Source organism: Gallibacterium salpingitidis, assembly GCF_001678495.1.
Lineage (GTDB): Bacteria > Pseudomonadota > Gammaproteobacteria > Enterobacterales > Pasteurellaceae > Gallibacterium > Gallibacterium salpingitidis.
The window spans coordinates 1-44,433 of sequence record NZ_JTJL01000015.1; the positions used below are offsets into that span (position 1 = coordinate 1).

Consider the following 44,433-nt stretch of genomic DNA (forward strand, 5'->3'; position numbering starts at 1 on the left):
TAAAAGTTTTATAATTGATTTTGTCAATAAACTGAAACCCTCTTCAATTTTGAAGAGGGTTAAATGTATGTAATTTTGGAGGGTTATACATTAAATCTAAAGTGCATTACATCGCCGTCTTGCACAATATACTCTTTCCCTTCTAAACGCCATTTACCTGCTTCTTTGGCGCCGTTTTCACCGCCAAATTCCACAAAATCGGCATAGCTGATGACTTCAGCACGAATAAAGCCTTTTTCAAAATCGGTATGGATTACAGAAGCAGCTTTTGGTGCAGTTGCGCCAACCGGAATTGTCCAAGCGCGAACTTCTTTAACTCCAGCGGTAAAATAGGTTTGTAAATTTAACAACTTATAGCCAGCGCGAATAACGCGATTTAATCCTGGTTCGTCTAAACCAAGTTCTTGTAAGAATTCGATTTTCTCTTCATCTTCTAATTCGGCAATTTCCGCTTCAATCGCTGCACAAACAGGGACAACCACAGCACCTTCTTTTTCAGCAATTTCACGCACACGATCAAGATATGGATTATTTTCAAAACCATCTTCATTAACATTAGCAATATACATTGTTGGTTTTAAAGTAAGGAAGTTATAGCTCTTAATTGCTTGTAACTCTTCTTTGTCTAATCCAATTGAACGAATCATTCCTGCGTTCTCTAATACAGGCAAACATTTTTCCATGACAGATAATTCAAATTTTGCCTCTTTATCGCCGCCTTTCGCACGTTTTTGTAAACGCTGAATTGCTTTTTCACAACTTTCTAAATCGGCTAAAGCTAATTCAGTATTGATCACATCAATATCATCAGCAGGATCAATTTTTCCAGCAACGTGAACAATATCATCATTTTCAAAACAACGCACAACGTGACCAATAGCGTCAGTTTCACGAATATTTGCTAAGAATTTATTACCTAAGCCTTCTCCATTAGATGCACCTTTCACCAAACCAGCAATATCAACAAATTCCATTGTGGTTGGTAACACACGTTGTGGATTAACGATTTTCGCTAATTCATCTAAACGGTTGTCTGGCATTGGTACTACACCAGTGTTCGGTTCGATAGTGCAGAATGGGTAGTTTGCTGCTTCAATACCCGCTTTGGTTAACGCATTAAAAAGAGTTGATTTACCAACATTTGGCAAACCAACGATGCCACATTTAAATCCCATAATTTATCCTTGTCTGTTTTTAGGCGCGGAATCCATTTAAGCGATTCATCGCTTTATCGATTCCATCTTTGATTAATATTTCAATACAGCTTTCAGCTTCGTCTAATGCTTTATCAATAAGTTGTTGATCTTGCGGAGCTGGCTTGCTTAATACATAAGCAGCAACTAAATTTTTATCGCCCGGATGACCAATACCCACGCGTAAACGGTAGAAATTTTTGCTATTTGCTAATTGTGCAATAATATCTTTTAGACCGTTGTGTCCGCCATGACCGCCGCCGAGTTTTAATTTCACGCTACCCGGTGGTAAATCTAATTCATCATGAATAACTAAAATTTCTTCGGGTAAAATCCGATAAAAAGTGGCTAAAGCACCTACCGATTTCCCACTTAGATTCATAAAGGTAGTTGGTACTAAAAGACGTACATCTTGCCCAGCGATCGTTGCTATTGCTGTTTTGCCGAAAAATTTATTTTCATCTTTTAAATTGAGGTTAAAACGGCGAGCTAAGCGCTCAATTAACCATTCACCAGCATTATGGCGAGTATCACTATATTTACTGCCCGGATTGCCTAGCCCTACAATCAATTTAATTTTTGCCACAATTACTTATCCTGTCGCTAAAAACGGCTTGCTATTGTATGCAAAAACGCCTGTTTCTACAATCGCAATTGGTGGATTTGCTGAAACTTATGTATGAATTGCAACAATACAAAATGATCTACTTTGCTGACAAAATAAAAAAGTCTAGCAGGGCGCTAGACTTTTCTTTACTAGATTAATTAAGAATTAAGCTGCTAATGTTTTTGGCTTAACCATTGCATAAAGCACACCGGTTAAAATACTACCAGCAGCAATTGCAACTAAATAAAGTAATACTGGTTGGATTGCACCTGGAATTGCTAATACAAAGATACCGCCATGTGGTGCCATTAATTGCACACCAAATACCATTGATAATGCACCAGTTAATGCGCCACCAAGCATACAGCTTGGAATAACGCGCATTGGGTCACGTGCTGCAAATGGAATTGCCCCTTCAGAGATAAAGCATAAGCCAAGAACAAAAGAAGCTTTACCACCTTCTAATTCATTAGCAGTGAATTTTTTACGAGCGATAAAGGTTGCGATACCCATACCAAGAGCCGGCACCATACCTGCTGCCATTACTGCCGCCATTGGTAAGTAAGAAGATGAAGCTAATAGACCTACACCAAAAGTATAAGCAGCTTTGTTAATTGGACCACCCATATCAAAGCACATCATTGCGCCAAGGATAATACCAAGAACCACTGCGCTGCCTGATTGCATACCTTTTAAGAATTCAGTCATACTGTTCATCAACCAAGCTACTGGCTCACCTACGATATAGATCATAATTAAACCAACAATTAAGGTTGAGAAGAATGGAATAATTAAGATCGGTTTTAACGCATTCATCGTTTGTGGAAGTTTTACGTGATCATTGATCGCTTTCGCTACATAACCTGCTAAGAAACCGGAAATAATACCACCGATAAAACCAGCACCAAGTGAGCTTGCTAACATACCGCCAACAAGACCTGGAGTTAATCCCGGACGGTCAGCAATAGAGTAAGCGATATAACCGGAAAGAATTGGAATCATTAAAGCAAAGGCACTGCCGCCACCAATCTTCATTAATGCTGCAGCTAATGTTCCTTCTTGTTTGAACGCTTCGATACCAAATACGAACGAAAGCGCGATAATTAAACCACCGGCAACCACCATTGGTAACATATGTGATACACCAGTCATTAAGTGGCTATAAATACCTTTCTTCTCACCTTTCTCTTTGCTATCAGCTTTAGCAGCAGTGCTATTATCTTGTTTGTGGTGATATGGTTTCGCTTCTTTAAATGCTTTATCAAATTCTTGTGCAGTTTTCTTTAATGCTAAACCAGTTGAAGTGTGGTACATCAATTTGCCATCAAACTTACTGAGATCAACGTCAATATCGGTTGCAATAAAGACTAAATCCGCTGCAGCAACATCTTCTGGAGAAATAAGATTACTTGCGCCCACTTGGCCGCGAGTTTCAACTTTCACATTCCAGCCTTGTTTTTGGCAGTAAGTTGAAATTGCTTCCGCTGCCATAAAGGTATGTGCTACCCCGGTTGGACAAGCAGTAACTGCAACAATATTTAATGGGCGATCAGCTGCCGGAGCTGCTGCATCGTCAGTAGCTTGATATGCACTTGCATTAGCTACTGCTTGTTGAATGGTTGCTTCCGGCGCATTAAATGCTTGTTCAAAAGTAGTTAAGTAAACTTTTTTACCAGCAAAAGCAGGATTATTGTTAAGTTTTTGTCCTAATACGATCACCATATCTGCATCTTGTAATTGTGCAGCAACTTGGTGATTTTGTTGCGCGGCAGCTTTTGCCACCATTTGTTTTAATAAGAATAACGTCGCGTTACCACGTTTTTCTTGAGAATGAAGATAGATATTCATTGGTTATTCCTCAATTTTTGTAATCTTAACTTGATCTAGCAGTTGATTTAATGCCTGTTTGTCGGCAACACCCACATTGCTTTGTGATACGGCTAATGCAGAAACCGCAGAAGCAAAACGTAATGTTTGTTCTTGTGACAGGGCGTGTTGAGTACCATAAATCAAACCAGCCACCATAGAATCACCGGCACCAACCGTACTGACAACATTGGTACATTTAGGTGGTTGTGCTTGTAATACGCCTTGATCACTGATCCAAAGTGAACCTTCTGCCCCCATAGAAATGATCACATTTGCAATGCCTTCGGCTTTGAGTTGTTTTGCAGCAGCAATGATTTCTGCGATTGAATTTAATGGTTTGCCAATCCAAGCCTCTAATTCACGATGATTTGGTTTTACTAACCAAGGAGCGGCTTTTAAGCCTGCGGTAAGTGCGGCATTACTGCTATCCAATACTACTTTGGTTTGTTGCCCTAATGCTTTGAGCCAATCTTTAAATGCGTCAGTATCAACACCTTTTGGTAAGCTGCCACAAACCGCGACCAAATCATAATCTTTTGCCCAAGCAAGTGATTGATTAACAAATTTTTGCCAATCATCAGACGACACTTGATAACCTAAGAAGTTAAGATCGGTTACATCTGCCTCGGTTTCGGTAATTTTTACATTGATACGAGTTTTACCCGCGACACGTTGGAAACGATCATCTAAACCAAGTTGTTGAAACATTTGGATAAAATCACCTTGATTATCTTCACCAAGAAAACCGCTGACGGTGACAGGAAGATCCAGATCGTGTAATACTTTAGCGACATTGATTCCTTTCCCTGCTGGATAGATACCAAGAGTTTCAACAGTATTCACTTCGCCAAGTTGGATTCGCGGTAAGCGTCCTACTAAATCAAAGGCGGTGTTGAGTGTGATAGTTGCAATACGAGGCATATTATTCTCCTAAGCCTGCGTTAATTGCTTCACCAATGCCTTTTAACGCTTGTTCTGCATCTTCACCTTCAGCGACGAAGCATAAGCGTTGACCTTTAGTTGTTCCTAAACCAACCACTTTCATTAAGCTTTTCGCACTAACAAATGCGGTATCACGATCAACATTTCTTACTTGAATGGTTGCTTTATATTTTTTCACTTCATTGATTAACACTGCTGATGGACGAGCGTGTAAACCATGTTCGTTTTTCACAATAAAGGTTGCTTCGAGTTGTCCTGGTGCAGCTTGCGGAGCAGCGCTTGCGTTTTCTGCAGCTGGTGCAACAGCAGGTTCAGCTTGAGTAGCTGGCGCAGCAGTTTCAGCAACAGTAACAGCTTTGCCTTGTAAAGCGGCTTGAACTTGTTCAGCATTGCCTTTTAATAATACTTGTTGGCATTGCGGATCTAATAAATTGACTAATAAGTTATCAACTTTTTCATCGACGCTAGCAACGGTAACTACTGCAGCGATTTGTTTGTTGTTGTGTTGGAACGCTTGTTTTGGACGTGCAACCGCAATTGCGTTTTTGCTATTACCAACAGCGCTATCATTTACCCAAATGCCATTACCTAGTGGTAATGCCGGAGAAGCGATCACTTCGCTAACGAATTGAGTATCAACAGCGGCGGCTTCTTGTAATTTAGCTGCATTGATTGCAGTAAGCGTTAATAAGCTGTTGGTATCTACATCTAATGAAATAAAGGCAGCATCAACGATATTGCCATTAAATAGTGAAATAAAATCTTGTGGATTCGTCGTTTTTGCTAATTTTTCAGCAATCTCTTCATCACCAAGTAAATGGGTTAATTGACGTAAAATTGCGAGGTGTTCGTCTGATTTTGCCGCAATCCCAATTACTAAATAGGCAATATTGTCATCGCTCCATTTGACGCCATTTGGGAATTGGAAAATTTGCACACCAGTTTGTTTTACTAAGTGGCGAGTATCCAATGTACCATGTGGAATGGCGATACCATTGCCTAAAAAAGTTGATGTTTGTTGTTCACGTGCAAGCATACCTTGAAGATAGCCTTCTTCCACTAAGCCTTTATTGATAAATGCTTGTGCTACAGCGGTGATCGCTTGCTGTTTATCATCAGCTTTTTCACCTAGATGGATGTCATTTTCGATAAGATTAAACACGAGGACTCCTTAGATTGTTGTCAGTCAAAGATAAAATCGGCTAATTTTAACCCAATTTATTTTATAAGGAAAAATAATTCTGTTTTTTCTAAGTATATTTTTATTTATCATAGCGATATATTTTAATTTTTTGGCTATAAAAGTTAAATTTTAATTAAATAAAAATAACTAATGTTATGCGGTTGGGTTCATTCTGTTCTGGATATTTAATAAATATATTTCTACGAGCTATTCATAAATTATTTTAATCCTATTCAATAATAAAATTCATATTTCACAGGCTTACTATACTGTCGAAAATTGATAAAAATCAGCCTTTTAGGAAATTTTTTTGATACAATTCGCGACACTTCTATTGAAAGATTTTTAGAAGTAGGACTTTAATCGTTTATCAACAATAATTAATTTGGAACTATTATGTTTTTATTACAATTTGCTCTTGTTTTATTGTGTATCTTAATTGGTGCTCGCATTGGCGGTATCGGTTTAGGTGTTATGGGTGGGGTAGGCTTAGCCATACTTTCTTTTGGTTTTGACTTAAAACCAACGAGCCCACCTATTGATGTGATGTTAATGATTATGGCTGTCGTTTCGGCTGCAGCAGCTATGCAAGCAGCCGGCGGTCTAAATTATATGATTAAGATCGCTACACGTATTTTACGGAAAAATCCTAAATATATTACATTTTTAGCACCAGCCGTAACGTATATCTTTACTATTTTTGCTGGTACAGGACATGTTGCTTATTCTGTATTACCTGTAATCGCTGAAGTTAGCCGCCATAATGGAATCCGCCCAGAACGTCCTTTATCTATGGCGGTAATCGCATCACAATTTTCTATTGTAGCAAGTCCTATTGCGGCTGCAGTTGTTGCTTGTGTTGCATATTTGGAGCCTCAAGGAATAACATTAACTAATGTATTAAGTGTTACCATTCCTTCAACTACACTTGGTATTGCTTTAGCTTGCGTATTTGTTAATAAAATGGGTAAGGAGTTAAAAGATGACCCTCATTATCAACAATTACTTAAAGATCCTGCATATGCGGAAAACAATGTTACCCTTCTAGATGAAGAAAAAATGGAAGTAACCAAAGAAGCAAAAATATCTGTTTCATTATTCTTGCTTGGTGCTTTATTAGTTGTAATTATGGGGGCATTTCCTAACTTAAGACCTAGCTTCGATGGTAAGGCTATGGGAATGGCACACACTATTGAAATTATTATGTTAACTATTGGTGCCTTTATTATCTTAACTTGTAAGCCAGATGGAAATAAAATTACACAAGGTTCTGTATTCCATGCCGGTATGCGTGCTATTGTTGCTATCTTTGGTATTGCTTGGTTAGGTGATACATTAACAACAGCACATCTTGCAGAAGTAAAAGAAGCTGTATCAGGGTTAGTTGAGTTTGCACCTTGGACATTCGCTTTAGCATTATTTGCTCTTTCTGTTATGGTAAATAGTCAAGGCGCAACAACAGCGGTTTTGGTTCCATTAGGGATTTCTTTAGGATTACCGCCTTATGTTATTATCGCAACATTTGTTGCTGTAAATGGTTATTTCTTTATCCCAAATTATGGTCCAATTATTGCATCTATTGACTTTGATACCACAGGTACAACTCGTATAGGTAAGTATATTTTTAACCATAGTTTTATGATTCCAGGCTTATTAAGCCTAATATTCAGCTTAATTTTTGGTTTCGTTTTTGCAGGTTTATTCCTATAGTTTGAACACCTGATCTAAATAAAAATCCCCTTACTTTTGTAAAAAGGAGGGGATTTCTTTTATAAACCATTTAACTATGATGCGTTTTCATCTATTTGTGTATTGGGTAATGTCTTAATCCAAAAGAAAAAGAACCAATATTCAATTAAAAGTAGGATAACAATGCTGATTTTGCCAAGAATATGTGGAACAGCATAAGCAGATAATGCCATCATCAAAGTAGAAATACATAAAATATAAATTTTTGCTTTTTTCGTTAGTGCACGTTGTTCATTGAAGGTTTTTAGATATTTATGATAAATGCGGCTTTGTTTAAACCATGCCTCTAGACGCGGCGAGCTTTTGCCAAAGAAAAAGAGGGTGCAAAGTAGAAATGGTGTTGTTGGCAATACGGGTAAAAAAGTCCCTAAAATACCTAAAATTAAACAGAGAAAACCAAGTGAAATATAAAAATATCGCATTATATTAGCTATCTTATTGAGAAAAATTCTCAATAAGATAGCAGTTTTTAATAGTAAAAGAAACTAGCCAACATTGTAGTGGATAGGTTCTGAGATAGTTTAAACGGTTAACACTTCTTTAATTTTACTTAATGCCCAGTCAAGATCAGCTTTTTCGATCACTAATGGCGGGGCGAAACGGATAACATTATCGTGAGTTTCCTTGCAAAGTAAGCCTTTCTCTTTTAACGCTTCACAATATGGTCGCGCTGCTTTGGTAAGTTCTAAACCAATAAACAAGCCTTTACCGCGTACTTCTTTAATATAAGGGTATTCGATTTTTTTCAGCTCATTGAGAAAGTATTCACCTAATTCAAGTGAACGTTCTGCTAATTTTTCTTGTTCCAATACATCTAAAGCGGCAAGAGATACTGCGCAGGCTAATGGATTACCACCAAAGGTAGAACCATGAGAACCAGGGTTAAAGACGCCAAGGATCTCTTTATCAGCAACAACACAAGAGATAGGGAACACACCGCCACCAAGCGCTTTGCCGAGAATATACATATCAGGGATCACATTTTCCCATTCACACGCGAATAGTTTACCAGTACGTCCTAATCCTGATTGAATTTCATCAGCAATAAATAGCACATTATGTTGTTTACACAGTGCAAGAGCTTGTTGCAGATAACCTTTTGGTGGAATGACGATACCAGCTTCACCTTGGATCGGTTCTACCAAAAAGGCAGCTGTATTTGGCGTAATCACTTGTGCTAACGCATCAAGATCGCCATAAGGAACTAACTTAATACCGCCGAGTAATGGGCCAAAACCACGCTGGTAATCTTTTTCGGAAGAGAGCGAAACTGCGGCCATTGTTCTACCATGAAAATTACCGACACAAGCAATGATTTCTGCCTGATTATTTGCGATCCCTTTTACATCATAGCCCCAACGGCGTGCCGCTTTAATTGCGGTTTCTACTGCTTCTGCACCGGTGTTCATCGGTAATGCCATTGTTTTACCCGCCAGTTTACAAACTCGTTCATACCAAGGGCCAAGTTGATCATTAAAAAACGCGCGGGAAGTTAAGGTAACGCGATCAGCTTGATCTTTTAAGGCTTGAATGATTTTAGGATGGCAATGACCTTGATTAACAGCAGAATAGGCACTCAACATATCTAAATAACGCTTTCCTTCTGGATCTTCTACCCAAATTCCTTTGGCTTTACTAATTACAATGGGTAAGGGTAAATAATTGTTTGCTCCATATTGTTCAGTTTGTTGAATTAGTTGTTGTGATGAAATAGGCATATTTACCCTCCTAAATGTTAAAAAGATGTAATAAATTGTTTGAATTTTAACAATATTTATGGTGGAAGAAATAAGGAGTTGTTGATTTTATGATCTGTATCGCACTTTTCTGCACTTGATAGCTGAAAATAAAAGGGGAAATGTGAGATAAATTGCTAGCAATTGTAGCAAAATGGAGTAAGCCCCTCTTTTATGACTTTATCAGCTAATAGAGGGGCAAAAATGATTAATACTCTAATTTTGGTAGTGCTTTGTTGTCGATAACATCTTTATCAATAATAACTTTCTTCAAGCCTGTTAAGGAAGGTAGGTCATACATAGTATCGAGTAAGATGTTTTCTACAATAGAGCGTAAACCGCGCGCACCTGTTTTCCGCGCTAATGCTTTTTTCGCAATTGCGGTTAGCGCTTCAGGAGAAAATTCAAGCTCGACATTTTCTAGTTTAAACAAAGCTTGATATTGTTTGATTAACGCATTTTTTGGCACAGTGAGAATAGTGATTAACGCTTCTTCATCTAGTTCCGCTAAAGAGGCGATTACTGGTAAACGTCCCACAAATTCAGGAATTAAACCAAATTTAATCAGGTCTTCAGTTTCCACTTGTGCGAATAATTGACTGATATTTTCTTTTTTATCGTCAATTTTTACTTCAGCGCTAAAACCAATACCACGATCTTTATGGGTACGTTTCTCAATAATTTTATCTAAACCAGCGAATGCACCGCCGCAGATGAATAAGATTTTTGAAGTATCTACTTTTAATGAATCTTGTTGTGGATGCTTACGGCCGCCTTGTGGCGGTACAGCAGCGATTGTACCTTCAACAAGTTTGAGTAACGCTTGTTGCACGCCTTCACCAGAAACATCTCGCGTAATTGATGGATTTTCTGATTTGCGGGTAATCTTATCAATTTCATCAATATAGATGATCCCTTGTTGCGCTTTTTCGATATCGTAATCGCAGTTTTGTAACAGGCGTAGAATAATGTTTTCTACGTCTTCACCGACGTAACCAGCTTCAGTTAAGGTAGTGGCGTCAGCAATCGCAAAAGGCACATTAAGTTGTCTTGCTAAGGTTTGCGCTAAGAAAGTTTTTCCACTTCCGGTTGGCCCGATAAGCAGAATATTACTTTTACCCAGTTCAACATCAAGATTATCGTCATTGCTGCGTAAACGTTTATAGTGGTTATATACTGCCACTGCTAAAGTTTTTTTCGCATGTTCTTGACCAATAACGTAAGTATCTAAATGAGCGCGAATTTCGTGTGGAGTTGGCAGTTTCTCTAAAGGAGCTTTTTCCTGCTCGCTTGCAGTTTCTTTATTAGCTTCTGCTGCCAATAGATCGTGGCAAGTTTCAACACATTCATTGCAAATGTAACCAGAAACACCCGCAATCAGTTTCTCAACTTCATGTTTCTCTTTGCCACAAAGTGAACAAAAAAACTTTTCGTTATTTTCTGATTTATCTGACATAGTTTTCTCGCTTAGTTATTCTCGATGAGTCAGTACGGTATCAATCAATCCATATTGTTGTGCTGCTTGTGCTGACATAAAGTTATCACGATCAGTATCTTTTTCGATAACTTCTAACGGTTGGCCAGTATGGAAAGCTAAACGTTGATTGAGCGTTTCTTTAATTTTCAAGATTTCTTGAGCATGAATTTGAATATCTGATGCTTGTCCTCTAAATCCACCTAAAGGTTGATGGATCATGATACGAGAGTGCGGTAACGCAAAGCGTTTTCCGGCAGTACCGCCAGCAAGTAAAAATGCACCCATTGAACAAGCTTGACCAATACAAAGCGTACGTACATCAGGTTTAATAAATTGCATTGTATCGTAGATCGCCATTCCTGCCGTAACAGAACCACCAGGTGAATTGATATAAATATTAATATCTTGCTCCGGGTTTTCTGATTCTAAGAATAATAACTGGGCGACGATGAGATTCGCCATATTATCTTCAACTTCTCCAGTAAGGAAAATGACACGCTCTTTGAGTAGGCGAGAATAAATATCGAAAGAACGTTCGCCACGCGCCGTTTGTTCGATAACCATAGGGACTAATGCCATATTTGCTCCTATTGTCAGCAAACCTCAGTGAGGCAGCAATAAAAAATAGAAAAAGTGCGGCTTAAAAGTAACCGCACTTAATAACTAGAATGATGATAATTTATCGATTAATTATGCACGTGGTGCATTCATAATATCATCGAAAGATTTTTCAACTTCAGATACTTGTGCTTTAGCAAGAATTGCATCAACTGCTTGTTCTTCTAATACAACATTGCGAATGTTGTTAGAAAGTTCTTTGTTGTTGCTGTAGTAATCAACAACTTCTTGTGGTTGTTCATAAGCTGAAGCGATACTTGCGATCATTGCTTTCACGCGATCTTCATCAACTTTTAATTCGTTGCTAGAAATGACTTTGCTAAGTAATAAGCCAACTTTCACACGACGTTTTGCTTGTTCTTCAAAAATTTCACGTGGTAATTCTAATGCTTGTTTTGCATTACCACCGAATCGTTGTGCAGCTTGTTGACGTAATACATCAATTTCTTGATCTACTGCTGAGCTTGGTACATCAAGTTCATTTTGTTCAAGTAAGCCATCAAGCACTTGAGTTTTGATATTTGTAGTTACTGCATTATCAAGTTCACGTTGCATATTTTTCACAATTTCGTTGCGAAGATCTGCCACAGTTTTGGTGTTTGGACCAAATTTAGCAACGAATTCATCAGTAAGTTCTGGTAATACCATTACTTCTACTTTCTTCAAGGTAATTGCGAATTTAGCTGGTTTACCTTTTAAGTTTTCTGCGTGATATTCTGCTGGGAAAGTCACATCAATTTCGAATTGATCGCCTGCTTTGTGGCCAACGATGCCATCTTCAAAACCAGGAATCATGCGGCCTTGGCCCATAAATAATACGAAGTCAGTTGCTTTACCGCCTTCAAATTCTTCACCGTCGATTGAACCAACGAAATCGATAGTCACGCGGCTGTCAGCTTGCGCAGCTTCGTCTTTTTCTTCCCAAGTTGCTTGTTGTTTACGTAAAGTATCAACCATTTTATCTACATCAGCATCAGTGATTTTAACAACTGGTTTTTCTACTTTGATATTTTCTAAACCTTTGATTTCAACTTCTGGATAAACTTCAAAAGTTGCAGAGAAAGTTAAGTCTTCACCGATTTTATATTGTTCTGGGGTGAAAGTAGGACGGCTTGCTAAGTCAATTTTTTCTTGAATGATCGCATCAAAGAAATGACGTTGCATTACATCACCTAAAACATCTTGGCGAGCTGATGCGCCGAAACGTTTTTCAATAATGCTTGGTGGAACTTTTCCTTTACGGAATCCATCGATACGAGCAGTTTTTGCTACTCTTTTTAATTCTTCACGAACAGCTTGTTCGATGACATCTGCCGGTACAGTAATGCTAATACGGCGTTCTAATCCTTGAGTGGTTTCTACTGAAATTTGCATTTATGCTACCTCAAAAAAATAATTGTACTCGGCAATTTAGGCTACCGAACACGCAAAAAAACCGTTGTTATTTACAATAACACGAGTGTACTAAAAATTTTGAACGCCCGATTATATCTTATTCACTGGTAATATGTCGAGAAAGCGAGCGATAAAAACGGGCAGTTGTTTATTGTTCGTTCAATTTATCTGGAAAGTTATTTCGATTTATGCAGCATCATCCTTAATAACGTATTATCTTTGACAATATAGTGATGATATAGCGCGGCAATGGCATGCAATGCAATCAGAATTAATGCACCATTTGCAAGTGTTTCATGAATTTCTTTGAGAGTATGTGCCAAACCAGGATTAGCCGTAAAACCCGACAAAATCGGAAAACCTAAAAATGAAACTGCAAAACCTTTATTTAAAACGGTTAATGATCCTAAAATCGGTAACAAAATAAAAACAAGATACAACGCTAAATGGACATAATGGGCCAATTTAGTTTGCCATACTGGTGGAGTTGGCGTAATGGCTGGTGTTTTACTTAGATAAAGATGACGTAACCCAATGCGAATAATCACCACTAACCAAACGCAAATGCCTAGAGTAAAGTGAGTACTCATCATTAATTGATGCCAATCGTAGGTTAAATCGAGAGATTTTAATTTGACGCTAAGATAGGTGAGAATAATGAAGAGTAATGATAGCCAGTGAAAGAAAATCTGAATTCTTGGGTATTTTTCCTGCATGATGAATTCCTAGAGTGAAGAGTAATATAATAACGGCTTGTGCTTTGATTTTATTGTCTTACAATTAGTTCAAAGTGAGTGTCGTTATTTTAAGCTAAGAGTTTAACAAAATAGATATGAAAAGTGTCGCTATTATTGGATTAGGTTGGCTTGGATTTCCTTTAGCTCGTTATTTACAGAGTTTGGGCTGGGAAGTTAAAGGTAGTAAACGAACGCACGAAGGTGTGGAACGAATGCGTTTACAGCGTGTTGAAAGTTACTATCTTGAATTGACCCCAGAAGTGAATGCCGATCCTGATGATCTTGAAGCCTTACTAAATGTTGATAGTCTTGTTATCAATATCCCACCGAGTGAATACTTCTTTGATTTAAATAGCTATGTATTAGGTATAGAAAATTTATTGACTGAAGCGCTACTGCATAATGTGCAACATATTGTCTTTATTAGCTCGACCTCTGTTTATCCGATGATCTCTGGTGTGTTTGATGAAGAATATTTGCCGACACCAACTTCTGATGTGGGTAAAGCATTATTAGAAATTGAGCAACGTTTATTAGAATTAAAAGATATTGATGTCGATATTATCCGTTTTGGTGGTTTAGTCGGTGAAGATCGTCACCCTGTTCATCATTTATCTGGCAAAGAGAATTTATCAGGCGGTTTGCAAACGGTAAATTTAGTGCATTTAACCGATTGTCTGCGTGCGATTCAATTATTATTGGAAACGCCAACTTATCAACGTTGTTTTAATTTAGTGGCGCCGGTACATCCGATGAGAAAAGATTTTTATACAAAAGCGGCAGAAAAGTTAGCCTTACCATTACCGCATTTCAACGAAGATGATAATGTGATGGAACGGATTATTGCAGCCAATAAGATTTGTCATGAATTGGATTTTGTTTATCAATATCCAGATCCGGAAATGATGTAATAACGTTGTAAAGTGAAAATGGTAATAACAAAGGAAGTAAGATGGCTGGGGTACTAGGATTCGAACCTAGGGATGCCGAGATCAAAACCCGGTGCCTTACCGCTTGGCGATACCCCAACAGGGAAAATAATTGATTTAAAAGAGATGGCTGGGGTACTAGGATTCGAACCTAGGGATGCCGAGATCAAAACCCGGTGCCTTACCGCTTGGCGATACCCCAACTTAAAATGGTGCGGGAAGAGGGACTTGAACCCACACACCTCACGGCGCCAGAACCTAAATCTGGTGCGTCTACCAATTTCGCCATTCCCGCTAACTGGTGGCTACGACGGGATTCGAACCTGTGACCCCAACATTATGAGTGTTGTGCTCTAACCAACTGAGCTACGTAGCCATTCGCTTTTGCGGCGCTAATTATGCTGATATATCCTACCCTCGTCAACAACTTTTTTTAGAAAAAAAGATTTTTTAGCTTGTTCGCATAGAGAATAGCCAATTTGTTTAAATTTTTACAAATATGTTGAATTGAGTGGGAGAAATATTAAACAAAAGAAGAGATTGTGATGAAATTTTTCATCACAATCTTGAGTGAAAAAAAGATTAATTAAATTGCCATTGACCGTTAACGGCAGTACCTAAAACTTCAAATTTATGATTGAAAGCAGTAAGATTTGCAATCTTACCTTTTTCGATACTACCTAATTGATGATCAAGATGAATTGCGCGTGCCGGATAAAGTGTTGCCATACGAATTGCTTCGTCTAAAGCAATGCCAACTTCATTGACACAATTTTGAATTGATTCAATCATCGTAACGGCAGAACCACCGATGGTACCATTTGCATCGTAACATTTGTGATCACGTACATAGACGGTTTTACCAACAAATTGGAACGATTCAATATCTGCGCCGGCAGCAGCAGTTGCGTCAGTTACTAGACACAATTTATCTTGTTTGCACTGTTTTGCGATACGAACATTGCCAAAATTAACGTGCAAGCCGTCAACGATAATACCAGTATAAACATTTGGATTATCTAATACGGCACCAACAACACCCATATTACGTCCGGAGGAAACTGGCGACATTGCGTTATGTAAGTGGGTTGCAAAAGTTGCCCCTTGTGCAAAACGTTGATTTGCCACTTCACTGGTAGCATTAGAGTGACCAATTGACACCACAATATCTTTCGCCACAAATTTAGCAATATGATCCGCAGTTGCATTTTCGGCAGCAATCGTGATTTTGCTGATCACATCGGCGTTATCTAATAAAAAGGCTAACATTTCATCAGAGATTTCACGAATAAACTCTTCACGATGTACACCTTTTTTCTCTTTGCTGAGATATGGCCCTTCTAAATGCAATCCTAATGCTTGGTGCTGATGGTTTGCCAAATATTCACGCATAACAGCAATTGCGTGTTTAATTTCATCATCAGGTGCAGTAATAAAGGTTGGTAAAAAACTGGTGGTACCAGATTTTAAGTTAGTTGCCTGCATAATTTCTAATGTTTCAACAGAACAGTTATCGTTGAACATTACGCCGCCACAACCGTTTAATTGCAAATCAATAAAACCAGCCGTTAAATTTGCTCCTTTTAAATCTACTTGGGTGAGATTTGTGGGAATCTCTGCAGATTTAACAACATCTTGGATTTTATCATCATTGACAATGACTGCATGATCATACAGCACTTGTGTGCCTGTATAGATCACACAATTAGTTAAAGCATATTGTTTCATTTTAATTCTCTTACACTGTGAATAGCGTGTGATTCTAACTCTTTGAAGTATTTAACAGTTTTGACTTTTAATTCTTGGGTTGCCGGTTCATCACAAACAAAAATAGCACGACTATGCATTTGTAATGCACTAATTGTCCAAAGGTGATTGACAGAACCTTCTACGCCGGCTTGTAATGCTTGTGCTTTGCGATAACCAGTAATTAATAACATCACTTCTTCTGCATCAAGTAAAGTACCTACGCCGATAGTGAGTGCATATTTTGGCACTTGATTCACATCATTATTAAAGAAGCGAGAATTAGCAATTAAAGTATCTTCGTTTAAAGTTTTGATACGAGTACGAGATGAAAGTGATGAGCCTGGTTCATTAAAAGCGATGTGACCATCTTCACCTACGCCGCCCATAAAGAGATGAATTTTACCGTAAGATTTGATTTTTTCTTCATAACGTTGGCATTCAGCATCATGATCATCAGTATTACCGTTCAAAATGTTGATGTTTTCATGTGGAATATCGACATGATTGAAGAAATTATTAAACATAAATGAATGATAACTTTCAGGGTGTTCTTTTGGTAAACCAACATATTCATCCATATTGAAAGTAACAACATTTTTAAAACTGATTTCGCCTTGTTGGTAAAGTTTGATCAATTCTTTATAAGTTGCAAGCGGAGTGCCGCCAGTTGGTAAACCTAATACAAATGGACGATCTTTAGTTGGTGCAAAACGATTAATGCTATCAACGATATGACGTGCTGCCCATTTAGCAACTTGTTGATCATTTTGTAATGGAATAAGACGCATAGATGGCTCCTTGTTTGATAATAAATTTTAAAATAAAACTTCATTGTTTTTATTATAACATCAATTTCACTCCAAAGTTTGATTTTTATCCTAAATTAGCAATCTTTTTTACGACAAAAGTGTGTTGCTAAATTCTACTCATTCAAGCAAAAATCAAGTAGAATATGCGAATTTGCGTGAACTAACAGAAGATTTATTATGACAACACAATTTGATATTAAAACTTTTCAAGGCATGATTCTTGCGTTACAAGCCTATTGGGCAGAACAAGGCTGTACTATTGTTCAACCATTTGATATGGAAGTCGGTGCAGGAACTTCGCATCCAATGACGGCATTACGTGCGTTAGGGCCTGAACCAATGGCATTCGCTTATGTGCAACCATCACGTCGTCCAACTGATGGACGTTATGGCGAAAACCCTAACCGTTTACAACATTACTATCAATTCCAAGTGGTCATTAAACCATCTCCAGACAATATCCAAGAACTCTATTTAGGTTCATTAAAAATGTTAGGTTTCGATCCAACACAAAATGATATTCGTTTTGTGGAAGATAACTGGGAAAACCCAACATTAGGTGCATGGGGATTAGGCTGGGAAGTGTGGCTTAATGGTATGGAAGTTACTCAATTTACCTATTTCCAACAAGTTGGTGGTTTAGAGTGTAAACCGGTAACTGGTGAAATCACTTACGGTTTAGAGCGTTTAGCGATGTATATTCAAGGTGTGGACAGTGTTTATGATCTTGTTTGGTCAGATGGCCCATTAGGTAAAACCACTTATGGCGATGTATTCCATCAAAATGAAGTTGAGCAATCGACTTATAACTTTGAATATGCTGATGTTGAGTTCTTATTTAAATGTTTTGAGCAATATGAAAAAGAAGCGCAATATCTGCTCTCTTTGGAAAAACCATTACCATTGCCAGCGTATGAACGTATCCTTAAAACAGCGCATAGTTTTAACTTATTAGATGCACGTAAAGCAATTTCAGTAACAGAACGTCAACGTTATATTTTACGTATTCGTGCGTTAACTAAAGGTGTTGCTGAGGCTTATTATGCAAGTCGTGAAGCATTAGGGTTCCCTGGTTGTAAAAAATAATTTTTAGTGAACAAGAGGAAGGAAAAAATGAAACTTTGGTATTCCACTACAAGTGCCTTTGCACGTAAAGCGGTTGCAACATTGAAATATCATCAGCTTGAAGATCAAGTTGAATTGCTGAGAATTACTAATTCATTTGATCCTAACTCTCCACACAATAAAGATAATCCGCTAGGTAGAATTCCTGCATTACAAATTGAAAATGGTGAATGGCTATTCGGTAGTTTATTAATTAGCCAATATTTGGACAGTGTTGGTTCGAAACCAACATTATTTCCGATGAATGCTAAACGTTGGCAAGTATTAGAGTTACACGCTTTAGTAGAAGGTATTTTAGAAAATACTACGCCAACGATTGTTGCAGAGCGTCGTTTCCGCCCACAGAATGAGTGGTGGACTAGCAGACATCAGCAATTAATGGAAAGAAATATTCGCAGCTTTAAGCAGTTAGAACAAAAATTAGCGGCTTTCGGCGAAGAAATTAATATTGGTACATTAAGCGCGGTATGTTTAATGGATTGGTGGATATTTAGACCAGAGAATACAGGGTTTAATTTAGCGGAACATTTCCCTAATTTGGTGGCATGGGCAGCAAAAATGGATGAGAAATATCCATTCTTACAAGCGACAAAACCAACAGCATAAGTTTTCAGTTTAGGATGAATTATGACAAAACCAGTTTTATTTTTTGCTCATCTTTGCCCAGATACAGAACCTTTTGTTAAAGAGTTGCAACGTTTAAATGTTGAATATGAGAGTGTCAGCATTCTTGAAAGTATGGCAAACCTTAAACGTTTTTTACGTTTGCGTGATCAACACTCTGCTTTTGATAGTGTGAAAGCTAATGGTTATGTTGGCGTGCCGGCATTAGTATTAGCAGATGAACAGGTTATTTTGGATTATCAACAATTAGCCAAGATTTTTGCGCATAACTGATTGTAGAACATGAACAACAAGGCAAATGCGTCAGCCTTATCAGGCATTTCCAATTCGAAACACACTGTGCTCTGATTTAAGTTGATTTCATTACCGTTGTTTAGTTCAAGTTGATAATGAACAAGCTCACCAGTGGTATCTCAATATGAAAGAGCTAGGACAATGGTGGAGTAGTTTAATCTGAAAAAGATTAGAGCCACTATCGGCATTTAAGAGAGATTTTTGATAACAACATAGATGATTTAATTTGAATAAAGAGAACAACATGACAACAAGAAACTTCCTTGCCGAAATCGGCACAGAAGAGCTACCACCGAAAGCTCTGAAAAAATTAGCGGTGGCATTTGCAGACAATTTCACAGCTGAATTAAACAATGCTGGATTAACTTTTGATAAAGTAGAATGGTTTGCTGCGCCTCGTCGTTTAGCAGTAAAAGTACAAAACTTAATTACTGAACAACCAAGTAAGACCATCGAAAAACGTGGCCCAGCGGTATCGGTAGCTTTTGATGCAGATGGTAAACCAACTAAAGCCGCAGAAGGTTGGGCAAGAGGTTGTGGGATTACAGTTGATCAAGCGGAACGTGTTAGCACCGATAAAGGCGAATGGTTACTTTATCGCAGTGTTGAGCAAGGTAAACCAACAAAAGCTCTGTTAGTTGATTTAGTAGCAGCGGCATTAGCAAAATTACCAATTCCAAAACCAATGCGTTGGGGCGATAAAAGTGAACAATTTATTCGTCCAGTGCATACAGTAACATTATTATTTGGTGATGAATTAATTGACGGCACGATTCTTGGTGTGGCAAGTGCTCGCACTATTCGTGGTCACCGTTTCTTAGGTGAAGCTGAATTTACTATTGATAATGCAGATCAATATCCACAATTGTTGGCGGAAAAAGGTAGTGTAATTGCGGATTTTGCGGAACGTAAAGCAATTATTCGTCGTGATGCAGAACAAGCTGCTGCGAAAGTAGGCGGTATTGCAGATATTGAAGAAGATCTATTAGAAGAAGTGACTTCATTGGTTGAATTCCCGGTCGTAATGACAGCGAAATTTGAAGAACGTTTCTTAGCGGTGCCGGCGGAAGCCTTAGTTTACACAATGAAAGGCGACCAAAAATATTTCCCAATTTATGATCAAAATGGCAAGTTGTTACCACACTTCATTTTTGTTTCTAATATTAACCCAGCAGATCAAAGCTCAGTTATTCAAGGAAATGAAAAAGTCGTACGTCCACGTCTAAGTGATGCGGAATTCTTCTTTAAAACAGACTTAAAACAACGTTTGGAAGATAACTTACCACGTTTACAAACTGTATTGTTCCAACAACAATTAGGTACGCTATTCGATAAAACCCAACGTATTGAAAAATTAAGCGGTGAAATCGCACAACAAATTGGCGCTAATGTGCAACAAGCACAACGTGCAGGTTTATTATCAAAATGCGATTTGATGACCAATATGGTGTTTGAATTTACCGATACACAAGGTGTAATGGGAATGCACTATGCACGTCATGATGGCGAAGATGAAGAAGTGGCGGTTGCATTAAATGAACAATATATGCCACGTTTTGCTGGCGATGAATTACCACGTAGCTTAGTAGCGTGTTCAGTGGCATTAGCAGATAAATTCGATACTTTAGTGGGGATTTTCGGTATTGGTCAGCATCCAAAAGGGGATAAAGATCCATTTGCATTACGTCGTGCCGCATTAGGGGTATTGCGTATTATTGTAGAGAAAAATTTACCATTGGATTTAGTTGATTTAACTGAAAAAGCAGCACAACTTTATGGTGATAAACTCACTAATAAAGCGGTAGTTGCTGAAGTGGTTGATTTTATCCTAGGTCGTTTCCGCGCTTGGTATCAAGATGAAGGTTATGCAATTGATACTATTCAAGCGGTATTAGCGTGTCGTCCAACCAAACCGGCTGATTTTGATGCACGTGTGAAAGCAGTAAGTCATTTCCGTACTCTTGAAGCAGCGCAATCATTAGCAGCAGCAAATAAACGTGTACAAAATATTTTGTCAAAAGTGGAAGGAGAATTACCGCAACACATCGATCTTGCTTTATGTCAAGAAGCGCAAGAAGTTACTCTTGCTGAACGTGTCTTAGAATTACAACGTGAATTACAACCGCTATTTGCAAAAGGTGATTATCAAACAGCATTAGACCAATTGGCTGACTTACGTGAAAGTGTGGATAATTTCTTTGATAATGTGATGGTTAATGCAGAGGATGCTAAATTGCGTCAGAACCGTTTAGCGATTTTAAATACTTTGCAAGGGCTATTCTTGCAAGTTGCCGATATTTCGTTATTGCAATAATTAGGTATTATTGGGATATGTTGAAAAGGAAGAACTTGGTTCTTCCTTTTTTATGTATGAAGTAGTTAGAGTAGATTGCTGATAAAAATCACAATAATCACCAATGGCACAACATATTTAACATAGTTAAACCACCAACTTGCTAATTTAGAATTTTCCGCTAAACGTAATTCTCGTTTGGCCTCTTCTTTCATTACATAACCGACGAAGATCGCACAGCATAGTGCAGTTAGCATAAATAGAATATTGCCACTAATAAAATCAAAGGCATCAAAGATATTTTTGCCAAATAATCGAATATCATGCCATGGACCATAACTAAGAATAGAGGGTACATTACCTAAGATAAAGATCGCACCTAAGACAATTAAAATTGCTAAACGACGATTAATTTTGGTTTTCTCTTGGATTGCCGTAATGATCACTTCATAGATAGTCAATGATGTGGTTAATGCAGCGATCAGCAATAGGCTAAAGAAGATAATCGCAAAGAATTTACCTGCCCACATATGAGAAAACACAATCGGTAAACTTTGGAATACCAATGTTGGGCCTGAATTTGGTGCGATGCCGAAGGTAAATAATGATGGGAAAATCATAAAGCCAGCTAATACGGCAATAATTGTATTAACAAAGCCTGTAATCACTGCGGTTTGTACTAGGTTTTCCCCTTTTTTTAAATAGCTAGAAAGCGTAACAATAACACCGAAACCAAGACTTAAAGCAAAAAAGACTTGCCCTAAGACAAATACAAACAATTGAGGAGTAATTTTAGAAAAATCAGGTTTAAGATAAAAAACAATGCCTTCCCAAGCGCCCGGTAGAGTAATGTTACGGATTACCATACAGATCAAAAAGATAAACAGCAGCGGCATTAGATATTTTACTGACTTCTCAATACCGTCAATGACGCCTTTTACTAAGATAATGTAATTTACTAATACGAAAATGAAAGTGTAAAGGCTAATCAATGCTGGATTATCCATTACCGTTGTCTGGAAAAAGTTTTTTGTCATTTCAGCGGTAATTGGTTGGCTAATATCAAGGCTGCCACCAAAAAGGCTAACGATATAATTAATTACCCAACCGCCAAGCACCATATAATATGCCATGATGCAGAATGAACCTAAAATACTTAAATAACCAACGAGTTTCCAGAAAGAGGGAATGGGCTTACCATTAATTTTACCTGTAAAAGAGTCGATGGCATTAACGCGGATACGACGACCAATCACATTTTCCACTAAGATCATTGGAATTCCGATCAATAACATCGCCACACAAAATAGGAATACATAAGCGCCTCCGCCATTTTCACCGACTAAATAAGGAAAGCGCCAAGTAGCACCAAAACCGACTGTTGCTCCGGCAACTGTTAATACGTAGGTCAGTCGGCTAGACCAAGTTTGTCTTTCTGTTTTTGTTGTCATAATATTTTCTCTCTTGATTTTTTAATATTCTGTTTTTTCTTTAAATTCGCAGAGATCCTCAATTAAACAAGCACCACAACGAGGTTTACGGGCAACGCAGGTATAGCGGCCATGTAAAATAAGCCAATGATGAACATCAACTTTAAATTCATCCGGTACCACTTTCAGTAATTTTTTTTCTACGGCGAGGACATCTTTTCCTGGTGCAAAACCAGTGCGATTAGCAACACGAAAAATATGGGTATCAACAGCAATCGTTGGCCAACCAAAAGCCGTATTTAACACAACATTGGCAGTTTTACGACCAACACCGGCAAGCGCTTCTAACGCTTCTCTTGATTCAGGGACTTCACCATTATATTTCTCAACTAAATCGCGGCAGGTTTTCATAATATTTTCTGCCTTGCTGTTATATAGACCGATAGTTTTGATATAACTTTTTAAGCCATCAATGCCCAAATCGAGAATCGCTTGTGGGGTATTGGCTACTGGGAAAAGTTTAGCTGTTGCCTTATTGACACCAACATCGGTTGCTTGTGCTGATAGAATTACAGCGATCAATAACTCAAAGACCGAGTTGTATTGTAATTCTGTAGTAGGATGCGGATTAGCATCACGTAAACGTGTCAGAATCTCAATTCGTTTTTGCTGATTCATTATTTTTTCCGTTCAATGATATTTTTGATGGCAAGTAATACAGCTAAACCTAGAAATGCACCTGGCGGCAAAATGGCTAATAGAAAATGGTTGTCGGCATGGAATAACGTTATTTTTAGTGCTTTAGCTGATTCACCGAATAAATTTTCCATACCACTAAATAAGGTGCCATTGCCGATAGCTTCTCGTAAAGCACCTAAGACCACTAAGCTTAATGTCATGCCTAAGCCCATTGAAAAACCGTCGAACATAGAATGCAATACTGGATTTTTTGAAGCATAAGCTTCAGCTCGCCCAATCACGATACAGTTAGTAACAATTAAAGGAATAAAAATACCTAGTGATTGATAGAGGGAGTAGGTATAAGCATTCATTACCAACTGTACGATAGTTACTGTAGAAGCAATGATCATCACATAAATTGGAATACGAATGGCTTTCGGAATTAAATGACGACATAACGAAATAACGCTATTAGTGCAAATCAACACTAACATTGTTGCTAAACCTAAACCGAGCGCATTAGCGACAGTATTTGAAACGGCGAGTAAAGGACATAATCCTAGCAGTTGTACTAAGGTAGAGTTATTTTTCCAAACACCCTGCCACAATAGGGTTTTCCAAACCGAAGTTTGTGAGTTATCAGCAGGAAGGGTTTCAGTAATGGATGTTCCATGATTCATAATGAGGTTCTCACTATTGGCAACGGGTAAATTGTTCAGCATTAAAAACAAAAGATTTAGCTAAAAATTGCACTAAGCCTCTTTTTACAGCATTGACGACAGCGCGTGGTGTAATAGTTGCACCAGCAAATTGATCAAAATCACCACCATCTTTTTTAACTGCCCATTTATCACTCTCTTCTATTTTGAAGACTTTATTGGTAAAGGCATAAATCCAGTTAGATAGACGAGTTTCAATTTTGTCGCCTAATCCTGGTGTTTCGTGGTGTTCTAATACGCGGACGCCTAACACTTTGCCAGTAGGCGTTACCGCAACTAAGATCCGAATATCGCCTGAATAGCCGTCCGGTGCCGTAGTTTCAAATAGATAAGCTGCGATTTGTTCTTGTTGTTTTGCGAGATATAAACGTGAAATATTTTGTAAACCACTCTGTTCTTTAGGACGATAGCAAGCGGCTAATAGATTATTATCTGCAAAGTTTTTTGGTAGCACTTCTGATAATAGTTGGCGTTGTTGATTTTCCATTGCTTGCTGAATACGATCTTGTGTGAGTAGATAAATACCCAAGGTAACAAGCGTACAGATCAACGCAACTAATCCTAAGATTAAGGCATAATTTATTGTTGTTCGTTTTATGGTTGCCATTGTTTTTCCTTAACGACCGTAAAGACGTGGTCGAGTATAGTGATCAATTAAAGGCACACAAATGTTGCTGAGTAATACAGCAAAAGCAACTCCATCTGGATAGCCGCCGTAAAAACGGATCACATAGAGCAAGGTTCCGACCAGCACACCAAAATATAATTTTCCTTTCGGTGTAATTGAAGCAGTGACTGGATCAGTAGCAATAAAAAAAGCACCAAACATCGTTGCTCCAGAAAAAAGTTGCCATAATGGCGATGGAAAAGTTTCTGGCGCAATTAACCAAGTGACGCTACTAAAGATAGAGAGTGTTACTAATAGGGCCACAGGAATTTGCCAATGAATAACTTTTTTCCAAATTAAAAATAGACCACCTAATAAGAAAGCCAGATTTACTTGCCACCAACCAATGCCCATTGGCACAGTAAGCATTTGCTGCCAATTGGTATGTTGGAAAATAGGTGAAGTCGCAATTTTGCTCAACTCAAGATGATTTTTAACCCCAGTTTTAACACTATCTAGTGGTGTTGCTTGGGTAACGCCATCAATGGTTGAAGTTAATTGATGCAAACTATAACCGTCGCTGCTGACTCCTTGGAAAATCAATAAATAAGCATCACGAAAACTGGTCGGTTCGAGTAATAAGTGATTCGGTAACGCCCAAGCGGTCATTTGTGCAGGAAAAGAGACTAATAAAATAGCATAACCAACCATCGCAGGGTTGAATGGATTTTGTCCTAAACCACCATAAACGTGTTTACCTAAAATAACAGCACAAAAAGTTCCCAATAGAATTAACCAGTAAGGTGCATATGGTGGGATAGCGACAGCCAAAATTAATGCTGTTAATACAACACTTAAATCAGATAGGTCAGTCCAATTACGTTTACCACGCAATTTAGTCACGATCCATTCTAAGCAGACAGCAAAGCTAACAGCTAACCCGATTTGAATTAAAGTACCAAAGCCAAAGTAATAGAGCTGTACGATGATAGCTGGGATCATTGCAGCAATAACCCATAGCATCACTTTGGTGGTTAAGCTAGTGGAATGAACGTGTGGTGAACTTGCCATTCTAAACATTATGATGATTTCCTTCTCGTTCTGCTTTTTTCGCTTTAGCACGTGCAATAGCTGCGGCAATCGCAGCTTTACGTGGATCCGTTTCCTCTGTTGTTGCGGTATTGCCTTCAATCGCTGTTGTTGCTGTTGCAACAGTATTTTGTTCAGCAGCTTGTGCCACTTTTTTCGCTTTAGCACGCGCAATTGCTGCAGCAATCGCAGCTTTACGTGGATCCGTTTCTTCTGTGGTTACGGTATTGCTTTCAATCGCTGTTGTTGCTGTTGCAACAGCATTTTGTTCAACAGTTTGTGCGGCTTTTTTCGCTTTAGCACGCGCAATTGCTGCAGCAATCGCAGCTTTACGTGGATCCATTTCTTCTGTGGTTACGGTATTGCTTTCAATCGCTGTTGTTGCTGTTGCAACAGTATTTTGTTCAGCAGCTTGTGCCGCTTTTTTCGCTTTAGCACGCGCAATTGCTGCAGCAATCGCAGCTTTACGTGGATCCGTTTCTTCTGTGGTTACGGTATTGCTTTCAATCGCTGTTGTTGCTGTTGCAACAGCATTTTGTTCGGTAGCTTGTGCCGCTTTTTTCGCTTTAGCGCGCGCAATTGCTGCTGCAATCGCAGCTTTACGTGGATCCGTTTCTTCTGTGTTTACGGTATTGTTTTCAATCGTTGCTGTTGCTGTTGCAACAGTATTTTGTTCGGTAGCTTGTGCCGCTTTTTTCGCTTTAGCACGCGCAATCGCTGCGGCAATTGCAGCTTGTTTATCATTAGCTTGAGTTGTGGTGTTTTCTGTTTGCGCTTGTTTTGCTAATTTGCGAGCTTTGCGTGCCGCCATAATATCACTATTGTCTGGCAAAATTTCGCCATGTTCACTAGTAATAGTTTTAATAGTTGGTTTTTCTGCTGTGTTATTAGCGGCTTGTTTTTGACGAATTCGTTCTAGCGCTGCTTGTACAGGATCAACACCTTGTTGTTTTGCCATTTCTGCACGTCGTGCTTCAGCAGCTTGTTGTGTACGACGATCACGTTCTTGTTTTTCTCTTTCTAATCGAGCTTGTTTTGCTTCAAAGCGTAGTTTCGCTTCTTCCGCTAATTTTGCTTTTAGATCTAATTCAGCAATTTTCGCTTTCTCTTGTCGGAAATATTGTATTAGCGGAATATTGCTTGGACAAACATAAGCACAAACACCGCATTCGATACAATCTTTGAGATTGTATTCTTGCGATTTTTTGTGATCTTCACTACGCGCAAACCAGTAAAGCTGTTGCGGCATCAATTTTAATGGACAATGATCGGAACAAGCCGAACAACGAATACAGTTACGTTCCGCTGGTGGTGGTTGATATTCAAAATGATCTGGTGCAATTAAACAGTTAGTAACTTTTGTTACAGGTGAATTTAGGTTAGGCAAAATAAAGCCCATCATTGGACCACCCATAAATACAGGGAAGCGTTCATCATACTGATAGCCAGCTTGGCTAAGCAGATGATAAATCGGTGTACCAATACGAACCCAAACATTTCTTGGCTGTGGAATTTTGTCGCCAGTTAGGGTGACGACACGTTGAATCAATGGTTCATCATTAATAATCGCTTTTTTGACTGCAAATGCTGTTGCCACATTATTCATCAATACGCCAATTTGTGATGAACGCCCATTATTAGGTACTTCTAATCCCGTTAGTACTTGAATCAATTGTTTCGCTGCACCGGACGGATATTTGGTTGGAATTACGCGAACTTCAATATCATTAGCACCAGCTAGAGCTTGTTGCATTGCAGCAATTGCTTCTGGCTTATTATCTTCAATCGCTAAGACTACTTTTTCTGGGCGCAAAATATAACGTAAGATGCGAATCCCTTCGATGATATCGTGGCTGCGGTCACGCATTAGACGATCATCACAAGTAATATAAGGCTCACATTCTGCACCATTAATAATTAATAGTTTCGTTTTATTTTCTGCACTAGAGATTTTCGATGCAGTAGGGAAAACAGCACCACCTAAACCAGCGATCCCTGCCTGATAGATCTTTTTCACTAATTGTTCTGGCGGGACAGTGAGAAAATCTTCGATTGGCTGACGTTCACGCCATTGATCTTTACCGTCAGCTTGTAAGGTGATCGTAGTTTCAGGCAAACCTGATGGATGGGAAGAAACATAATCACCAATTGCTATAATGGTACCAGAAGTAGGCGCATGCACTGGCAGAGTACGATAATTCTCGCCAGTTGTTAAAGGTTGTCCTTTCAGCACATAATCACCAACTTGTACCAATAGTTGCCCCGCATTACCCGCGTGTTGTTTCAACGGAATGTAATAGGTTTCAGGCTGTTTTAATGAGGAAAGTTGTGTGCCATTGGATTGCTGTTTCATTTCTGGTGGATGAATACCGCCAGGAAAATCCCACAACCGATTCTGTTTTATTCGGGTTAATACATCATCTAACATTTTGACTTTCCTAATTTTTTATTGTTTTTGGCGTTGTTGCAGCAGGCACTTCAACGATAGGGATAATCAAATTTTGATCATATTTCCAATTCCACGAATCAACAGTCGGTTTTACTTTTTCCATCGTAATACAGTCTGTTGGGCAAGGTGCAACGCAGAGTTCGCAACCTGTACAGAGATCTGGAATGACAGTGTGTAATGCTTTATTTGCCCCAATAATGGCATCAACAGGACAAGCTTGGATACATTTTGTACAGCCGATACACATCTCTTCATGAATGAATGCCACTTTGGCGACAGGCTCATCTTCAAAGACACCTTGCGGCGCTTCTACACCTAATAAATCTGCTAATTTCTCAACTAAAGGTTGTCCGCCGGGTACGCATTTAGTGATAACATCGCCATTGGCAATGGCTTCGGCGTATGGACGACAACCAGGGTAACCACATTGCCCGCATTGGCTTTGTGGCAATAAAGTATCAATTTTATCAACAATAGGATCCGATTCGACTTTGAGTTTTATTGAGGAAAAGCCGAGGATCGCGCCAAAAATCAGCGCTAATAGGGCGACGCTGATTAAGATCCAAACATAAGGTGATAATGATAATAACCAGGACATTAGACTCTCACTAATCCACTAAAGCCCATAAATGCTACTGACATTAATCCAGCTGTAATTAACGCAATTGATGCACCTTTAAAAGGAAAAGGTACATCAGCAGCCTCAATCCGTTCCCGCATTGCAGCAAATAACACTAATACCAGTGAAAAACCTAGTGCCGCACCAAAGCCGTAAATGACTGATTGAATAAAATTGTGAGCTAAATTAACGTTTAATAAAGCAACGCCAAGGACAGCACAGTTAGTCGTAATTAAAGGTAAGAAAATTCCTAAGAGGCGATACAATGTAGGACTAGTTTTATTGATCACCATTTCAGTAAATTGTACTACCACTGCGATGACGAGAATGAATACTAACGTACGCAGATAAATTGCATTAAGCGGTAATAAAATATAATGGTCTACCAAGTAGGCGACTAAAGAAGCAACCGTTAATACAAAGGTAGTCGCTAATCCCATACCAACGGCAGTATCCACTTTTTTAGATACTCCCATAAATGGGCATAAACCAAGGAATTTCACTAGCACAAAATTGTTAATTAACGCTGTGCTAATAATTAAAAGAATATAACTAATCATTGTCCTATCACCTAAAAATAAGGGTGCTATTATCGTGTTTTCTCAAGCAGAGAACAATAGCTAAATGCTAGTATTTATTGTATTAGCTAATGAAAATGTTATTGCTCATAAGGAGGCAAAATAGGTGGAGGTAAAGGCTCTGGTTTACCTAAAAAATAGGGTTGTTTGCCTAATATAATGTCTAATACTGCTTGTACACGTGCAAAGAATTCACGAATGCGTACCATTGGATAACCTTCTGGATAATCTGCTTCAAAACAAATTGCATCAAGGTTGTAATGTTTAGCAATAAACAGTGCCCGTTCGCAATGAAAGCGTTGCGTAATAATCGTTAAGGATTGTGCATTAAAGATTTTATCTGCACGAATGACCGAATCTAAAGTACGAAAACCAGCATAATCGAAATACATAGTTTGTGATGGCACACCCATTTTGAGTAAATCTTTAAACATTCGTTGTGGTTCATTGTATTGCATAGTGCGATTATCGCCACTAAGCAAAAGATAATCGACTTTATGATTTTTCACTAATAGTTCAGCAGCAGAAAGACGATTGTAATAAAACAGATTTAACGTGTTATTTTTAAAATACTTCGCCGTTCCTAACACTAAACCATAAGGGCGATAAGGTAGATGATCGATATCGTGATAAATACGATCACGTACCCACAAACTAATGCCAATATCAATAGAAACTAACAGCACTACGCCTAAACAACATAGCGAAATCAAGACTTTTAGCAATTTTTTATAACGCACAGTAAACCACTGTTTGCAGGGGACAAACAGACGGAGCAAAAATGGTTTTATTGTAATCTTGAACATTTGGCTTTCTCGTTTTAACAATAGTAGCGCTTAATGGTAGCACAAATTTCAATAGAAAGCAGAATACTCACCAAGCTAGATTGTGATCTAGATGATCTATTTCTACCAATGTGAAACTTGAGAAAATAGCAATAGTATGAAACAATCAACGCCATCTTTATCCATCAAAAAGTTAATATTTAAGGTTGTCGATAGTGATCGATTTCGACGGTTATCGTCCTAACGTCGGTATTGTTATTTGTAACCAAAAGGGGCAAGTCTTTTGGGCGAAACGATACAATCAAAATTCATGGCAGTTTCCACAAGGTGGTATTAATCCACGAGAAACGCCGGAACAAGCAATGTATCGTGAGCTGTTTGAAGAAGTTGGCTTAACCCAAAATGATGTAAAAATTATTTATAGTTCAAAACAATGGTTGCGTTATAAATTACCTAAACGTCTTATTCGCTTTGATTCTCGACCAGTCTGTATTGGGCAGAAACAGCGTTGGTTTTTGCTACAACTCACCAGTCCAGAAAATAAAATCAATGTTACCACAAGTTCTTCACCGGAATTTGATGGCTGGCGTTGGGTGAGTTTTTGGTATCCCGTACGACAAGTAGTGTCCTTTAAACGTGATGTTTATCGCAAAGTAATGAAAGAGTTTGCCGGTGTTTTATTTAATGAGAAAGAAGGTATAAATGCCATTAGCTCAACAAATGAAGCTAGACGAACCACTTCAGAAAAAAAATCAGCCTCAGGTAAATACCAAAAACGTCCATTTAATAAAACAAGGGGTTAAAAATGTTCACATTTTTTCTGATTTGCTTAATAGTCGGAGCAATTGTTGGTTTCCTTGCCGGATTATTTGGCATTGGTGGTGGTTTAATTATTGTACCTGTTTTGGTCTATTTATTACCAATGGCTGGTGTACCTAATGAAGTGTTAATGGCATCTGCGTTAGGTACTTCATTTGCCACTATTGTGATTACCGGATTCTCTTCAGCACAACGCCATCACAAACTGGGCAATATCGTTTGGGATGCAGTGAAAATTTTAGCGCCGGTAATTATGGTGACAGTCTTTATTTCAGGCCTGTTTATTGGCAAATTAGATAAAGATCTTGCGAGTAAAATCTTTGCTTGTTTAGTCGTCTATTTAGCCCTCAAAATGGTGTTATCAATTCGACCAAAACCATCTAATAAAACATTAACTCCAATGGCTTCAGTGATTGGTGGTATTTTAATTGGGATTGCCTCAAGTGCCGCAGGGATTGGTGGCGGCGGTTTTATCGTACCGTTTTTAAATTCTCGCGGTATTGATATGAAAAAGGCAATCGGTTCATCTGCGTTTTGTGGTATGTTACTTGGTGTTTCTGGTATGTTAAGTTTTATTGTTGGGGGCTGGAATGTGCCTAATATGCCAGATTTTTCATTAGGTTATGTTTATTTACCTGCGGTGGTAGGAATTACATTAACCTCTTTCTTTACTTCAAAAATTGGCGCAACAACAACAACGAAACTTCCAGTTCCTACTTTGAAGCGTTATTTCGCCTTGTTGTTGATCGGTATTGCGATAGATATGTTCATTAAATAAAAAAGATAAAAGGAACAGTATGAATACGGAGTTTCTAACTTACCCTCAATTTGATCCAGTGATTTTTGCGATTGGGCCGATTGCGTTACGTTGGTATGGTCTGATGTATTTGATCGGATTTTTATTTGCACGCTGGCTAGGTATTCGTCGAGTGAAACAAGCTAATAGTGGTTGGACAGTAGATCAATTTGATAATTTATTGTTTAACGGCTTTTTAGGTGTGTTCTTGGGTGGACGTATCGGCTATGTGTTATTTTACCAATTTGATCTGTTTTTAAGCGATCCTGCTTATTTATTCCGCGTTTGGGAAGGTGGAATGTCTTTCCATGGTGGTTTAATTGGGGTCATTACTGCAATGTGGCTTACTGCTCGTGCACAGAAACGTCAATTTTTTGTTGTCGCTGATTTCGTTGCTCCATTGATTCCATTTGGCTTGGGAATGGGGCGTATTGGAAACTTTATTAATGATGAGTTATGGGGACGCGTTACTGATGTGCCTTGGGCGGTGCTTTTTCCATCTGGGGGTTATTTACCACGTCATCCATCGCAATTATATGAAGCCTTTTTAGAGGGGGTAGTATTATTTATTATCCTTAACTTATTTATTCGTAAAGCAAGACCTGCTGGTTCAGTTTCTGGTTTATTTTTACTCTGTTATGGTTTATTCCGCTTTATTGTCGAGTTTTTCCGCGAGCCCGATCCGCAGCTAGGTTTGTATTTTGGTCATGAAATTTCAATGGGACAAATCCTTTCTACACCGATGATTATTATTGGTATTGGTTTAATTTGGTTTGCCTATCAGCAGAAGGAAAAACGATAATGAAAGCATATCTTGAACTATGCCAGCGTATTATTGATGAAGGTACTTGGGTAGAAAATAAACGAACAGGCAAACGCTGCTTAACGGTTATTAATGCGGATTTGACTTATAACGTTGCCAATAATGAATTTCCACTAATTACTACGCGTAAAAGTTTTTGGAAAGCAGCTATCGCAGAACTGCTTGGTTATATCAGAGGTTATAGCAATGCTGCTGATTTTCGCCGTTTAGGTACGAAAACGTGGGATGCCAATGCTAATGAAAATGCCGCGTGGTTAGCGAATCCATATCGTAAAGGCGAAGATGATATGGGACGTGTTTATGGAGTACAAGGTCGTCAATGGCGCAAACCGAATGGTGAAACAGTCGATCAATTAAAGAAAATTATCCACAATTTAAGCAGAAAAATTGATGATCGCGGGGAAATCCTGACCTTCTATAATCCAGGAGAAATCGAACAGGGTTGTTTGCGCCCTTGTATGCATACACATACTTTTTCGTTATTAGATGACACGCTGTATTTAACTAGCTATCAACGCTCTTGTGATGTACCGTTAGGATTAACTTTTAACCAGATTCAAGTGTTTACCTTGTTAGCATTAGTCGCACAAATTACTGGTAATAAGCCGGGTCTAGCTTTTCATAAAATTATTAATGCACATATTTATGAAGATCAACTTGAGTTGATGCAGAATGTGCAATTAAAACGTGAACCGTTACCATTGCCGCAGTTGGAGATTAATCCAGATATTAAGACATTAGAGGATTTGGAAACTTGGGTAACCTTAGATGACTTTAAGGTGCATAACTATCAGTCTCATCCAGCGATTAAATATCCATTTTCTGTGTAATTAATTTATTTTTCCCTCTTCCATCAGTGAAGAGGGAATCTATCTATTCTCATCTTTGCTATAGATCAAAAAAAAGTGAATTGTTATTTTTAATAAATTAACTTATTTATCAATAAGTTAATTGAATTTTTTGAATTCTATTTTGTTATTTTTACTACCAAATAGGTACAAATGCGGCTTAGATATAAATACCACCGAATGCCCGCTTATGTTAGAATTCTGCTCCGTTAAATTAATCCAGCTAATCAGCAAAAAATATATGAATTCAATCAATCAGTTACAGGTAAAAGATTTAAGTTGTCAACGTGGGGAACGTATTTTATTTGCTGATCTTAATCTTCAATTCCAAAGTGGTGATTTTGTTCAAATCGAGGGACACAATGGCGTTGGTAAAACCACATTATTACGAGCATTAAGCGGTCTTTCACGTCCACACAACGGTGAAATTTTGTGGAATAATCAGCCCATTTTGCAGCAACAAGATGAATTTAATGCTGATTTACTGTTTTTAGGACATTATGCAGGGATTAAACCTGAATTAACCGCTTGGGAAAATCTACGTTTCTTTCAAAAAACAACAGCGAGTCGCCAACAAGCAGAAGTGTTATGGGAAACTTTACAAGTAGTTGGGCTGCTCGGTTATGAAGATATTCCAACCAGCCAATTATCAGCAGGACAGCAAAAGCGAGTATCGTTGGCGAGATTATGGTTATCCACTGCACCATTATGGATTTTAGATGAGCCTTTTAACACAATTGATAAACGTGGTGTGCAGGTGCTTACCCATCTTTTTGAATTTCATGCAAGCCAAGGCGGTATGGTGATCATTACCAGTCATCAAGATGTGCCAAGCGATATTGTGCAGAAAGTACAATTAGAAAAATACAAAGTTATAGAAACAGAATAGTGCAAGATGATTTTTTACGAAATAATCAAACGAGAATTACAAATTGCGATGCGAAAACCAAGTGAGATTCTCAATCCATTATGGTTTTTTTTGATTGTGATTACGCTTTTCCCTTTAGTTGTAGGGCCTGAGCCGCAACTTTTAGCACGTATTGCGCCCGGTATTGTTTGGGTAGCGGCATTGTTGTCGGCGTTATTATCGTTTGAACGGTTATTTAAAGACGATTATTTGGATGGTTCACTGGAACAGCTGTTGTTATTACCAATTCCATTGTCGATGACTGCTTTAGCAAAAATTTTCTCTCATTGGTTATTAACTGGCTTCCCGCTGATTTTGTTATCACCAATTGCTGGTTTGTTATTGTCGTTAGAAGTGGATGTGTGGTGGGCATTAGTACAAACCCTATTTATTGGTACACCGATTTTGAGTTGTATTGGCGCAGTTGGCGTTGCGCTAACAGTCGGATTGCGTAAAGGCGGAGTGTTGTTAAGTTTGTTAGTAGTGCCATTGTTTATCCCTGTTTTGATTTTTACTGCTGCGGTATTGGATTCAGCTGCGTTACATCTTAGTTATGGTGGGCAGTTGGCAATTTTAGCAGCGATGTTGGTGCTGGCGCTGGTGAGTTGTCCATTTGCGGTTGCTGCAGCATTGAGAGTAAGTTTGCATTAAAAAATATTATAGGTAGAAGATTATGTGGAAATGGTTACATCCATACGCAAAACCTGAAACACAATATCGCATTTGTGGAAAGTTAGTGCCATTTGTTGGTATAGCTAGTTTTTTGTTATTAGCTGTGGCTTTAGTGTGGGGATTAGCCTTTGCACCAGCAGATTATCAGCAAGGTAATAGCTTCCGTATTATGTATATTCATGTGCCGACGGCAATTTGGTCAATGGGTATTTATGCCTCAATGGCAGTGGCAGCATTAATCGCATTAGTTTGGCAAATTAAACAAGCAAGTTTAGCAATGGTGGCAATGGCGCCGATTGGGGCGTTATTAACTTTTCTTGCATTAGTAACAGGAGCAGTTTGGGGCAAACCAACTTGGGGAACTTGGTGGGTTTGGGATGCTCGTTTAACCTCAGAATTAATTTTATTGTTTCTCTATTTTGGCGTGATTGCGTTATATAGTGCATTCCAAGATAAAATTGTTGGGGCAAAAGCAGCGGGTATTTTGTCTATTGTTGGTGTGATTAATTTACCGATAATTCATTTTTCTGTGCAGTGGTGGAATACTTTGCATCAAGGAGCAAGTATTACCAAATTTGAGAAACCATCAATCGCTACGGAGATGTTAATTCCACTGTTATTGTCGATTTTCGGCTTTATGTTGCTAAGTGTGTATTTAACGCTAGTACGTTATCGCAATGAATTGTTAAATGCGGATAAGAAACGTGCTTGGGTACAAGCATTAGTACAAAAGATGCAATAAGGAATAATAAGATGACACCATTTTTTGATAGTTGGAGTGCCTTTTGGCAAATGGGGCAGCATGGCTTATATGTATGGCTCTCTTATGGAATTTCATTGATTGCAATTCTGTTATTGGTAATTGTCAGCCATCGTGGCAAACGAAAAATTTTGGTAGAAGTAAAAAGAGAAATGGAACGTCAACAGCGGATTAAACAACGTACCACTACGGAGAATAGTTTATGAATCCACGCCGTAAATCAAGACTTTATTTAATACTATTTGTGGTTGCTGGGATTAGCATTGCAGCAGGGTTAATGCTGTATGCATTACGTCAAAATATCGATCTCTTTTATACACCTAGTGAAGTGATTTATGGCAAAAATAATGATGCCAGTTTAAAGCCTGAACCGGGGCAACGAATTCGAGTTGGCGGTATGGTTGTTGATGGTTCAGTAGAGCGTGATCCTAATAGCTTAAAAGTGAAATTTAAATTGAATGATATTGGGCCAGCAATTGATGTTGAATATGAAGGTATCTTGCCGGATCTGTTCCGCGAAGGACAAGGCATTGTTGCACAAGGCACATTGAAAGATCCAACAACATTAGTGGCGCATGAAGTCTTAGCAAAACATGATGAAAATTATGTGCCGCCTGAATTAGGTGAGCAAATGAAGAAAGTGCATAATCCAATGGGCGTATCAGAAAAAGATCTGAAAGGGGAGTCTGAGCGCGATAAGATGCAGCTTGAACAAGCGTCACCACAATCCGAGGAGAAAAAATGATCGCAGAATTAGGCAATTATGCGTTAGCGCTTGCATTAGCAATTGCGATCTTATTAACAGTGATTCCGCTTTGGGGCGTGCGACAAAATAATCCATTATTAATTGCGTTAGCCAGACCGATGGCATTAGGACTGTTTTTAAGTTTGTCATTTGCCTTTTTTGGCTTGATGTATCTCTTTGCGATTAATGATTTCAGCGTACAGTACATTGTCAATAACTCAAATAGCCAGTTGCCGATCTATTATCGTTTATCAGCGGTATGGGGATCGCACGAGGGATCGCTATTATTGTGGATTTGGTTGTTAAGCTGCTGGAGTTTGGCAGTTGCGATTTTTAGCCGTCAATTACCGCAAGAATCTGTAGCCAGAGTTTTAGCGGTAATGGGGATGATCAGCATTGGCTTTTTAATTTTTGTGATCTTTGCATCTAATCCATTTGTTCGTACCTTCCCTGATTTTCCTGTTGATGGCAAAGAGTTAAATCCAATGTTGCAAGATATTGGGCTTATCTTCCATCCGCCATTGTTATATATGGGATATGTGGGTTTTTCTGTCGCTTTTGCCTTTTCTATTGCTTCTTTAATGAGTGGTAATTTGGATACTGCTTGGGCTAGATGGTCAAGACCTTGGACATTAGCGGCTTGGTGTTTCCTCACTTTAGGTATCGTGCTAGGTTCTTGGTGGGCGTATTATGAGCTTGGCTGGGGCGGCTGGTGGTTCTGGGACCCAGTGGAAAACGCGTCATTTATGCCTTGGCTGGCAGGAACGGCATTATTGCACTCATTAGCAGTTACGGAGAAGCGCGGCAGCTTTAAAGCCTGGACGGTATTATTAGCAATTTTGGTCTTTTCATTATGTCTATTAGGTACCTTCCTTGTACGTTCTGGTATTTTGGTTTCAGTGCACGCTTTTGCCTCAGATCCAACTCGTGGCTTGTTTATTCTCGCTTATTTAGTGGTGGTGATTGGCGGCTCACTTGGTTTGTATGCTTATAAGGGCAATGAAATTCGCTCCCGTGATAATTATCAGCGCTACTCTAGAGAATCCATGCTGTTGTTGAATAATGTATTGTTAATGACGGCATTAGCGGTAGTGTTATTGGGTACCCTATTGCCATTGGCACATAAACAGTTGGGCTTAGGATCGATTTCAATCGGTGCGCCATTCTTTGACCAGATGTTTTTAATCATTATGGTGCCATTTTCATTATTGCTAGGTATTGGTCCATTAGTGAAATGGCGACGTGATCAATTTTCAGCAATTCGTAAAGCAGTTGTGATCAGTGTGATCGTAATGGCGTTATTAGGTTTTATATTGCCGTTTGTGTTAGCGGATAAATTAACGGTTAGTGCTGTATTAGGCAGTATGATGACAGTGATTATTGCGATCTTAAGCTGCTATGAATTGCAGCAACGTGCAACACACCGTACAGGATTTTGGCAAGGTTTAACTAAATTATCTCGTTCTCATTGGGGAATGTTTTTCGCCCATATTGGACTTGCGGTTTCTGTGTTTGGTATCGCGTTTAGCCAAAATTTTAGTGTTGAAAAAGATGTCAGAATGAGTGTCGGCGATACGGTTAATGTTGCTGGTTATGATTTTAAATTTAGCCAAGTTAAAGAGAGTGACGGCCCAAATTACTTAGGAGCAACAGCATCTATTACTGTTAGTAAAGATCAGCAGCCGATAACAACCTTAGCAGCTGAAAAACGTTTTTACCAAGTGAGTCGTATGAGTATGAGTGAGGCGGCAATCGATGGTGGCGTTACTCGAGATCTCTATGCGGCATTGGGTGAGCGATTAGATAATGGCGCTTGGGCAGTACGTTTATATTACAAACCATTTATTCGTTGGATTTGGTTTGGTGGTTTATTAATGGCATTAGGCAGTGTGTTATGTATCTTTGATCGCCGTTATCGCTTTAGCAAATTAGTTAAAGGAGTGGGCAATGAATAAAAAATTGTATTTACCTTTAATTGTTTTTGGCTTGTTTGTGGTATTAGCGACAGTAGCGTTAATCCGTAATGCACAAGGTGATGATCCAAAAGCATTGGAGTCAGCGCTAGTTGGACAGCCAGTACCGGTTACTACAACCTTGACCGATCTCTTTGTAGCAGATAAACAATATAATGAAACTTTATTTAAACAAGGCAAGCCGCTCTTATTAAACGTATGGGCAACTTGGTGTCCGACTTGTTATGCAGAACATCAATATTTAAATCAATTGGCACAGCAAGGTATCACCATTATTGGTATTAATTATAAAGATGATGCGGCTAAAGCGAAAAAATGGTTAAGCGATTTGGGTAATCCATATCAAGTCGTGCTTGATGATCAAAAAGGCAGCGTTGGTTTGGATCTCGGGGTTTATGGTGCACCAGAAACTTTTGTAGTTGATTGTCAAGGCATTATTCGTTATCGCCATGCAGGTGATGTTAATCAACAAGTTTGGCAGGAAAAATTACAACCTCTTTATCAGAAATATGCAGCGGAGGCAGTATGTTCCGCCAAATAAGCACTCTTATTTTTTGTAGTTTGTTGTTGTGGGTAAGTAATACCACATTTGCCGCAATTGAGGCGTTACATTTTCGTTCTAACGCAGAAGAGCAAACCTATCACGAATTAACGCAAGAATTGCGTTGCCCGCAATGCCAAAATAATAATATTGCCGATTCTAATGCGTTAGTGGCAACAGATATGCGAGCTAAGGTGCTAGAACTGTTACAACAAGGAAAAACCAAAACAGAAATCGTTGATTATATGGTTGCTCGTTATGGCAATTTTGTCACTTATGATCCGCCTGTTACTGCGGGTACGATTATCTTGTGGCTCGCACCATTGGCATTGCTATTAATTGGAGTAATGATGTCATTACGCCGACGTAAAGCATTACTACCAACAGAGCAAACGACAGCTGAATTGACAGCGGAACAACAAACACGTTTACAACAATTATTAGAAAAAGGAAAAGAGCAATGAGTTTTTGGTTAAGTGCATTAGGATTGACGTTAGTGATTGCGTTGATTTGCTTTTTTCCGTTATTACGGCAAAGAAAACAGCAGAAAAATATTGAACGTGAAGCCTTTAACAAAGCTTTCTATTTTGATCGTCTAAAAGAGCTGGAACAAGCGGCTGCACAAGGATTATTGGATAACGAACAACAATTAAAAATCGAGTTACAACAAGCGTTACTGACGGATATTCCAAGCAAGACAAATAATGTTGCGCAATCACAACAACAATTCGGTAAAGTTTGGTTTGTTACTGCATTTTTATTGTTATTTGCGTTAGCGGGAGCGAGCTATTTTGCGGTAGGTTCGTGGCGTACGCAAGAGATGTTAGAGCAATCTTATACAAAATTGCCACAATTATTTGCACGATTACAAGATGAGCAGAAAAAGCCACTTTCTGATAGTGAAATTGAACAATTTATTGTTGCATTGAGATTGGATTTGCAAAAACATCCGGAGAATGCAGAAAATTGGTGGTTGTTAGGGCAGATGGGAATGGCAACTGACAAAGCGCAATTGGCAATGGATAGTTATGCCAAAGCTTATCAGTTAGTGCCAACGGATTTAACCTATAAATTGTCGTATGCCAGAATCTTAATGTTCTCGCAGGATCAAAATGATAATAGCAAAGGGCGTACGTTATTGTCTGAAGTGATTCGTCAGGATCATAGTAATGCAGATGCGTTAGGCTTATTAGCCTTTGATAGTTTCCAACGTGGTGACTATAAAATGGCAATTGTGAGTTGGAATATGATGTTACAGCTATTAGCACCAGATGATCCGAAACGCCAATTATTGGAACGTAGTATTGAGAATGCTCGTCAAGAGTTACAGCGCCAAGAGCAAAGTCAGCAAAAATAACCTTAAAATTATGATTAGGCTTAATGAAAAAATTAAGCCTAATACTTTTATCACAATGACAATCTTAGTAGAGTATTATAGTTTGTCATTTTTCTCACAATAAATTGCCACAAGATTTTTTCATTTTTAAAGGAGTACCTAATGATCCCAATGCTTGGTATTACTGGTTATAGCGGTACTGGCAAAACAACCTTATTAGAAAAATTATTACCGTTATTGGCAGCGCAAGGTATTCGTACTGCGGTTATCAAACATACACACCATAATGTGCAATTAGATAAACCAGGAAAAGATAGCTGGCGTATGAAAGAAGCTGGCGCACAACAGGTAATTATGACTTGTGATCAACGTTGGGCATTAATGACAGAAACTCCACAACCAGTAACGCTAAATTATTTAGCGCAACAATTTGATCCACAATTGGTTGATTTAATTTTAGTGGAAGGCTTTAAACAAGAACCGATCGCTAAAATTATGTTGCATCGTCAAGCAATAGAAAAACCATTACCAGAGTTTGATGAGCATATTGTTGCATTAGCGTTAGATTATCAATTGATAACAGATTTACCTGTATTAGATATTAATCAGCCACAACAAATTGCTGATTTTATTGGTAAATTTTATCGCCAGTTATAGGAATAATAACAATATGGCAGTAGCTTTAAGTAAAGAACATCGCGGATTAGCTTGGATTGCCTCGTTTGCCTTTTTTATGCAAACGTTGGACGTCACTATTCTTAATACCGCATTACCTATGATTGCCCATGATTTACATGAATCGCCATTAAATATGCAACTAACAGTAATTAGTTATGCGTTGACGGTTGCCTTATTTATGCCATTAAGCGGTTGGTTGGCAGATCGTCATGGTACGCTAACTATTTTCCGTTATGCGGTTTTGTTATTTGTACTGGGATCAGTGTTTTGCGCTATGTCGGGATCGTTAGATATTTTAATTTTATCGCGGATTGTACAAGGTATTGGTGGCGCGATTATGATGCCAGTAGCGCGTTTAACCTTGATCAAAGCAGTGCCAAAAACGGAATTATTACCAGCATGGAATTTAATGGCGATGGCGGGATTAACCGGCCCGATCTTAGGGCCGTTATTAGGTGGTTGGTTGGTAACTTATGCTTCTTGGCATTGGATCTTTTTAATCAATATTCCTGTTGGTTTATTAGGTATCTTTTTTGCCCGTTTTTATATGCCAAATTTGACAGGTGCTCGTTCTAGTTTTGATCGTATTGGCTTTGTGCTCTTTTCTGGCGGTATTGTGTTAGCGACATTAGGGTTGGATTTTATTGGTGAAGCGAATCGAGAACGCGATTTGTCAGTCATTTTTATTTTAATTGGTGCATTATCTCTTGTCGGTTATGTCTTTTATGCAAGAGGCAAACGTAATGTGTTATTTCCACTTTCTGTCTTTTTTAATCGGACGTTTACGTTAAGTATGATTGGCAATGTATTAATTCGTTTGTCGGCGTCTGGAGTACCGTTTTTGTTACCATTAATGCTGCAAATTGGTTTGGGTTATCCAGCAGATCAGGCTGGTATGTTGATGGTGCCGTTAGCGATTAGTTCGATTATTATGAAACCAATTATTACTAGAATTTTGACAAAATTCGGCTATAAACGAACCTTAATTAGCGCGAGTATTCTACTCACCTTTGCGGTCATTGGGTTAGGTTTTATTGGTTATAGTCAGAATCTGATTTTTAGTATCTTGATCATTATGTTTTATGGTGCTTGTATTTCGATGATCTTTTCTAGTGTTAATACGTTAATGGTCAGCGAATTAAAAGATGATCAAGTTAGTGCTGGTACGACTTTATTGAGTATTGTGCAACAAATAGGAATTAGTTTAGGAATTGCAGTTGCTTCGGTAGTGTTGAATTTATATCATCATCATGCTGGACAACAAGAATTGCTACATAGTTTCAGTAATACTTTCTTTACTTTGTCTGTATTTGGTGTGTTATCAATGCTGACATTTCTGCTTTTCCGCAGTAACGTTGGCGAATCTATGCACCATAAAAGTAATACAACAGAATAGTTATGTCATTTAGTTATAATGAACGACTTTTTGTTATTTCATTTTTACCATTAACTGACTAAGCTATATCGCGATAATGAATGCGTTTTCTATTCAGGGCGCATAAGTGATGACTACGGGGAGTAACCAAATGAAATTTAAACAAGTTTTTGCATTAAGTGCAGCGGCAACTGCATTATTGAGTACAGCTAGTTTTGTTCATGCAGAAAAAACATTTATTAACTGTACTAGCCGCTATCCGCAAGGGATTAGCCCAGCGTTGGTGATGGATGGTATTTCTTATAATGCTAGCTCACAGCAAGTATATGATCGTTTAATTAATTTTAAACGTGGTTCGACTGAAATTGAGCCGGGCTTAGCAGAAAGTTGGGATATTTCCGCTGATGGTTTAACTTACACTTTACATTTGAGAAAAGGGGTTAAATTCCATAGTAGTAAAATTTTTAAACCGACTCGTGATTTTAATGCAGACGATGTAGTATTCTCCTTTATGCGTCAATTAGATCCAAATCATCCATATCACAATGTTTCCAAAGGAACTTATCCTTATTTTAATGCGATGAAATTCCCACAATTATTAAAATCAGTGAAGAAAATTGATGATAATACAGTGGAAATTACGCTAACACGCCAAGATGCAACTTTCTTGCCTACCTTAGGTATGGATTTTCTTTCTATCTATTCAGCGGAATATGCTGATCAAATGATGAAAAAAGGTACACCGGAAAAAATTGATACCGACCCAATTGGTACTGGACCGTTTATGTTTGCTGGTGCGAAGTTGGATCAAGCATTACGCTATAAAGCTAACCCTGATTACTGGCAAGGTAAAACACCAATTGATACTTTGATTTTCAGTATTACGCCGGATGCAACAGCTCGTTATGCGAAATTGCAAAAGGGACAATGCGATATGATCGATTTCCCAAATGCAGCTGATTTAGGCAGAATGAAGAAAGATCCAAAAGTACAATTGGTATCACAACCGGGGTTAAATGTTGCTTATATTGCGTTTAATACAGAGAAAGCACCATTTAATAATGAAAAAGTGCGTCAAGCATTGAATTATGCGGCGGATAAAGCAGCCATTATTGAGTCAGTATATCAAGGCGCAGGTATTGCAGCGAAGAATCCATTGCCACCAACGATTTGGAGCTACAACGATCGTATTCAGGATTACCCATTTGATTTAGAAAAAGCGAAAAAATTATTAGCAGAAGCAGGGTATCCAGATGGTTTTGAAACAGAACTTTGGGTACAACCGGTAGTGCGCGCTTCTAACCCAAATCCACGTCGTACAGCAGAGATTTTGCAAAATGACTGGGCGAAGATTGGGGTAAAAGCAAAATTAGTCAGCTATGAATGGGGTGACTATATTAAACGTACTCGTGCTGGTGAATTTACCGCAGGAATTTATGGTTGGTCTGGTGACAATGGTGACCCAGATAACTTCTTATCACCATTATTAAGTTGTGAAAATGCCAATAATGGCAGCAACTATTCACGTTGGTGTAATAAAGAGTTTGATGCGCTATTAGCTAAAGCGATTGTGACATCAGATAAAAAAGTGCGTGCACCATTATATGAGCAAGCACAAGAGATCTTCCATAAAGCAGTTCCTTGGATTCCAGTAGCTCACTCTGTAAGTTATACACCATTAAGTCCGCGTGTGCGTAATTATGCACAAAGTCCGTTTGGTTATAATGCGTTTTATGGGGTAGATGTTGTTGAGTAGTAGAGAAAGCGGGCATAGCCCGCTTTCTATTAAGAACTAATCTAAATTTTTTCAATAATTTTAATAAAAGATTCTTGGGTTCCCTCTTACTCTTGCCCGAATGTAAATAAGATTTTCA

General features: G+C 38.4%; 44 protein-coding genes and 4 tRNA genes. 22 read left to right on the forward strand and 26 right to left on the reverse strand.

Annotation, left to right across the window (positions count from 1 at the left end; all coding sequences use genetic code 11):
- Positions 1-83: 83 nt before the first annotated feature.
- The 5 genes from ychF to fruB all read right to left on the reverse strand — a co-directional run bounded on the left by ychF (position 84) and on the right by fruB (position 5,773).
- Positions 84-1,175, reverse strand: a complete 1,092-nt coding sequence (ychF, locus tag QS62_RS04350) for a redox-regulated ATPase YchF (RefSeq protein ID WP_066106477.1) — start codon at positions 1,173-1,175, stop codon at positions 84-86.
- Positions 1,176-1,194: 19 nt separating this feature from the next.
- Positions 1,195-1,779, reverse strand: a complete 585-nt coding sequence (pth, locus tag QS62_RS04355) for an aminoacyl-tRNA hydrolase (protein WP_066106480.1) — start codon at positions 1,777-1,779, stop codon at positions 1,195-1,197.
- 186 nt (positions 1,780-1,965) lie between these two features.
- Positions 1,966-3,648: a PTS fructose transporter subunit IIBC gene (fruA, locus tag QS62_RS04360; RefSeq protein WP_066106483.1), complete on the reverse strand. Its 1,683-nt coding sequence runs from the start codon at positions 3,646-3,648 to the stop codon at positions 1,966-1,968.
- 3 nt (positions 3,649-3,651) lie between these two features.
- Positions 3,652-4,590 (reverse strand): 1-phosphofructokinase, encoded by a 939-nt coding sequence (fruK, locus tag QS62_RS04365; RefSeq protein ID WP_066106486.1) that lies wholly within the window; start codon positions 4,588-4,590, stop codon positions 3,652-3,654.
- A gap of 1 nt (position 4,591) precedes the next feature.
- Positions 4,592-5,773: a fused PTS fructose transporter subunit IIA/HPr protein gene (gene fruB / locus QS62_RS04370; protein WP_066106489.1), complete on the reverse strand. Its 1,182-nt coding sequence runs from the start codon at positions 5,771-5,773 to the stop codon at positions 4,592-4,594.
- A gap of 417 nt (positions 5,774-6,190) precedes the next feature.
- Between fruB and QS62_RS04375 the strand changes: the two genes are divergently transcribed.
- The gene (locus tag QS62_RS04375) at positions 6,191-7,504 is read left to right on the forward strand and encodes an anaerobic C4-dicarboxylate transporter (protein ID WP_066106492.1); all 1,314 of its coding nucleotides are present in this window, start codon (positions 6,191-6,193) and stop codon (positions 7,502-7,504) included.
- Positions 7,505-7,578: 74 nt separating this feature from the next.
- Here QS62_RS04375 and QS62_RS04380 read toward each other — a convergent pair whose 3' ends face one another.
- From QS62_RS04380 to QS62_RS04405, 6 genes are all read right to left on the reverse strand, one after another.
- A complete protein-coding gene (locus QS62_RS04380; protein ID WP_066106494.1) occupies positions 7,579-7,965 on the reverse strand; it encodes a YbaN family protein in 387 nt (128 codons plus the stop codon).
- Between the two features lie 99 nt (positions 7,966-8,064).
- The gene (locus QS62_RS04385; RefSeq protein ID WP_066106496.1) at positions 8,065-9,261 is read right to left on the reverse strand and encodes an ornithine--oxo-acid transaminase; all 1,197 of its coding nucleotides are present in this window, start codon (positions 9,259-9,261) and stop codon (positions 8,065-8,067) included.
- 226 nt (positions 9,262-9,487) lie between these two features.
- Positions 9,488-10,735, reverse strand: a complete 1,248-nt coding sequence (gene clpX, locus QS62_RS04390; protein ID WP_066106499.1) for an ATP-dependent protease ATP-binding subunit ClpX — start codon at positions 10,733-10,735, stop codon at positions 9,488-9,490.
- A gap of 15 nt (positions 10,736-10,750) precedes the next feature.
- Positions 10,751-11,335, reverse strand: coding sequence for an ATP-dependent Clp endopeptidase proteolytic subunit ClpP (gene clpP, locus QS62_RS04395; protein WP_066106502.1), 585 nt, complete (start codon positions 11,333-11,335; stop codon positions 10,751-10,753).
- A gap of 111 nt (positions 11,336-11,446) precedes the next feature.
- Positions 11,447-12,748, reverse strand: coding sequence for a trigger factor (gene tig, locus QS62_RS04400; protein WP_066106505.1), 1,302 nt, complete (start codon positions 12,746-12,748; stop codon positions 11,447-11,449).
- A gap of 197 nt (positions 12,749-12,945) precedes the next feature.
- On the reverse strand, positions 12,946-13,485 hold the full coding sequence (locus QS62_RS04405) for a cytochrome b (protein ID WP_066106508.1): 540 nt from the start codon (positions 13,483-13,485) through the stop codon (positions 12,946-12,948).
- A 116-nt stretch (positions 13,486-13,601) separates the two neighbouring features.
- On the opposite strand from QS62_RS04405, the gene QS62_RS04410 reads away from it, so the two are divergent.
- Positions 13,602-14,417 carry an SDR family oxidoreductase gene (locus tag QS62_RS04410; protein ID WP_066106510.1) on the forward strand — a complete coding sequence of 272 codons (816 nt, stop codon included), beginning with the start codon at positions 13,602-13,604 and terminating at the stop codon, positions 14,415-14,417.
- A gap of 42 nt (positions 14,418-14,459) precedes the next feature.
- Here the strand turns inward: QS62_RS04410 and QS62_RS04415 are convergent.
- From QS62_RS04415 to nagB, 6 genes are all read right to left on the reverse strand, one after another.
- Positions 14,460-14,534: transfer RNA gene (locus QS62_RS04415), tRNA-Gln, on the reverse strand.
- A gap of 28 nt (positions 14,535-14,562) precedes the next feature.
- Positions 14,563-14,637, reverse strand: a tRNA-Gln gene (locus QS62_RS04420).
- An 8-nt stretch (positions 14,638-14,645) separates the two neighbouring features.
- Positions 14,646-14,730, reverse strand: a tRNA-Leu gene (locus QS62_RS04425).
- A 4-nt stretch (positions 14,731-14,734) separates the two neighbouring features.
- Positions 14,735-14,811 (reverse strand) — tRNA-Met (locus QS62_RS04430).
- A gap of 206 nt (positions 14,812-15,017) precedes the next feature.
- Positions 15,018-16,163, reverse strand: a complete 1,146-nt coding sequence (nagA, locus tag QS62_RS04435) for an N-acetylglucosamine-6-phosphate deacetylase (protein ID WP_066106513.1) — start codon at positions 16,161-16,163, stop codon at positions 15,018-15,020.
- Entirely contained in the window at positions 16,160-16,972 is an 813-nt protein-coding gene (nagB, locus tag QS62_RS04440; RefSeq protein WP_066106516.1) for a glucosamine-6-phosphate deaminase, read from the reverse strand. Before nagB ends, nagA begins: the two co-directional genes overlap by 4 nt.
- 198 nt (positions 16,973-17,170) lie before the next feature.
- Here nagB and glyQ point away from each other — a divergent pair, with 198 nt between their 5' ends.
- The 4 genes from glyQ (at position 17,171) to glyS (ending at position 21,350) form a co-directional block, all read left to right on the forward strand.
- On the forward strand, positions 17,171-18,079 hold the full coding sequence (gene glyQ / locus QS62_RS04445) for a glycine--tRNA ligase subunit alpha (RefSeq protein WP_066106519.1): 909 nt from the start codon (positions 17,171-17,173) through the stop codon (positions 18,077-18,079).
- Between the two features lie 27 nt (positions 18,080-18,106).
- Complete coding sequence (locus QS62_RS04450) at positions 18,107-18,724, forward strand: glutathione S-transferase family protein (protein WP_066106522.1); 618 nt, start codon at positions 18,107-18,109, stop codon at positions 18,722-18,724.
- Between the two features lie 21 nt (positions 18,725-18,745).
- Positions 18,746-19,015: a hypothetical protein gene (locus tag QS62_RS04455; protein ID WP_066106524.1), complete on the forward strand. Its 270-nt coding sequence runs from the start codon at positions 18,746-18,748 to the stop codon at positions 19,013-19,015.
- A gap of 265 nt (positions 19,016-19,280) precedes the next feature.
- Entirely contained in the window at positions 19,281-21,350 is a 2,070-nt protein-coding gene (glyS, locus tag QS62_RS04460; protein WP_066106528.1) for a glycine--tRNA ligase subunit beta, read from the forward strand.
- Positions 21,351-21,415: 65 nt separating this feature from the next.
- On the opposite strand, the gene QS62_RS04465 is transcribed toward glyS, so the two are convergent.
- The 9 genes from QS62_RS04465 to QS62_RS04505 all read right to left on the reverse strand — a co-directional run bounded on the left by QS62_RS04465 (position 21,416) and on the right by QS62_RS04505 (position 30,307).
- Positions 21,416-22,780: a sodium-dependent transporter gene (locus QS62_RS04465; protein WP_066106531.1), complete on the reverse strand. Its 1,365-nt coding sequence runs from the start codon at positions 22,778-22,780 to the stop codon at positions 21,416-21,418.
- A 21-nt stretch (positions 22,781-22,801) separates the two neighbouring features.
- Positions 22,802-23,437: an endonuclease III gene (nth, locus tag QS62_RS04470; protein ID WP_066106533.1), complete on the reverse strand. Its 636-nt coding sequence runs from the start codon at positions 23,435-23,437 to the stop codon at positions 22,802-22,804.
- Positions 23,437-24,120 carry an electron transport complex subunit E gene (locus QS62_RS04475; RefSeq protein WP_066106538.1) on the reverse strand — a complete coding sequence of 228 codons (684 nt, stop codon included), beginning with the start codon at positions 24,118-24,120 and terminating at the stop codon, positions 23,437-23,439. The genes nth and QS62_RS04475 overlap by 1 nt, the downstream gene beginning before the upstream one ends.
- A 13-nt stretch (positions 24,121-24,133) precedes the next feature.
- Positions 24,134-24,766, reverse strand: coding sequence for an electron transport complex subunit RsxG (rsxG, locus tag QS62_RS04480; protein WP_066106541.1), 633 nt, complete (start codon positions 24,764-24,766; stop codon positions 24,134-24,136).
- A gap of 9 nt (positions 24,767-24,775) precedes the next feature.
- Positions 24,776-25,846, reverse strand: coding sequence for an electron transport complex subunit RsxD (rsxD, locus tag QS62_RS04485; RefSeq protein ID WP_066106545.1), 1,071 nt, complete (start codon positions 25,844-25,846; stop codon positions 24,776-24,778).
- On the reverse strand, positions 25,839-28,283 hold the full coding sequence (gene rsxC, locus QS62_RS04490; protein WP_066106548.1) for an electron transport complex subunit RsxC: 2,445 nt from the start codon (positions 28,281-28,283) through the stop codon (positions 25,839-25,841). Before rsxC ends, rsxD begins: the two co-directional genes overlap by 8 nt.
- Before the next feature lie 10 nt (positions 28,284-28,293).
- Complete coding sequence (gene rsxB, locus QS62_RS04495) at positions 28,294-28,902, reverse strand: electron transport complex subunit RsxB (protein WP_066106551.1); 609 nt, start codon at positions 28,900-28,902, stop codon at positions 28,294-28,296.
- Positions 28,902-29,483, reverse strand: a complete 582-nt coding sequence (gene rsxA, locus QS62_RS04500; protein ID WP_066106553.1) for an electron transport complex subunit RsxA — start codon at positions 29,481-29,483, stop codon at positions 28,902-28,904. The genes rsxB and rsxA overlap by 1 nt, the downstream gene beginning before the upstream one ends.
- A gap of 98 nt (positions 29,484-29,581) precedes the next feature.
- Positions 29,582-30,307, reverse strand: coding sequence for a SanA/YdcF family protein (locus QS62_RS04505; RefSeq protein ID WP_066106556.1), 726 nt, complete (start codon positions 30,305-30,307; stop codon positions 29,582-29,584).
- A 194-nt stretch (positions 30,308-30,501) separates the two neighbouring features.
- On the opposite strand from QS62_RS04505, the gene rppH reads away from it, so the two are divergent.
- From rppH to QS62_RS04585, 16 genes are all read left to right on the forward strand, one after another.
- A complete protein-coding gene (gene rppH / locus QS62_RS04510) occupies positions 30,502-31,089 on the forward strand; it encodes an RNA pyrophosphohydrolase (protein ID WP_066106558.1) in 588 nt (195 codons plus the stop codon).
- Between the two features lie 2 nt (positions 31,090-31,091).
- Complete coding sequence (locus QS62_RS04515) at positions 31,092-31,883, forward strand: sulfite exporter TauE/SafE family protein (RefSeq protein ID WP_066106561.1); 792 nt, start codon at positions 31,092-31,094, stop codon at positions 31,881-31,883.
- 19 nt (positions 31,884-31,902) lie between these two features.
- Positions 31,903-32,703 (forward strand): prolipoprotein diacylglyceryl transferase, encoded by an 801-nt coding sequence (lgt, locus tag QS62_RS04520; protein WP_066106564.1) that lies wholly within the window; start codon positions 31,903-31,905, stop codon positions 32,701-32,703.
- Positions 32,703-33,554, forward strand: a complete 852-nt coding sequence (locus QS62_RS04525; RefSeq protein WP_066106569.1) for a thymidylate synthase — start codon at positions 32,703-32,705, stop codon at positions 33,552-33,554. The genes lgt and QS62_RS04525 overlap by 1 nt, the downstream gene beginning before the upstream one ends.
- A 259-nt stretch (positions 33,555-33,813) precedes the next feature.
- Positions 33,814-34,461 carry a cytochrome c biogenesis heme-transporting ATPase CcmA gene (gene ccmA / locus QS62_RS04530; RefSeq protein ID WP_066106572.1) on the forward strand — a complete coding sequence of 216 codons (648 nt, stop codon included), beginning with the start codon at positions 33,814-33,816 and terminating at the stop codon, positions 34,459-34,461.
- 6 nt (positions 34,462-34,467) lie between these two features.
- Positions 34,468-35,130, forward strand: a complete 663-nt coding sequence (gene ccmB, locus QS62_RS04535) for a heme exporter protein CcmB (RefSeq protein ID WP_066106575.1) — start codon at positions 34,468-34,470, stop codon at positions 35,128-35,130.
- A gap of 22 nt (positions 35,131-35,152) precedes the next feature.
- Entirely contained in the window at positions 35,153-35,893 is a 741-nt protein-coding gene (locus QS62_RS04540) for a heme ABC transporter permease (RefSeq protein WP_066106578.1), read from the forward strand.
- An 11-nt stretch (positions 35,894-35,904) separates the two neighbouring features.
- Positions 35,905-36,117, forward strand: coding sequence for a heme exporter protein CcmD (gene ccmD, locus QS62_RS04545; RefSeq protein ID WP_066106580.1), 213 nt, complete (start codon positions 35,905-35,907; stop codon positions 36,115-36,117).
- Positions 36,114-36,656: a cytochrome c maturation protein CcmE gene (ccmE, locus tag QS62_RS04550; protein WP_066106583.1), complete on the forward strand. Its 543-nt coding sequence runs from the start codon at positions 36,114-36,116 to the stop codon at positions 36,654-36,656. The genes ccmD and ccmE overlap by 4 nt, the downstream gene beginning before the upstream one ends.
- Positions 36,653-38,611, forward strand: coding sequence for a heme lyase CcmF/NrfE family subunit (locus QS62_RS04555; RefSeq protein ID WP_066106585.1), 1,959 nt, complete (start codon positions 36,653-36,655; stop codon positions 38,609-38,611). Before ccmE ends, QS62_RS04555 begins: the two co-directional genes overlap by 4 nt.
- The gene (locus tag QS62_RS04560) at positions 38,604-39,170 is read left to right on the forward strand and encodes a DsbE family thiol:disulfide interchange protein (protein ID WP_066106588.1); all 567 of its coding nucleotides are present in this window, start codon (positions 38,604-38,606) and stop codon (positions 39,168-39,170) included. Before QS62_RS04555 ends, QS62_RS04560 begins: the two co-directional genes overlap by 8 nt.
- Entirely contained in the window at positions 39,155-39,634 is a 480-nt protein-coding gene (locus tag QS62_RS04565; RefSeq protein WP_066106590.1) for a cytochrome c-type biogenesis protein, read from the forward strand. Before QS62_RS04560 ends, QS62_RS04565 begins: the two co-directional genes overlap by 16 nt.
- The gene (gene ccmI, locus QS62_RS04570) at positions 39,631-40,527 is read left to right on the forward strand and encodes a c-type cytochrome biogenesis protein CcmI (RefSeq protein ID WP_066106593.1); all 897 of its coding nucleotides are present in this window, start codon (positions 39,631-39,633) and stop codon (positions 40,525-40,527) included. Before QS62_RS04565 ends, ccmI begins: the two co-directional genes overlap by 4 nt.
- A gap of 141 nt (positions 40,528-40,668) precedes the next feature.
- Positions 40,669-41,163, forward strand: a complete 495-nt coding sequence (mobB, locus tag QS62_RS04575; protein WP_066106596.1) for a molybdopterin-guanine dinucleotide biosynthesis protein MobB — start codon at positions 40,669-40,671, stop codon at positions 41,161-41,163.
- Between the two features lie 13 nt (positions 41,164-41,176).
- Positions 41,177-42,580 carry a DHA2 family efflux MFS transporter permease subunit gene (locus QS62_RS04580; protein WP_066106600.1) on the forward strand — a complete coding sequence of 468 codons (1,404 nt, stop codon included), beginning with the start codon at positions 41,177-41,179 and terminating at the stop codon, positions 42,578-42,580.
- A 130-nt stretch (positions 42,581-42,710) separates the two neighbouring features.
- Positions 42,711-44,315: an ABC transporter substrate-binding protein gene (locus tag QS62_RS04585; protein ID WP_066106604.1), complete on the forward strand. Its 1,605-nt coding sequence runs from the start codon at positions 42,711-42,713 to the stop codon at positions 44,313-44,315.
- Positions 44,316-44,433: the final 118 nt, after the last annotated feature.

Coding starts and splice junctions, on each gene's coding strand:
- ychF (WP_066106477.1), bottom strand. CDS start 1,175: ATGGGATTTAAATGTGGCATCGTTGGTTTGCCAAATGTTGGTAAATCA.
- fruA (WP_066106483.1), bottom strand. CDS start 3,648: ATGAATATCTATCTTCATTCTCAAGAAAAACGTGGTAACGCGACGTTA.
- fruK (WP_066106486.1), bottom strand. CDS start 4,590: ATGCCTCGTATTGCAACTATCACACTCAACACCGCCTTTGATTTAGTA.
- QS62_RS04375 (WP_066106492.1), top strand. CDS start 6,191: ATGTTTTTATTACAATTTGCTCTTGTTTTATTGTGTATCTTAATTGGT.
- QS62_RS04380 (WP_066106494.1), bottom strand. CDS start 7,965: ATGCGATATTTTTATATTTCACTTGGTTTTCTCTGTTTAATTTTAGGT.
- QS62_RS04385 (WP_066106496.1), bottom strand. CDS start 9,261: ATGCCTATTTCATCACAACAACTAATTCAACAAACTGAACAATATGGA.
- clpX (WP_066106499.1), bottom strand. CDS start 10,735: ATGTCAGATAAATCAGAAAATAACGAAAAGTTTTTTTGTTCACTTTGT.
- clpP (WP_066106502.1), bottom strand. CDS start 11,335: ATGGCATTAGTCCCTATGGTTATCGAACAAACGGCGCGTGGCGAACGT.
- tig (WP_066106505.1), bottom strand. CDS start 12,748: ATGCAAATTTCAGTAGAAACCACTCAAGGATTAGAACGCCGTATTAGC.
- QS62_RS04405 (WP_066106508.1), bottom strand. CDS start 13,485: ATGCAGGAAAAATACCCAAGAATTCAGATTTTCTTTCACTGGCTATCA.
- QS62_RS04410 (WP_066106510.1), top strand. CDS start 13,602: ATGAAAAGTGTCGCTATTATTGGATTAGGTTGGCTTGGATTTCCTTTA.
- nagA (WP_066106513.1), bottom strand. CDS start 16,163: ATGAAACAATATGCTTTAACTAATTGTGTGATCTATACAGGCACACAA.
- nagB (WP_066106516.1), bottom strand. CDS start 16,972: ATGCGTCTTATTCCATTACAAAATGATCAACAAGTTGCTAAATGGGCA.
- glyQ (WP_066106519.1), top strand. CDS start 17,171: ATGACAACACAATTTGATATTAAAACTTTTCAAGGCATGATTCTTGCG.
- QS62_RS04450 (WP_066106522.1), top strand. CDS start 18,107: ATGAAACTTTGGTATTCCACTACAAGTGCCTTTGCACGTAAAGCGGTT.
- QS62_RS04455 (WP_066106524.1), top strand. CDS start 18,746: ATGACAAAACCAGTTTTATTTTTTGCTCATCTTTGCCCAGATACAGAA.
- glyS (WP_066106528.1), top strand. CDS start 19,281: ATGACAACAAGAAACTTCCTTGCCGAAATCGGCACAGAAGAGCTACCA.
- QS62_RS04465 (WP_066106531.1), bottom strand. CDS start 22,780: ATGACAACAAAAACAGAAAGACAAACTTGGTCTAGCCGACTGACCTAC.
- nth (WP_066106533.1), bottom strand. CDS start 23,437: ATGAATCAGCAAAAACGAATTGAGATTCTGACACGTTTACGTGATGCT.
- QS62_RS04475 (WP_066106538.1), bottom strand. CDS start 24,120: ATGAATCATGGAACATCCATTACTGAAACCCTTCCTGCTGATAACTCA.
- rsxG (WP_066106541.1), bottom strand. CDS start 24,766: ATGGCAACCATAAAACGAACAACAATAAATTATGCCTTAATCTTAGGA.
- rsxD (WP_066106545.1), bottom strand. CDS start 25,846: ATGTTTAGAATGGCAAGTTCACCACACGTTCATTCCACTAGCTTAACC.
- rsxC (WP_066106548.1), bottom strand. CDS start 28,283: ATGTTAGATGATGTATTAACCCGAATAAAACAGAATCGGTTGTGGGAT.
- rsxB (WP_066106551.1), bottom strand. CDS start 28,902: ATGTCCTGGTTATTATCATTATCACCTTATGTTTGGATCTTAATCAGC.
- rsxA (WP_066106553.1), bottom strand. CDS start 29,483: ATGATTAGTTATATTCTTTTAATTATTAGCACAGCGTTAATTAACAAT.
- QS62_RS04505 (WP_066106556.1), bottom strand. CDS start 30,307: ATGTTCAAGATTACAATAAAACCATTTTTGCTCCGTCTGTTTGTCCCC.
- QS62_RS04515 (WP_066106561.1), top strand. CDS start 31,092: ATGTTCACATTTTTTCTGATTTGCTTAATAGTCGGAGCAATTGTTGGT.
- lgt (WP_066106564.1), top strand. CDS start 31,903: ATGAATACGGAGTTTCTAACTTACCCTCAATTTGATCCAGTGATTTTT.
- QS62_RS04525 (WP_066106569.1), top strand. CDS start 32,703: ATGAAAGCATATCTTGAACTATGCCAGCGTATTATTGATGAAGGTACT.
- ccmA (WP_066106572.1), top strand. CDS start 33,814: ATGAATTCAATCAATCAGTTACAGGTAAAAGATTTAAGTTGTCAACGT.
- ccmB (WP_066106575.1), top strand. CDS start 34,468: ATGATTTTTTACGAAATAATCAAACGAGAATTACAAATTGCGATGCGA.
- QS62_RS04540 (WP_066106578.1), top strand. CDS start 35,153: ATGTGGAAATGGTTACATCCATACGCAAAACCTGAAACACAATATCGC.
- ccmD (WP_066106580.1), top strand. CDS start 35,905: ATGACACCATTTTTTGATAGTTGGAGTGCCTTTTGGCAAATGGGGCAG.
- ccmE (WP_066106583.1), top strand. CDS start 36,114: ATGAATCCACGCCGTAAATCAAGACTTTATTTAATACTATTTGTGGTT.
- QS62_RS04555 (WP_066106585.1), top strand. CDS start 36,653: ATGATCGCAGAATTAGGCAATTATGCGTTAGCGCTTGCATTAGCAATT.
- QS62_RS04560 (WP_066106588.1), top strand. CDS start 38,604: ATGAATAAAAAATTGTATTTACCTTTAATTGTTTTTGGCTTGTTTGTG.
- QS62_RS04565 (WP_066106590.1), top strand. CDS start 39,155: ATGTTCCGCCAAATAAGCACTCTTATTTTTTGTAGTTTGTTGTTGTGG.
- ccmI (WP_066106593.1), top strand. CDS start 39,631: ATGAGTTTTTGGTTAAGTGCATTAGGATTGACGTTAGTGATTGCGTTG.
- mobB (WP_066106596.1), top strand. CDS start 40,669: ATGATCCCAATGCTTGGTATTACTGGTTATAGCGGTACTGGCAAAACA.
- QS62_RS04580 (WP_066106600.1), top strand. CDS start 41,177: ATGGCAGTAGCTTTAAGTAAAGAACATCGCGGATTAGCTTGGATTGCC.
- QS62_RS04585 (WP_066106604.1), top strand. CDS start 42,711: ATGAAATTTAAACAAGTTTTTGCATTAAGTGCAGCGGCAACTGCATTA.